At 68.4% G+C, this 52,761-nt stretch carries 54 protein-coding genes and 1 tRNA gene; 17 read left to right on the forward strand and 38 right to left on the reverse strand.

Going from position 1 to position 52,761, the window contains the following annotated elements; genetic code table 11:
- Positions 1-108 precede the first annotated feature (108 nt).
- Positions 109-924, reverse strand: coding sequence for an AraC family transcriptional regulator (locus JOL79_RS31585; RefSeq protein ID WP_210159597.1), 816 nt, complete (start codon positions 922-924; stop codon positions 109-111).
- A gap of 82 nt (positions 925-1,006) precedes the next feature.
- Between JOL79_RS31585 and JOL79_RS31590 the strand changes: the two genes are divergently transcribed.
- Positions 1,007-1,837 carry an NAD(P)H-binding protein gene (locus JOL79_RS31590; RefSeq protein ID WP_210159598.1) on the forward strand — a complete coding sequence of 277 codons (831 nt, stop codon included), beginning with the start codon at positions 1,007-1,009 and terminating at the stop codon, positions 1,835-1,837.
- A gap of 73 nt (positions 1,838-1,910) precedes the next feature.
- On the opposite strand, the gene JOL79_RS31595 is transcribed toward JOL79_RS31590, so the two are convergent.
- The 5 genes from JOL79_RS31595 to JOL79_RS31615 form a co-directional block, all read right to left on the reverse strand.
- Positions 1,911-2,855 carry an NADP-dependent oxidoreductase gene (locus JOL79_RS31595; protein ID WP_210159599.1) on the reverse strand — a complete coding sequence of 315 codons (945 nt, stop codon included), beginning with the start codon at positions 2,853-2,855 and terminating at the stop codon, positions 1,911-1,913.
- 53 nt (positions 2,856-2,908) lie between these two features.
- Positions 2,909-3,373 carry a GNAT family N-acetyltransferase gene (locus JOL79_RS31600; RefSeq protein WP_210159600.1) on the reverse strand — a complete coding sequence of 155 codons (465 nt, stop codon included), beginning with the start codon at positions 3,371-3,373 and terminating at the stop codon, positions 2,909-2,911.
- A 48-nt stretch (positions 3,374-3,421) separates the two neighbouring features.
- Positions 3,422-4,339 (reverse strand): NADP-dependent oxidoreductase, encoded by a 918-nt coding sequence (locus JOL79_RS31605; protein WP_210159601.1) that lies wholly within the window; start codon positions 4,337-4,339, stop codon positions 3,422-3,424.
- Positions 4,340-4,593: 254 nt separating this feature from the next.
- Positions 4,594-5,229, reverse strand: coding sequence for a TetR/AcrR family transcriptional regulator (locus JOL79_RS31610; RefSeq protein ID WP_230985873.1), 636 nt, complete (start codon positions 5,227-5,229; stop codon positions 4,594-4,596).
- A gap of 61 nt (positions 5,230-5,290) precedes the next feature.
- Positions 5,291-5,881 (reverse strand): TetR/AcrR family transcriptional regulator, encoded by a 591-nt coding sequence (locus JOL79_RS31615; RefSeq protein ID WP_210159603.1) that lies wholly within the window; start codon positions 5,879-5,881, stop codon positions 5,291-5,293.
- Between the two features lie 122 nt (positions 5,882-6,003).
- Here JOL79_RS31615 and JOL79_RS31620 point away from each other — a divergent pair, with 122 nt between their 5' ends.
- Positions 6,004-6,912 carry an SDR family oxidoreductase gene (locus JOL79_RS31620; RefSeq protein ID WP_210159604.1) on the forward strand — a complete coding sequence of 303 codons (909 nt, stop codon included), beginning with the start codon at positions 6,004-6,006 and terminating at the stop codon, positions 6,910-6,912.
- Between the two features lie 69 nt (positions 6,913-6,981).
- Here the strand turns inward: JOL79_RS31620 and JOL79_RS31625 are convergent, their stop codons facing one another.
- A complete protein-coding gene (locus JOL79_RS31625; protein WP_210159605.1) occupies positions 6,982-8,055 on the reverse strand; it encodes a hypothetical protein in 1,074 nt (357 codons plus the stop codon).
- Between the two features lie 109 nt (positions 8,056-8,164).
- On the opposite strand from JOL79_RS31625, the gene JOL79_RS31630 reads away from it, so the two are divergent.
- Positions 8,165-8,983 (forward strand): LysR family transcriptional regulator, encoded by an 819-nt coding sequence (locus JOL79_RS31630; protein ID WP_307848837.1) that lies wholly within the window; start codon positions 8,165-8,167, stop codon positions 8,981-8,983.
- Here JOL79_RS31630 and JOL79_RS31635 read toward each other — a convergent pair.
- Positions 8,980-9,756, reverse strand: a complete 777-nt coding sequence (locus JOL79_RS31635) for an SDR family NAD(P)-dependent oxidoreductase (RefSeq protein WP_210159607.1) — start codon at positions 9,754-9,756, stop codon at positions 8,980-8,982. The genes JOL79_RS31630 and JOL79_RS31635 overlap by 4 nt on opposite strands.
- 516 nt (positions 9,757-10,272) lie before the next feature.
- Here JOL79_RS31635 and JOL79_RS31640 point away from each other — a divergent pair.
- Entirely contained in the window at positions 10,273-11,283 is a 1,011-nt protein-coding gene (locus JOL79_RS31640; protein WP_210159608.1) for a helix-turn-helix transcriptional regulator, read from the forward strand.
- Here the strand turns inward: JOL79_RS31640 and JOL79_RS31645 are convergent.
- The 16 genes from JOL79_RS31645 to JOL79_RS31720 all read right to left on the reverse strand — a co-directional run bounded on the left by JOL79_RS31645 (position 11,244) and on the right by JOL79_RS31720 (position 28,339).
- Positions 11,244-12,317 carry a glycosyltransferase family 2 protein gene (locus JOL79_RS31645; RefSeq protein ID WP_269143980.1) on the reverse strand — a complete coding sequence of 358 codons (1,074 nt, stop codon included), beginning with the start codon at positions 12,315-12,317 and terminating at the stop codon, positions 11,244-11,246. The genes JOL79_RS31640 and JOL79_RS31645 overlap by 40 nt on opposite strands.
- 8 nt (positions 12,318-12,325) lie before the next feature.
- Positions 12,326-14,842, reverse strand: coding sequence for a class III lanthionine synthetase LanKC (gene lanKC / locus JOL79_RS31650; protein ID WP_210159610.1), 2,517 nt, complete (start codon positions 14,840-14,842; stop codon positions 12,326-12,328).
- A 51-nt stretch (positions 14,843-14,893) separates the two neighbouring features.
- Positions 14,894-16,549 (reverse strand): daptide biosynthesis intramembrane metalloprotease, encoded by a 1,656-nt coding sequence (gene mpaP, locus JOL79_RS31655; protein WP_210159611.1) that lies wholly within the window; start codon positions 16,547-16,549, stop codon positions 14,894-14,896.
- Positions 16,546-17,289 carry an ABC transporter permease gene (locus JOL79_RS31660; RefSeq protein WP_210159612.1) on the reverse strand — a complete coding sequence of 248 codons (744 nt, stop codon included), beginning with the start codon at positions 17,287-17,289 and terminating at the stop codon, positions 16,546-16,548. The genes mpaP and JOL79_RS31660 overlap by 4 nt, the downstream gene beginning before the upstream one ends.
- Positions 17,282-18,016: an ABC transporter ATP-binding protein gene (locus tag JOL79_RS31665; RefSeq protein WP_210159613.1), complete on the reverse strand. Its 735-nt coding sequence runs from the start codon at positions 18,014-18,016 to the stop codon at positions 17,282-17,284. Before JOL79_RS31665 ends, JOL79_RS31660 begins: the two co-directional genes overlap by 8 nt.
- The gene (locus JOL79_RS31670) at positions 18,016-18,321 is read right to left on the reverse strand and encodes a hypothetical protein (protein WP_210159614.1); all 306 of its coding nucleotides are present in this window, start codon (positions 18,319-18,321) and stop codon (positions 18,016-18,018) included. The genes JOL79_RS31665 and JOL79_RS31670 overlap by 1 nt, the downstream gene beginning before the upstream one ends.
- Before the next feature lie 74 nt (positions 18,322-18,395).
- Positions 18,396-18,578 (reverse strand): daptide-type RiPP, encoded by a 183-nt coding sequence (locus tag JOL79_RS31675; RefSeq protein WP_210159615.1) that lies wholly within the window; start codon positions 18,576-18,578, stop codon positions 18,396-18,398.
- Positions 18,579-18,624: 46 nt separating this feature from the next.
- On the reverse strand, positions 18,625-18,801 hold the full coding sequence (locus JOL79_RS31680; protein WP_210159616.1) for a daptide-type RiPP: 177 nt from the start codon (positions 18,799-18,801) through the stop codon (positions 18,625-18,627).
- Positions 18,802-18,928: 127 nt separating this feature from the next.
- Entirely contained in the window at positions 18,929-20,137 is a 1,209-nt protein-coding gene (gene mpaC / locus JOL79_RS31685; protein ID WP_210159617.1) for a daptide-type RiPP biosynthesis dehydogenase, read from the reverse strand.
- On the reverse strand, positions 20,134-21,417 hold the full coding sequence (mpaD, locus tag JOL79_RS31690) for a daptide-type RiPP biosynthesis aminotransferase (protein WP_210159618.1): 1,284 nt from the start codon (positions 21,415-21,417) through the stop codon (positions 20,134-20,136). The genes mpaC and mpaD overlap by 4 nt, the downstream gene beginning before the upstream one ends.
- Positions 21,417-22,223, reverse strand: coding sequence for a daptide-type RiPP biosynthesis methyltransferase (gene mpaM, locus JOL79_RS31695; protein WP_210159619.1), 807 nt, complete (start codon positions 22,221-22,223; stop codon positions 21,417-21,419). The genes mpaD and mpaM overlap by 1 nt, the downstream gene beginning before the upstream one ends.
- Positions 22,220-23,290: a daptide biosynthesis RiPP recognition protein gene (mpaB, locus tag JOL79_RS31700; protein ID WP_210159620.1), complete on the reverse strand. Its 1,071-nt coding sequence runs from the start codon at positions 23,288-23,290 to the stop codon at positions 22,220-22,222. The genes mpaM and mpaB overlap by 4 nt, the downstream gene beginning before the upstream one ends.
- Entirely contained in the window at positions 23,275-24,264 is a 990-nt protein-coding gene (locus tag JOL79_RS31705) for an LLM class flavin-dependent oxidoreductase (RefSeq protein WP_210159621.1), read from the reverse strand. Before JOL79_RS31705 ends, mpaB begins: the two co-directional genes overlap by 16 nt.
- Before the next feature lie 334 nt (positions 24,265-24,598).
- A complete protein-coding gene (locus JOL79_RS31710; protein WP_210159622.1) occupies positions 24,599-25,228 on the reverse strand; it encodes a GOLPH3/VPS74 family protein in 630 nt (209 codons plus the stop codon).
- A gap of 407 nt (positions 25,229-25,635) precedes the next feature.
- Positions 25,636-28,008, reverse strand: a complete 2,373-nt coding sequence (locus JOL79_RS31715) for a family 43 glycosylhydrolase (RefSeq protein ID WP_210159623.1) — start codon at positions 28,006-28,008, stop codon at positions 25,636-25,638.
- A 160-nt stretch (positions 28,009-28,168) separates the two neighbouring features.
- On the reverse strand, positions 28,169-28,339 hold the full coding sequence (locus JOL79_RS31720; protein WP_210159624.1) for a hypothetical protein: 171 nt from the start codon (positions 28,337-28,339) through the stop codon (positions 28,169-28,171).
- A 579-nt stretch (positions 28,340-28,918) separates the two neighbouring features.
- Here JOL79_RS31720 and JOL79_RS31725 point away from each other — a divergent pair.
- The gene (locus JOL79_RS31725) at positions 28,919-30,304 is read left to right on the forward strand and encodes an MDR family MFS transporter (RefSeq protein ID WP_210159625.1); all 1,386 of its coding nucleotides are present in this window, start codon (positions 28,919-28,921) and stop codon (positions 30,302-30,304) included.
- A gap of 112 nt (positions 30,305-30,416) precedes the next feature.
- On the opposite strand, the gene JOL79_RS31730 is transcribed toward JOL79_RS31725, so the two are convergent.
- From JOL79_RS31730 to JOL79_RS31740, 3 genes are all read right to left on the reverse strand, one after another.
- A complete protein-coding gene (locus JOL79_RS31730; RefSeq protein ID WP_210159626.1) occupies positions 30,417-30,584 on the reverse strand; it encodes a hypothetical protein in 168 nt (55 codons plus the stop codon).
- A gap of 277 nt (positions 30,585-30,861) precedes the next feature.
- Positions 30,862-31,428 carry a hypothetical protein gene (locus JOL79_RS31735; protein WP_210159627.1) on the reverse strand — a complete coding sequence of 189 codons (567 nt, stop codon included), beginning with the start codon at positions 31,426-31,428 and terminating at the stop codon, positions 30,862-30,864.
- Positions 31,429-31,735: 307 nt separating this feature from the next.
- Complete coding sequence (locus tag JOL79_RS31740; RefSeq protein WP_210159628.1) at positions 31,736-32,641, reverse strand: helix-turn-helix transcriptional regulator; 906 nt, start codon at positions 32,639-32,641, stop codon at positions 31,736-31,738.
- Positions 32,642-32,771: 130 nt separating this feature from the next.
- Here JOL79_RS31740 and JOL79_RS31745 point away from each other — a divergent pair, with 130 nt between their 5' ends.
- From JOL79_RS31745 to JOL79_RS31770, 6 genes are all read left to right on the forward strand, one after another.
- Positions 32,772-33,695, forward strand: a complete 924-nt coding sequence (locus tag JOL79_RS31745; RefSeq protein ID WP_210159629.1) for an SDR family NAD(P)-dependent oxidoreductase — start codon at positions 32,772-32,774, stop codon at positions 33,693-33,695.
- Between the two features lie 85 nt (positions 33,696-33,780).
- Positions 33,781-34,233: a type II toxin-antitoxin system PemK/MazF family toxin gene (locus tag JOL79_RS31750; RefSeq protein WP_210159630.1), complete on the forward strand. Its 453-nt coding sequence runs from the start codon at positions 33,781-33,783 to the stop codon at positions 34,231-34,233.
- A 22-nt stretch (positions 34,234-34,255) separates the two neighbouring features.
- Complete coding sequence (locus JOL79_RS31755; protein WP_210159631.1) at positions 34,256-35,479, forward strand: MFS transporter; 1,224 nt, start codon at positions 34,256-34,258, stop codon at positions 35,477-35,479.
- A gap of 79 nt (positions 35,480-35,558) precedes the next feature.
- A complete protein-coding gene (locus JOL79_RS31760) occupies positions 35,559-36,140 on the forward strand; it encodes a nucleosidase (protein WP_210159632.1) in 582 nt (193 codons plus the stop codon).
- A gap of 198 nt (positions 36,141-36,338) precedes the next feature.
- The gene (locus JOL79_RS31765) at positions 36,339-36,752 is read left to right on the forward strand and encodes an STAS domain-containing protein (protein WP_210159633.1); all 414 of its coding nucleotides are present in this window, start codon (positions 36,339-36,341) and stop codon (positions 36,750-36,752) included.
- 70 nt (positions 36,753-36,822) lie between these two features.
- Positions 36,823-37,668, forward strand: a complete 846-nt coding sequence (locus JOL79_RS31770) for an MBL fold metallo-hydrolase (RefSeq protein WP_210159634.1) — start codon at positions 36,823-36,825, stop codon at positions 37,666-37,668.
- 2 nt (positions 37,669-37,670) lie between these two features.
- Here the strand turns inward: JOL79_RS31770 and JOL79_RS31775 are convergent, their stop codons facing one another.
- From JOL79_RS31775 to JOL79_RS31785, 3 genes are all read right to left on the reverse strand, one after another.
- Positions 37,671-38,789, reverse strand: a complete 1,119-nt coding sequence (locus tag JOL79_RS31775) for an MFS transporter (protein ID WP_210159635.1) — start codon at positions 38,787-38,789, stop codon at positions 37,671-37,673.
- A gap of 191 nt (positions 38,790-38,980) precedes the next feature.
- Complete coding sequence (locus JOL79_RS31780; RefSeq protein ID WP_210159636.1) at positions 38,981-39,856, reverse strand: NUDIX hydrolase; 876 nt, start codon at positions 39,854-39,856, stop codon at positions 38,981-38,983.
- 83 nt (positions 39,857-39,939) lie between these two features.
- Positions 39,940-40,188 carry a hypothetical protein gene (locus JOL79_RS31785; protein ID WP_210159637.1) on the reverse strand — a complete coding sequence of 83 codons (249 nt, stop codon included), beginning with the start codon at positions 40,186-40,188 and terminating at the stop codon, positions 39,940-39,942.
- A gap of 320 nt (positions 40,189-40,508) precedes the next feature.
- Here JOL79_RS31785 and JOL79_RS31790 point away from each other — a divergent pair, with 320 nt between their 5' ends.
- Entirely contained in the window at positions 40,509-40,904 is a 396-nt protein-coding gene (locus JOL79_RS31790; protein WP_210159638.1) for an ACT domain-containing protein, read from the forward strand.
- A gap of 85 nt (positions 40,905-40,989) precedes the next feature.
- A complete protein-coding gene (locus tag JOL79_RS31795; protein WP_210159639.1) occupies positions 40,990-41,736 on the forward strand; it encodes a translation initiation factor IF-2 in 747 nt (248 codons plus the stop codon).
- Between the two features lie 27 nt (positions 41,737-41,763).
- Here the strand turns inward: JOL79_RS31795 and JOL79_RS31800 are convergent, their stop codons facing one another.
- Positions 41,764-42,606 carry a M15 family metallopeptidase gene (locus JOL79_RS31800; RefSeq protein ID WP_210159640.1) on the reverse strand — a complete coding sequence of 281 codons (843 nt, stop codon included), beginning with the start codon at positions 42,604-42,606 and terminating at the stop codon, positions 41,764-41,766.
- Between the two features lie 439 nt (positions 42,607-43,045).
- On the opposite strand from JOL79_RS31800, the gene JOL79_RS31805 reads away from it, so the two are divergent.
- Positions 43,046-44,227, forward strand: coding sequence for an ATP-binding protein (locus JOL79_RS31805; protein ID WP_210159641.1), 1,182 nt, complete (start codon positions 43,046-43,048; stop codon positions 44,225-44,227).
- A gap of 105 nt (positions 44,228-44,332) precedes the next feature.
- Here the strand turns inward: JOL79_RS31805 and JOL79_RS31810 are convergent, their stop codons facing one another.
- A complete protein-coding gene (locus JOL79_RS31810) occupies positions 44,333-45,151 on the reverse strand; it encodes a MauE/DoxX family redox-associated membrane protein (RefSeq protein WP_210159642.1) in 819 nt (272 codons plus the stop codon).
- 2 nt (positions 45,152-45,153) lie between these two features.
- A complete protein-coding gene (locus JOL79_RS31815) occupies positions 45,154-46,095 on the reverse strand; it encodes a hypothetical protein (protein ID WP_210159643.1) in 942 nt (313 codons plus the stop codon).
- Positions 46,096-46,383: 288 nt separating this feature from the next.
- On the opposite strand from JOL79_RS31815, the gene JOL79_RS31820 reads away from it, so the two are divergent.
- The gene (locus JOL79_RS31820; RefSeq protein ID WP_210159644.1) at positions 46,384-46,887 is read left to right on the forward strand and encodes a SigE family RNA polymerase sigma factor; all 504 of its coding nucleotides are present in this window, start codon (positions 46,384-46,386) and stop codon (positions 46,885-46,887) included.
- A gap of 42 nt (positions 46,888-46,929) precedes the next feature.
- Here JOL79_RS31820 and JOL79_RS31825 read toward each other — a convergent pair whose 3' ends face one another.
- Together JOL79_RS31825 and JOL79_RS31830 are read right to left on the reverse strand one after the other, a co-directional pair.
- Positions 46,930-47,688, reverse strand: coding sequence for a thermonuclease family protein (locus JOL79_RS31825; protein WP_210159645.1), 759 nt, complete (start codon positions 47,686-47,688; stop codon positions 46,930-46,932).
- Between the two features lie 120 nt (positions 47,689-47,808).
- A complete protein-coding gene (locus JOL79_RS31830) occupies positions 47,809-48,291 on the reverse strand; it encodes a MarR family winged helix-turn-helix transcriptional regulator (RefSeq protein WP_210159646.1) in 483 nt (160 codons plus the stop codon).
- Between the two features lie 97 nt (positions 48,292-48,388).
- Between JOL79_RS31830 and JOL79_RS31835 the strand changes: the two genes are divergently transcribed.
- Entirely contained in the window at positions 48,389-48,952 is a 564-nt protein-coding gene (locus tag JOL79_RS31835; protein ID WP_210159647.1) for a YceI family protein, read from the forward strand.
- Positions 48,953-49,177: 225 nt separating this feature from the next.
- Positions 49,178-49,267 (forward strand) — tRNA-Ser (locus JOL79_RS31840).
- Positions 49,268-49,369: 102 nt separating this feature from the next.
- Here JOL79_RS31840 and JOL79_RS31845 read toward each other — a convergent pair.
- From JOL79_RS31845 to JOL79_RS31855, 3 genes are all read right to left on the reverse strand, one after another.
- A complete protein-coding gene (locus JOL79_RS31845) occupies positions 49,370-49,756 on the reverse strand; it encodes a tyrosine-type recombinase/integrase (protein ID WP_210159650.1) in 387 nt (128 codons plus the stop codon).
- Positions 49,713-51,074: a hypothetical protein gene (locus JOL79_RS31850; protein ID WP_210159648.1), complete on the reverse strand. Its 1,362-nt coding sequence runs from the start codon at positions 51,072-51,074 to the stop codon at positions 49,713-49,715. The genes JOL79_RS31845 and JOL79_RS31850 overlap by 44 nt, the downstream gene beginning before the upstream one ends.
- A 741-nt stretch (positions 51,075-51,815) precedes the next feature.
- The gene (locus JOL79_RS31855; RefSeq protein ID WP_210159649.1) at positions 51,816-52,298 is read right to left on the reverse strand and encodes an HIT family protein; all 483 of its coding nucleotides are present in this window, start codon (positions 52,296-52,298) and stop codon (positions 51,816-51,818) included.
- Positions 52,299-52,761: the final 463 nt, after the last annotated feature.

Consider the following 52,761-nt stretch of genomic DNA (forward strand, 5'->3'; position numbering starts at 1 on the left):
ACAGCATGACCGACCTACTCCGCTGGTCGTGGTGGCGGCGACGCCATCAAGCCCGCGCCCGAGTCAGCCATTACCGGCGGCAAGCTGTTTACGAGCCCTGATCAGGAACTACGGCTGGAGTACTAGGGTCATTCGCCAGCCGGTGAGGTAGGTGAGCGGGGGTTCCCCGACCAGGCTGGTGAAGCGTGCGGCGAAGGCCGCGCGGGACATGCCGACCTGGGCGGCCAACGTGGCGACGGTCCATCGGCGGCTGGGAGCCTCGTGCAGGAGACGCAGCGCGTCGCCGACAGCGGGGTCGGCCAGCGCTTGGTACCAGGCGGGGAGGGGCGCATCCGGCCTGGCACACCATGCCCGCAACGCCAGCACGAGAACGAGGTCCAGCAGTCGGTGCAGGATCGCGTCCTGGCCGGGTTCGTCGCGGGCGATCTCGGTGGTGAGCAGGTCCAGAGCCGCCCTGGTCCGCGGACCGGCACGCACCACCGCCAGGGGCGGGAGCAGGTTCAGCAGGCGGCCGGCCACGTCGCCATGCAGTTCGTAGGCGCCGCGGAGCAGGGTTGTCGCCCCGGGCAGGCCATCGCCGAAGGTCCGGGGGGCGAGCGTGTGGCGGGCCCGCGTGGCCTCCTCGTGTCCCTCGATGGCGTATTTCCGTTGCCCACGGATCTCGACCTGGGGTGGAGTGGAAGGGTCGTCGGCGATCGTGTAGTGCTTCGGCCCCGTGATGAGGGCGATATCGCCGTCTTTGAGCCGCACCGTCGCGGCGTCGTTGTCGCCGAGCCGTATCGAGGCGTGGCCGCCGAGGGCGGCGACGATCGCCAGCGGTGGAGCGTCGGTGAAGGCCAGCGACCATGGTGGCCGCTGGATCAGCTGCCTGACCAGCGCGTTCCTGGCACCGGCTCGGTGCAGCAGATCACTCAGGACGTCCATGGCACCGACGGTAGACGATGACAAAGGTCTTCGGGATGTTCGCCCATGGACCGTCTTGGGGGCCGGGGAGTTTCCTGATCACATGACGAACGTCCTCATCCTCGGCGGCACCGGCAAGACCGGTCGCCGTATCGCCCGGCGCCTGCAGGCCGCCGGCCAGCCGGTGCGCCGGGCGTCCCGCACCACCGGTGACGTCCTCTTCGACCTGGACGATCCGGCGACCTGGGCGCCCGCCCTCGATGGCGTCGCGGGTGTTTATGTCATGGAGCCGAACCTGCAGGCGAGCATGGACCACGAGGCGCGCATCCCCGCCTTCGTCGACAGGGCGGTCGGTGCGGGTGCGCGGCGGCTGGTGCTGCTGTCGGCGCCCGCCGCGGACGACGACGATCACCCTCTCCACGCGGCGGAACAGGCTGTACGAGGCTCCGGTGTTGTCTGGACCATCCTGCGCCCGTCCTGGTTTTCGCAGAACTTCAGCGAGGCCTTCTGGCGTCTGGGGATCCTCGACGGGACGCTGGCTCTGCCCACCGGTGACGGGCGGGCGCCGTTCGTCGACGCCGGGGACATCGCCGAGGTCGCCGCGTCGGCCCTGACGGAAGACGGCCACGGTGGCCGCGTCTACGAGCTGACCGGTCCTCGGGCGCTCAGCTTCGGTGAGGCGGTCGACCTCATTGGCAAGGCCACCGGGCGCACCGTCCGGCACGTCGACGTCGACGCCGAGACCTTTGTCCGGCGCCAAGTCGCCTACGGCGTCTCGCCCAAGGTCGCGCGCCTCCTTACCGGGCTCCTGGTGGACATCCGCGACGGCTCGGGTGCCGCGCTCACCGACGGCGTCGAACGAGCCCTCGGCCGGCCACCCACATCGTTCGAGGACTTCGTCGCGCGCACCGCCGCCGCAGGCGACTGGAACTGACCAGGGCGCCCATCGAAGCCGGAACGGCGCACAGTCGTAGCCGGCCAGTCACGAGTTCGCTGTCTCTCGTCTCTCACGGACGAATACGGATGACTGTCTTCCCGCTGATGTGGTCGGTCGAGTTGAGGGCGGCGACGGCATCATCGAGGCCGGCGACTCGGCCGATGTGCGTCCTCAGCCGCCCGTGCCGCACCCGTTGCGCGATTTCACCAAGCTGCGCGCGGTCGGACACGACGACGAAATCGAGCGCCCGCCCGCCGATCGGCCGCGCCTCGGGCGGCCCGGCGACGCTCACCAGTGTGCCTCCGGTCCGGACCAGGCTCGCGGACCGGTTCCCGATGTCGCCGCCGAAGACATCGAAGACCAGATCGACGCGGCCGACGTCTTCCAGCGTGTCGTTCTCAAGGTCGACGAACTCCTGCACGCCGAAATCGAGCGCGGTCTGACGGTGAACGGCGCGTCCCGTACCGATGACGTAGGCGCCGGCCTCGCATGCGAGCTGCGCCGCCACCGAGCCGACCGCGCCCGCCGCCCCGTGCACGAGCACGCTCTGCCCCGCGACGAGGTGTCCATACTCGAACAGCCCCTGCCACGCCGTCAGACCGGCCATCGCGACGCCCGCGCCAGTCGTGAAATCGACGTCCCCAGGTAGCGGCGCGAGGTTACGCGCCTCGACCACGGCGTACTCCGCCAGAGTGCCGTCGCGGGTCCAGTCGGTGAGGCCGAAGACGCGTTGACCGACCGACAGGCCGGCGGCACCGTAGCTGAGAGCGGTGACCACCCCGGCCACTTCGTGGCCGGGGATCGACGGCGTTCGATCGCGGCCGAGCCGATCGACCCAGGTCGATGGCCAGTCCAGCTCATTCCCGGTGAATCCCGACGCGTGGACTTCGACGACGACATCGCCGTAGTTGGCGCCCTCAAGACTGGCCAGCCTCGCCACGTCCGGGTCGGGCCGCGCCACCAGCTTCATCCCCGCTTTTCCCGCGGCGCGGTCCGTCACCACTATCGCTTTCATCTGGACACCTCTCTCTGGCGTGACAGTTCCTCGGTTACGTTCAAGTACGGCGATCAGCTACTCGCCGGGCGTGCCCCTTTGGCCACGCCGGGGTGCTTCGGGTCGATGAGGTCGGCGTACTCCGGGTTGCGCTCGATGAACGTGCGCACGATCGGACACATGACGGTGACCGTCTTCCCTTGTGTACGCACGTCGTCGAGGGCCCTTCGGATCAGCTCCGTAGCGACGCCCCGCTTGCGGAACTCAGGGAACACCGAGGTCGCCAGCAGCACGAGCCGGTCCTCGCCGGCGACGTCGTACGGTAGGCCGCCGATTGCCCTGTCACCGGCGATCGCCTCATAGATGCCGGCCTTCTCATCGTCGACGACGTGGAAGTCGAACGCGGGGGCATGGGGATCGTCGAGAACCTCCGCGATGAGGACGGTCTGGTCCTGGCTGAGGGCGCCTTGCCCGTCGCGATGCCCGGCCTCGCCGGCGTGCTCGAAGGCGTGGTGGGTCGGCTCGATCGGGTCGGTCATCGGCGTGAGTTCCTTCGCTGGTTGTTCGTCAACGCGTGTTCTGGGCCGTTACGGACGAACGCGGATGATCGTCTTCCCCTTGACCCGCTCGGTCGGGTTGAAGGCGGAGACCGCGTCGTCGAGATCCGCGACCTGGCCGATGTTGGTCCTCAGCCGACCGTCCCGGACCCGCTGGGCGATCTCGCCCAGCTGCGCACGATCGGCTTCGACGACGAAATCGACCGCCAGGCCATCCTTCGGCTGCGCCTCGGGCGGACCGGCGATGGTCACCAGCATCCCTCCGGCTCGAACGAGACTCGCCGACCGCGTCCCGATGTCGCCGCCGATCACGTCGAAGACCAGGTCGACTCCGCCGACGTCCTCCAGAGTGTCGTTGTCGAGGTCGACGAACTCCTGCGCGCCGAAGTCGAACGTGGCCTGCCGGTCGGCGGCACGTCCCGTGCCGATGACGTGAGCGCCGGCCTCGCGAGCGAGCTGCGTCACGGCCGAGCCGACACCACCCGCCGCGCCGTGGACGAGGACGCTCTGCCCCGCTTCGAAGCGGCCGTGCACGAACAGCCCCTGCCACGCGGTCAGGCCCGAGATCGGCAGGCTCGCGCCCACCGTGAAGTCGACATCGCCCGGCAGCGGTGCGACGTTGCGCGCCTCGATGGCCACGTACTCCGCCAGAGTGCCGTCACGCGTCCACTCGGCAAGCCCGAACACCCGCTGTCCCACCGACAGCCCCCTCGTGCCATAGCCGAGAGCACTGACCACCCCGGCCATCTCATGGCCGGGAATCGACGGTGTGCGGTCCCGTCCGAGGCGATCGGTCCAGGTTCCGGGCCACGTCAGCTCACCGGGGGTGAATCCCGACGCGTGGACCTCAACGAGGACGTCGTTCCCGCCGGCCTGGGGCTGTGGGCGCTCGGCCAGGGTCATCCCGGCCGTTCCCGCGGCCTGATCCGTCACGACAATCGCCCTCATCGGGCACCTCCTTGTATCCGGGTGTCTGCCTGCGCGGCGCGCGCGACCCTGCCGGAACGGGACGAGCCGGCGGGCCGCGTGATCTCGGACCAGCCGCCGAGACACTGTCGCTCCAATCTATCTGGAAATAGGACGCTGAAGTCCAGTCACGCTGTGCGGGCATACACGCCCAGCAGTGTCGCGACACTCAAGTCTGGACTGTATCGTCCTACTTGGTCTCAGTCCGGATACCGGGACGGTGAAGCACCGCCCGGCTACTTCGCAGCGGAAGCAGAGAGACTCTCGATATGTGTGAGCGCCATGTCGATTGATGTCGCCATCGGTGTGACATCGCGCGCGGTCTGGGCGAGCATGTAGCCACCCTGAAGGGCGCCCATGAGGCCGATCGCGAGCTGGTCGATCGGCGCCTCCGGCGGAAGCACGCCACGGTCGCGGAGCCTGCGCAATACGTCCGCCAGGAGGCTCTGCCATTCGGTGAAAAGCCGAGACAGGGCCAGGCGTGCGGCATCGTCGTGATCGGAGACCTCGGTGGCCAGCGTGCCGAGCGCGCATCCGTAGGCGCCATGTCGTAGGGCGTTGCTCTGTACCAACGCGTCCCGCCAGCGTCGCAGGCCCGCGATCGTCGAGACATGGCCGAGGGCACCGCGCTCACGCTCGATGACGCGCTCTCCCACGTGGTCGACGACGGCCCGCACGAGGGCGTCCTTGCCGGAGAAGTGGTGGTACAGCTGCGACTTGCTCACGCCACTCGCCGCTACCACCTCATCGAGCGTGGTAGCCCCGACTCCCTGGACGTACATCAGGTCGGCCGCCGCTGTGACGATCCTCGCCCGCGTCTTCGCGCCGCGCGCCGTCAGGCGCCTGCCATTGGACGCGTCAGCGGTCGTCATCACGAATCCATGCTACTTATCGGGCTACTCGTCCCCGGCTGGCACGAGGGCCACGCTCCGTTCAGGACTGACCGAGATCTGAGTGTGGTTCTGGGGCCGACGTGACCGCGCGCAGTTCGGCGGCCACCTCGATGATCAGGTCGGTGAGCGAGGCGTCGTTGCCGGCCGCGACCCAGCGGGCGAACGCCACCCGGAAGACCGTGATGCCCGATTCGGTGGCCAGGGTGGCCGTTGTCTCGCCGACGCCCTTGTCACGCAGGGCGGCGGCGACCGCCGCCGCCAGCGAGCCCATCTTGCGCAGCTCGCGCTCCTGCAGCTCGGGGTTGGCCTCGATGACGGACTGGCGCACCCGAACCATGTCGAGGCGGCCGGCGAAGATCTCGTCCGCCACCCGGCGGAAGGCGGCGATAACGGTTTCGAAAGGGGTGGCTTCCGTCTCGGCGACCGCCTTGATCACGACCTCCTCCAGCAGCTTGCCGCCGCTGAAGAGCGCCTCACGCTTGTCGCCGAAGAGCCGGTAGAACGTCCGTTTGTCGAGGCCGGCACGGGCCGCGATGTCGGTGACCGTGGTCTGCTCGAAGCCGCGCTCGCGGAACAGCTCCAAGGCGGCCGCCTCCAAGCGGCCGCGCGCGTCCGGTTGCCAGCGGGCCATGCCGACGATGGTATCCGATGTCACACAGCGACATCCGTCCCGGCGGAAGCATGTCGCATGGTGACATCACGGTGGTACGGTGATGTCACAAGATGACATCGTCCTCTTTGGAAGGAACCACGATGCAGGTATTCGTCACCGGTGCCTCCGGCCACCTCGGCTCCGCGATCCTGCCGGAACTGCTCTCCGCCGGGCACCAGGTCGTCGGTCTTGCCCGCTCCGACGCGTCGGCCGCCGTGATCGAGAAGCTCGGCGCCCGGGTGCGCCGCGGCGACCTGTCCGACCTCGACGTGCTGCGCGAGGGGGCGGCCGCCTCCGACGGCGTGATCCACCTCGCGTTCCGCCACGACCTCATGTTGACCGGCGACATGGTCGGCGCTGCCGAGGCCGACCTGGTCGCCCTCAAGGCACTTGCCGACGGTCTGGACGGCTCAGGCAAGCCGCTGGTCGGCACGAGCGGGACAGCCATGCTCGTGCTGGGCGGCGTCGTCGGCCGCCCTGGCACCGAACGGGACGTGTTCCCGGGCGGGTACCGGATCGACGCGGAGAACTTCGTGGCCGACCTCGCCGCGCGCGGCGTGCGTTCCTCGATCGTCCGGCTTCCGCCCACGGTGCACAGCTCACTCGACCATCACGGCTTCATCCCAGTCATCATCGCCGCCGCCCAGCGGAACGGGTACGCCGCACACGTCGGCGAGGGCGCCAACCGATGGCCGGCCGTGCACACGCTCGACGCGGCCCACCTCTACCGGCTCGCCCTCGAGAAGGCGCCGGCCGGCTCGCGCCTGCACGCGGTGGCCGACGAGGGCGTTCCGTTCGCCGAGATCGCCGCCGCCGTCGGCCGCAATCTGGGCATCCCGGTCCGGAGCATCAGCCCCGAGGAGGCGGGCGACTACTTCGGCTTCCTCGGGCCGTTCGCGCAACTGGACAACCCGGCGTCGGCCGCGATCACCCGCGAACTGCTCGGCTGGACCCCGGCTCACCCCGGCCTGATCGCCGATCTGGACGAGGGGCACTACTTCCAGGCATGAACGTCAAGCGGCGGCCCGGGACTTGCTCCCGAGCCGCCGTCTCGGTTGGGGGCCCCGATGGCCGGCGACTCAGCGGGCGTAGGCCCAGATCACACCGCTGCCGCCAGTAGGTGCCGCGCCGACCGCCCATACGGAACGGCTCTCCGGCTGGATGGCGAGGTCACGGACGGACGCCTTCTGGTTCGGCGGAGCCGGAAACACACCCGGCTCGACACCGTCGGTGCCGATGTGCAGAAACCCGCTGCCTCCGCCCTTGGCGTCGTAGACGACCCAGGCCCCGCCTCTGCCGTCGGGCTCCGCCTGGGCGCGCGGCTGGATGCCCGGTTCGCCACGGACCCCGAAGCTCCAATCGCCCAGATAGCCGGACAGCAGCAACGTCTCACCGCAGAAGGGGTGCTTCGCACCGCCGCACGGCCAGGCGACCCAGCCGACGGCCATCACCCGGCCGGTCTCACCGTCGACCGCGACATCCGTCAGCTCCGAGATCTGGCCCGGGCGCGCGGACGGAATCGCTGGAAGCGCGACCGCGCGCCAGGCCGTGCCGGTCCAGCGGGCCAGAGCCGCCGTGCCCTTTACCGAGCCCGCCGCCCACGCGCCGTCGAGTCCTTTGACCACGATCGGCGTGCGGACCGTGCGCCACACCGACCCGGTCAGGCGCCGCAGCGTGGAGCGTGCCTTCCATCCGGCGCCACCGGCGGACGGGAACGCGTTGGAGTTCTCGATCACCCACAGGTTCTTGCCGATGGCGTACGCCCGATCCACCCGGCCGTAGCGCCATTGCTTGACCTGCCAGTGTTTGCCGTCCCACCGGGCGTATCGCGACGCGCCGAACGCCCAGACCCTGGTGTCGGACGCCGACGTCAGCCGCTTCACCCGGAAGCCCGGGCCGGTGACACGTGTGAAGGTCGACCGGCCGCCCTTCAACAGGAGCGACTCGGTGCGGCTCGACCCTCGATCCGGGCGCCTCGTCCCGGCGACCCAGACCGCCCCACCAGGCGTCACCGTCACCGCGTCGTACGAGTCGCGGCGGTCGTCACGGACGACACTCCACTGGCCGGCCGGCGCCACGGCGTGGGCGGCGGCCGGCCCCGCAGCGACGAAAAAGGCGACGGCTGCAGCGGTGCCGCGAAGCAATATGCCCATAAAGAGTAAGACGCGCCTTTCGGCGGAAAAGTTGGCATGCCTCCCGCGGGATCGCCGAGCAGGTCAGGGGGTGATATGCCCGGTTGTTACCCTGAGGGACGTGGACCGGATGGAGACGCGCGAGGTGGAGTACTTCGTCGCTGTCGCGGAGGAACTGCACTTCGGGCGGGCGGCCGAGCGGCTCGGCATCGCGCAGCCTCCGCTGTCGCGGACCATCGGCCGGCTCGAACGTCGGCTCGGAGCGCGGCTGTTCGAGCGGACCAGCCGCCGCGTCGAGCTGACCGAGGCGGGCGGCGTCTTCCTGGCCGAGTGCCGCCGGGTGCTCGACGCGATGGACACGGCCGTGCGGCGGGCCCGGCGTGCCGCCCAGCAGCAGCGGCTGGTCGTCACCACCAGGCCGGGGACCGGACCCGGGTTGCTCGCCGAGGTGGTGCGAGCCTACGAGCGGCTGCCCGGCGCGGCGCCGGTCGAGGTGGTTTTCTCCCACGACCAGCTGGGCGCGTTGCGCAGTGGCGCCGCGGATGTCGGGTTGATGTGCAGTCGCGGTGACCTCGGGGGGATGGCGACCGCCGATCTTGCCGAGGAATCCGCGGTCGTGCTGCTGCCGCCCGACCATCGCCTGGCCAAGCGGTCCGCGGTGGCCCTCGCCGAGCTGACCCCAGAGGACGCCTACCTCCAGTTCCCCCCGCCGGGCCCCCTGGATCAGATCGTCGACCTGGTCTCCTTCGGCCGGTTGATCGTGGTCGTCGGGGCGAGCGTCACCAACCGGATCGGCGACAGCGTCGTGGCGGTGCCCGTCCCTGACGTTCCGGCGACCCGGCTGGTGCTGGCGTGGCCGGACAGCGGTCAGAACACGGCGCGGACGCTGTTCGTCCGGACCGCGAAGGCGGTCGCCGCGGGCCGCGCCCCGCTGGGCCGGGCCTCCTAGACGAGTCCGAAACCGAGCTGGGTCGCGCCTCCGTCGGAGGCCAGCTCGACGCCTGTGATGTAGCCGCTCGCCGGCGAGGCGAGGAAGAGCACGGCCGCGGCCTGCTCCTCAGGCCGGGCGAAGCGGCGCAGCGGGATCGGCGCCACGTGATCCGCCCGCCACTTCTCCCGCGCCGCCGCGTCCAAGTCGGCGGCCTCGAGCGCGGCGTCCATCGCGGGCGTGTCCGTGGCGCCGGGTGCCAGCGCGTTGACCCGGATGCCGCGCCCGCTCAGCTCGTTGGCCCACGAACGGGCGAACGACCGGACCGCGGCCTTGGACGCGGAGTAGACGCTCAGCCCCTTCTGACCACTGGTGGAGGCCATCGAGGTGACCAGCACGATCGACGCGCCGTCGTTGAGCAGCGGCAGCGCCTTCTGCACCGTGTAAACAGTGCCTTTCACGTTGATGCTGAGGATCTTGTCCATGTGTTCGTCGGTGACGTCCGGCAGAGCGACGAACTCCCCGAATCCGACGTTGGCTACCAGGGCGTCGATCCGGTGGCCGTCCTCGGACACCCTGGCGTAAAGGCGGTCCACGTCGACGGGGTCGGTGACGTCGCTTCGCACGCCGACCGCGCCGTGACCGATCTTGGCGACCGCGGCGTCCAGTTCCTCCTGCCTGCGGCCGGTGATGTAGACGAGTGCGCCTTCCTCGGCGAACCGGTGTGCCGTGGCGAGCCCGATCCCCGCGCTACCCCCGGTGACGACCGCGACCCTGCCGGCAAGCTGTCCCATGTGAACTCCTGCTGTCTGACCCCGTTGCGAACACCTCGAGTTCACCACCGGTCTCAGGGGAGACCAATGATGACCCGGGTATCAGGCGATGCGTCCCAGGTATCGATGACCTGCTGCTTCCATGCGCACGGGGCGACGACGGAGGGCACCGGTATACGGTGCGGGAAATCGCCGAGACGTTCGGTGTCGGCCGACGGTCACCAGTGGGCCGCTCTGGTCGCAGGGACTTCGCCGCCCTGCGCCGAACACCGAACCCTTGGGATATCCCGCCGGCGGGTCCACATTTGTCACTCAGATGCCGGCAGCCGGCACCCCGGTTTCCGCTTCACGGCCAGCACCAATGACCCGCATGAGCAAAGTGACGGAGCGTCACACGACTCAGCGCACCGTCATGGATTGTGCACCGTTTAACGCTTATAGCCGCAGGCTCTCGCGCCCCAACAGGGGCCACGAGTACGATCATAAACGTCGCGCTTTGTCCGGTATCTGCATCCCGATGGAGGAGGCTGGGAAAGAGTGACTGTCAGGCCCACCGATGGCACTTCCGATCACCATGATCTCGCCGGTCTGGGAGTGTCAGAGGAAGAGGAACGCGTCTACAGAGCGCTACTTCGAGAGCCGAACCTCAATGCTCAGACGCTTGCGGCGATACTCGATGTCCCCGCGGCGAGAATACTTGAGAGGCTGCAGGCGCTGGGCATGGTGAAGTTGGGCTCGAACAACAAACTGGTCGCTGTCGATCCGAACATTGTTGTGGAACGGCTCATAGAGTTGCGCCTGGACAACCTTCAGACGCAACTCCAGCGAACGCTGTCGGCGCGCCATGTCGTTAGTGGACTCCTTCAGGACAAACGGAAGGATTTGCCGGATCCGCTGAACGTGGGTGTCGAACCGGTGGAGGGGCTGGACCGGGTCCGGGAGCTCATCGAGGAACTGAGTTTTTACACCCACGGCGAGATGCTCGCCATCCAGCCCGACATTTTCTCCGCTGAGGCCATCGCCGCGACCAGGCGAGGCGATCTCCGGTGCCTCAGGCGTGGGCTCTCCTTTCGCACTATCGTCCGGAAGGAGACGCTTGAGGACGAGGCGACGGCCCGCTATCTGCGGGAACTGGCATCTCATGGGGCGCAGATCCGGCTGGCCGAAGGCCGCCTGGAACGGGTGCTGGTCTTCGACCAGATCACCGGGATCGTCCCGCTCGACCCCAACTCCAGTTCCCGCGGCGTTCTCGTTATCCGGGCGGCGGGGCTGATCTCCGGTCTGGTGACGCTGTTCGATCGGATCTGGCGTGAGGCGATGCCCCACCCGTTCGGACTGCGGGAGGCGGACGAGGAACCGCCACCTTCCGAGATCGAGAGACAAGTGCTGAGCGCCATGGCACGCGGGGACAAGGACGAGATGGGTGCGCGCACCATCGGCATCTCCGTGCGTACCTATCGCAGCCATGTCGCCGGCTTGATTCAGCGGTTGGGAGCGGAGAGCCGGTTTCAGGCGGCGTTGCGCGCTCGTGAACGCGGCTGGCTCTGAACGACGGCACGCGCGATCTCCCGGATCAGCCCGAACTGCCGGGGCTGGACGACCGGGGCCAGCGTCGCGATGCGCTCGGCGTGCTCGGCCGTCGAGCATGACAGGATTTTCGCCAGGACGAAACGCCTCCGCTCCGGCACCATGACGATGTCCTGGACGATCTGCCCCAGCAGAATCATCTCCCTCTCGATCTCCGCATCCACCGCGCCGTCCCAGTCCAGCGGCCGCACGAACTCGGGAGTGGCCGCCATCTGCCGCATCCAGTCCTTCATGTCGGCCTCGCACGCCACGCGGAAGGCGTCGATGTTGTGGTCGCCGAGCAGTTCCCGCATCACGCCGTGCGCGATCACGGGGTCATCGAAACTGGCCAGAGGCAGACGATGCCTGCGGGTCATCCGGTGCCTTCGCGTGCTCAGGTCGTACCGCAGGACGGCGGTGGGCCGCAGGAGCGTTGTGACCTTCACCCCGGCGTCGGCCATGCGCAGCCACAGATCCCAGTCCTCGAGACCGGCGCCCACTCGCCATCCGCCGACCCGCTCGGCCAGGCCCTTCCGGTGAGCGACCCTCGACGGCTCGAACATCGGTCCGACCATCTGGAGTTGAGGGTGCCAGAACGCCCCCAGAGGCGGCAGCCGGGAGACGACCACGCCGGCGTCGTCGCGGTACTCGCAGCCGGCCGCCACCAGATCGGCGCCCGTGGCCTCCATGGCATCGAGCAGCACACGCAAATGATCGGCGTGCCAAAGATCGTCATGATCGAGATAGGCGACAACCCGCCCGCGTGCGTGGGCCAAGCCGTGGTTACGTGGCCCACTCGGGTGCCCTGACCGGTCGATCCGGTACAGGCGGATCCGGGGGTCGTCCCGCCCGGCCCGCCTGACCCAGTCCTCGGTATCGTCGGTGCACCCGTCGGAGACCACCAGAAGTTCCCAGGCGGCCAGAGACTGGCCGCGCACCGAGTCGATCGTCCTCATGATCGCTTCAGACCTGTTGTAGGTCGGGCAGATCACCGATACGTCCACCGCTATCCCCATTCCGCCCGTTACATGAAGGGCAGCCCCGGCCGCCGATCTGTGATCACCCCGTCGAGGGCCAGGAGTACCCCGGCCCCGCCGGTGGCCAGATCCGTAGAGATTCGTATGCTTTCGAAGCCGAGGAAGGCGACCTGGCCGTTATGACGGACCGCGTGCAGCCCGAGGCAGTCCAGGTGCTGAGCGAGTAGCGGGCTACCTGGCTCTTCACCCAGGTGGAGCAGGGTCAGGATGGTTCCGGTCTGCCCTTGGAACAGGCTGACCGTCCGGGACAGGGCTCTCCGCGACGCACTCCGGACCGCGTCGCGGGCCTGTGCGAATTGCTCGTCGAACCGGTGGGTGAGGAAACTGTGCAGGACCATCCCGGTGCCGCCCGCGCCCACGGCGATGGTCGTCCTGCGCCCAATGGCGCCCTTGCCCCATGTCCCTTCTGATGTCCAGCCCAGGGCGCGCAGGTCGCTGTGCAACAGGCGCTGCGCCGCGTCCAGGTAGCCGAGCTCCGAGGTCTCGGTGTGGAGCTGGAGAAGCAGCAGCGCGGCACCGGACGATCCCCGCATCAGGCCCGACGGGACCCAGCGGTCAGATGACGGGGCGGGGCGTTCGATGATCTGCTCCGCGATGCGCTCGGCGTCGTCGAGGTAAGTCCGGTCGCCCGTTCGCCGGGCGAAGTGGAGGTGGGTGAGCCCGATGCCCGCGAGACCGCCGAACAGCTCGTCCGTGTACCTCCCGGTTTCCTGAGCGCGGACCTGGCTGAGCAGATCGAGGGCGGCGCCGGTGCGGCCGAGGCGATCTAGAGCGTAGGCGATGCCACAGAGCCCGTTGTAGAAGCCAAGGGCGGGGTCGTCCAATCGACGCGCGGCCGACTCCAGCCAGTCGATGTGGGTGACGGGGACCTCCGCCCCAGTCTCCGCCAGTGCCCACAGGACGCCGGCCGCACCGTGGGCGAATGCGATTCCGCCTTCCGGAGAGAAGAACTGGGCGGCGTCCCCGGGGAAGAGCCGGTCGCTCCGCTCAGGGGTGGCGGTTGCCAGGATGCCCTCGGCGACGTCCTGGAGTGCCGTCATGGACGAGGGCTGGAACGCTCCGCGCGCGGCGCCGGCGGGGGAGACGGCCGTCAGATCGGCTATCGGACCCAGGTCGCCGCGCACCTTGGCCGCGAAGTCCTCAGGCACCGGGAAGTGCGCGCAGACGAACGCGATCACCTCGTCGATCTTCTGCGGCCCCCACGGCAGCAGCGTGCTGAGAGGGAAGAACAGGGCGAGGCGCAGGCAGCCGAGCGCATACCGGTCCACGGCTGGGCCGCGGTAGCCGGCAGGCGCCGTGAACCCCGGCGCGCCCTGGAGTTGGGCAACCTCAGGGTCCGTGCTGGCCGTCTCGAAGTCGATGAAGACCGGGCTGCCGTCCGGCCTGACGATGATGTTGCTGGGGTGCAGGTCCCCGAAGACGACACCTCTGGCGTGCAGCGCCTCGATCCCCCGCTCGATCTCGTCGAGGAGGTTCAGGGCCCATGCGGTGTACTCGACCAGTCCGTCTTCCGGGCCTTCCCCGCACACGGGATTGCGGCGGCCCAGTTCGACCACGAGCGGTTCGCCGTTCACATACTCGCGTACCAGGAAGTAGTGCTCGTACCCGATGCGGTAGTCGACCAGCCGGGGAACCCATGGCAGACCGCTGAGACGGTCCAGCACCTGGTGTTCCCGCTTGAGGCGTGCAACGGCGTCCTCCTCGTTGGCATCGACGCCGGCGAGCGGCCGGGCTTCGCGGAGCAGAACGCACCCGCCCGTCCTGGTGTCGACACCGCGATAGACGCCCCCTCCGTTGGAGAAGTGCAGCGCCTTCTCAACCGTGTACGGAAAGTCCTGGAGTGTTCCCGTGTTGCGCGCGGCCAGCGACTCCCCCAGGCAGTCGGGCATGGTGACCCAGTCCGGCGGATGAAAACCGGGACTCCGCCGATCGGGGACGAGCCGTCCGTCCGGGGCCTGCACGCAGTGCACCATCTCGCCGCTCTCGGAGCGGGTCGTCAGCGCCACGAAGCCGCCGTAGCGGACGTACAACGGTCCACTGCGCCAGCGCAGGTCGCTGAGAATGTAGGGGCCCTGTTCTCCCTCCAGGAGATCGCCCAGTTCGTTGAGGATGGTCTCGAGATGGGCCTCGTCCTGAGGATAGATGGTGATGAACTTCCCGCTGGAGCCGCGATCACCGTACTTGCCGTTACGGCGCATCAGGACCTTCCGGCTGCGGATGAATTTGAACGAGATGCCTCCGCGGACCGCATAGTCCCAGGTCACGTCCAGAATCCTGGCCGCGTTCTCCAGCCCGGCCGAGACGTGGATCTTCCAGCCCTGCGCGGGGAGCGCCGCCTTCGGCGGCATCAGCATCACCCACTCGGTGCCGACGGTGCGGTACCACCCCTCTTCCAGAGCACGGGTTGCGGCGGGAAAGTCGTCGTCCACGGAGACGCCTGCGGTAGGGAGGTCGAAATACGGGGTTCCGGGAGGGCAGAACGTGAGGTGCCGGGCTAGATTCATGATTCTGGTCGCCTTGGAGGGTAGGGGGTCAGGACGCGCGGAGGGCCGTGGTCAACGCCAGAACGGCGCGACATAGCGGAGATAGAGCCATTCGCCCAGGCTGCGCTCGCCGGCTGCGACCTCGGCGGGTCCGTACGGCGGCACCGCACCGCTCTGAGCGGTCAGCGGGAAGCCGACGGCGGGCACGCTCACGTGGTCGAGGTCCCGCACCGGCACGAACACGGACAGAGGAACCGAGACGTTCCGCGGGCTCCCGGCCGTCACAGCGGCTTTTCCGAGGTCGGAGTGGAGCACGATCCCACCCTCCCGCAGCCGGACCTCCGATCCGGGCGCGATGGCGCCCCGGTCGGCGTTGCCGAGAACCACGAACATGACCTGGTCACCGTCGCGCACGAATCCGCCGGCCACCGTGTAGGGCACGGTCACCTGGTGCAGGATCGCGCCGGCGGCACCGATCACCAGGACGGAGGCGATGACGACGCGCCACGTGCGAGCCCCCGCGGCACGTGCCTCAGCGACCAGCCGCCTGGCACTGGCGTACAGCCGAAGCAGCAGGTAGCCGAGTAGGAGCGAGACGATCACTGCTCCCACCAGGCCCATCCCGGCCAGCAACGACTGCCAGAGCGTGAAGGCCGTTCCGACGAGATAGATCGGAAAGAGAAGGCAGGCCAGGCCGAACCAGCGCGACCATGAGACCTGGGGAAGCGCGCGCTCGTAATGCCCGCCGAAGAGCACCCGGGCGATCGAGCGGCGCGCGTCGTCCATGCTCCGGTCCCGAAGATGGGAGATGTCCAGGTGACTCATCAGCGCCAGGTAGCCGTCGAGCTTGGCGAAGGGCACCAGGTTGACGATGCCGGCCACGTAACTGCTCACGGCTACGAGGAGAAGGGCGTCGCGCAACGTGCCGCCATGGGTCAGGAGCGCGGCGACAGCGGCGAGACCACCGATCACCGCCTGGCAGGCGACACCGGCCAATGCGGTTGCGACCCGCTGCTGGTTCCTGGGAAGCCGCCAGCCGTCGGAGACGTCGCAGAAGAAGGCAGGGGTCAGGTAGAAGAGCATCAGACCCATCCTGCTCGGCCGCCCACCGTGGTGGCTGAGCACTGCCGCATGGGTCATCTCGTGCAGGGCGGAACCGGCCCAGGTGACGCAGAAGAGGATCAGAAACGCGGTGACCGGGAGCGGTTCCCCCAGCACTTCCCGCAAGGCGGACGCCTGTACGGCGAGAGTGACGAGGCCTCCCACGATCAGCGTCAGCATGGCCGCCGCCCAGGCCCTGGTCGCCAGCCGTGCCAGCAGCGGACGGGCCCTGCTCAGCAGCCTGTCCGGGTTCAACAGGGTGAACTGGAAGGTCAGCGGTGGCACGAACGTGAACCACCGCAGGCGCTTTTTCGCCGGTGCCTGGCCGTCGTCCAGGAGCTTCATCTCCTGGGCCTTCAGCAGCCCGTGGCCGACCAGCTCGGCCGTCCACGGGTCGCCGAGCTCGTTCGCGATGTCCTCCAGCGTGTGCCCGCCGTCGGCTGAGAGCAGGATCCGGGCCATTCCTCCGCCTACCCGGACATACCGCTGACCAGCGGACTGCACGATCCACGGGCCGCCGTCCTTGACCGGCTCGTGCACCAGCACGTCGGCGGCGAGCCGGGGCCGTTCGAGGAGGACGGGCCGCCGTGGTTCCGGGATGGCCGCTTTCAGCTTGAGTCCCCTCACGGCAGGTCCCTGTGAAGGAACTGCCGGCCGCCGGCGAACGCGGCCAGTGCCAGCCAGCCCGCGAGCACTGCCAGGGCCACGGGTGGCGAAAGGAGTTCGGGCTTGACGTCGTGGTACACAGCCGCCATCGCCTCGTCGACGGTGAACTTGCCTACGGCCGGGACCAGCCGAAACAGGGACTCACTCACCAGCCAGGTGCTCAGGAGCATCGTCACGACCGCCGCGACCTGGTTGCGGATGAGCAGGCCGAGCGCGGATCCCCATACGGCCCCCGCGACCACCACGGCCATGACTCCCAGCAGAGTCCAGGTGGTCTCCGCCGTCCAGGCGGGCCGGTAGCCGGTGCCGATCAGGAACACCCAGGGGGAAGCGGCGGCCAGCACCCCGGTGGCGGCGGCGAAAACGGCACCCGCCGCGGTGGCCGCGATCAGCTTCGCGACCTGCAGGCGGCGCCGTCCGCCGCTCAGCAGCACCGACCGGTTGATCGCGCCGTTGCCGAACTCCCGTGTCACCGCGATCATCGCGACGAGAGCCGCCACCAGTTCCACCATGAACCAGACGTTGACCAGCGTCGTGGTGACGACCTCGGGTGTGGTCTGCCCCCTGGGCAGCTGCTTTTTCGCCTCAGCCAGGAACCCGGCGCAGGCCATGGCGCACATCAGCAGCGCGAAGCCGGACAGTATCCACCAGACACGTCCGTTCCAGATCTTCAGCCATTCCGCCTTGACCAGGTTACGCATGAGCCTGCTCCCTTGCCGGGGTGTCCACAAGTTGGAAGAAGCGGGCCTCCAGACTCACTTGCCCATCCTCGGTGAGCTCGTCAAGCGGGCCGCAGTACCGCAGCGTCTGCTGGAGGATCACGACGTCGTCCACCGTCTGCTCGACTTCGGCCAGCAGGTGACTGGAGAGCAGGATGGTGCGGCCCTCGTCGGCGAGGGAACGTAGGAAAGTGCGCAGCCAGCGGATGCCGTCCGGATCGAGACCGTTGGCGGGCTCGTCCAGGACGATGAGTTCAGGGTCGGCGAGCAGGGCCGTGGCCAGGGCGTGGCGCTGGCGCATCCCCTGGGAGTAGTTCTTGATCTGCTTGTTGGCGCTGTCCGCCAGGCCGACCCGGTCGAGAACCTCCTCGACCCGGGTGGCCGGCACGCCCATCTGGCTGGCCCACACCCTCAGGTCCCGCCTGCCGGTCACGGCCGTCAACGGGCCGATCCCGTCTATGCTGACTCCGATCCGGCGGGCGGCGTCGGGCAGGTCACTGTAGGCATGGCCGAAGAGAGTGGCATGGCCCGCGGTGGGCCTGGTCAGCCCGAGCAGCATCCGCAGCGTGGTCGTCTTGCCCGCGCCGTTGCGGCCCAGGAGGCCGACGATTCGTCCGCTCCGCACCTCGAACGAGACATCCTCGACGGCGGTCATCGGGCCGAACCGCTTCGTCAGCCCATCGAACCGCACCACGGTCCCGGCGCTCATCATCGGCCCCTCAGACGGAAGTAGAGACCGACGGATACCGCGAGGATGAGCTCCACTCCGATCCAGACGAGCAACACCGTCGAACGCGCCTTGCCGTCTGTATTCGCGTAGATGAGTGCCGGGACAGCCGTAGCCATGATGATGAAGAATGCGGCGAGGCTCCAGACGAGCCCAGTGGGCGGGGCAGGACTGTTCGACATCGCGTTTTTCCTCTCTCTGATGGGTAGTCTGGTGTGAACAACCGTTGGGCTCCTGCACGTTGTAGCGAGCCCGGGGGCCTCGGCCCGGATGCTCTTGGCCAGCATCCGGGCCGAGGCTTGACTCGCGCCGGAACGGCTTCGCGCCCGAGGTCCGGCTTTCGCAGAGCGATTCGGTCAGATCAGGTGACGACCGTGGTCACAACGAGGGTGGCGTAAACCGTGCTGACGCCCGCCGAGACGCCGAAGCTCACCGTGAAGCTGGTCCACCAGTCGGGGGCGTCCATGCCCTCGAGCGGCTGCATGTCCAGCTCCTGCATCGCCAGCTCGAGAGCCGGCACCGTGTAGTCACGGGAATTCTGCATTTCCACTCCTATCGTGGGTCAGTTGTCCGAGACCAGGGAAGTCGGCTCAGGTCGCGAGGGTGATGATGACGCTGTAGGAGACGGCGCCTCCCACACTGAACCCGCTGATGAAGCTGACGATCTCGCTCCAGTCGACGGGGGCGTCCAGCGGCTCGAGCTCCTGCATGTCGAGCTCCTGCATGGCGAGCTCCAGCGGAGCCAGCGTCTTGATGCTCTCGTTCATCTCAACTCCTTCGATATGGCTGATTGGTGCCTGGTGAATCCGCTTACGTCTCCTCCTGTTCTCTCAGCGCGTTGATCCGTCGACGGTGGCCGGCGGAAGCTGGGGGAGACCCGGATCCGGCCGGATCTCATCGTGCGGTCAAGATCTCGGGAGAGACCGACCGCATCAGCAGGTCTTCGATGTCGGTGCTGGTCAGGGTGCCCAGGGTCGGTAGCCCGGCGCTCCAGGCCCTGACGGTCGCGCGGGTGATCTCCGCGATCCGGGCGGGGTCCGCCGAGATCCGCCGGTCCACCTGCCAGGAATCGATCAGGAAGGCGACGCCGTCGACCGGATTCCGCGGGAACCGGCCGGCCTCGGCCGTCCAGATCGCCTCCCACAGACGGTCCAGCCGGCGGGCCGAGCCCCAGCGTGGGTCCGGCGCCGATATCGCCGCCCACAGATGGGGAAGCAGCGCAGCCGCCGCGGTCATCTTGCGCAGCCCGAGCCCTGATGACAGTTCATTGGCCAGATACCAGCCCTTACAGGCGTTGGGATCACGGGAATGGTTGATCCAGGGGTTGTGACTCAGCCCGCTGAGCTTGGCGATCTCCAGTCGAAGGGCGCCCCCGGCCCGGCCTCCCGCCGCAAGGGTGTCGGCGAGTTCGTTTCCCAGACGTACCAGCCGCCGCAGGAGGGTCTCCGCGAAAGCGTCCTCGGTGGGCAGGTCGGTGTGGTCGCCGACGTACATGCCCGCCAGCCGGAACAGGATTTCCAGCGCGCCTTCGGCGAGCAGGTCGCCCGGCAAGGTCTTGGTCGACAGTGGATCGAGGATCGCCAGCTCCGGTTGTAGCCCGCTTCCCAGGATCAGCCGCTTGCCCCGGGCCGAGGCCAGGCAGACGGCTGAGCTCAGCTCACTTCCCGTGCCTACGGTCGTCGGGACGGCCGCCAGCGGTACCAAGGGCTCAGAGCTGGGCGGAAGCAGTACCAGTCCATTGCGGTGGCGCATCGTGAGCCGGGTCCGCAGCGTGGGGTCGGACTTCAGCAGGACGGCCAGCTTCGCCTGGTCGAGGAGTGAGCCACCGCCCACGGCCACGACCGCTTCGGCGTTCTCCAGATGACCGGCCAGTTCGCTGACACTGTCCAGGTCTCCCGGTCCCGACAGGACCACGAGCTCGCTCGCCCTCCCGGCCCAGGCGATGCCCTGACGGATCCGGGTGACGATCGGAGCCTCGGCCACGCCCGCGTCCACCAGCAGCGTGACGCGCTGTCGGCAGCGCTCCGTGAGCCATCCGGTCAGCCCGTCGCTCCCGTAGATGACCTGGGTCGGCCGGTATCTGCCCAGGCTCTGGGCGCTCATCGGGCCGTCTCCAGGTCCACCGGCGCGACGGCGAAGTAGGCGTCGATGCCCGTCCGCACGCACGTCATCAGTTCGTCCAGCTCCGCAGCGGTATAGACGAGCGCGGGCAGGAGTTGGATGCCGTGTACGCCCGGATGGACGATCGCCCCGGCGCGTCTGATCTCGGCGACCAGATGCGGCACCTCCGTCTGCGGCAGTGGAAGGCCGTCGGCGTTGGTGATCCGGATCGACCGGAAGCATCCCAGCCCCGTCGTCGTCTCGACCCGGGGATGCGTAGCGGTCAGGGCCGCGAGACGCTTCTCGAGCAGTGCCGACAGCTGCCGGCCCGCCGCGACCGCGTCCAGCCGCCGCATCTCCGCGATGGTGGCCAGAATGGTCGCGCAGGTGACCGGCGTCCCCGCCTGCGTCTCACCGTGGACCAGCATCGAGCCCGCGTCGTTGAAGGCGGCAGCCACCCGGCGGGAGACGAGCACCGCAGCGGCCGCGCTCGTGCCGTTGGTGAGACCCTTGGAGGTGATCACAAGGTCCGGCAGGGCGGGCCACTGCTGAGAGGCGAAGAAGCTGCCCGTCCGGCCGAACCCGGTGGCCACCTCATCGGCCACCAGCAGAAATCCGTACCGTTCGCGTAGGGCCAGCAGCCCGGCGACGTAGTCCGGGCGCAGCGGGACCGCCCCGTTGCCGATCACCGGCTCCACCACCATCGCCGCGATCTGCGTCCCCTGCCGTTCCAGCAGCAGGGCCAGCTCGCCGATCTCGTTCGGGGCGACATGCCGGACCAGCCGCTGGTCGACCCCATAGAGCTGCTGGCCGAGGTTGTCGCCCGTCAGGCCGAAGGCCCCGAAGGTCAGGCCGTGGTAACCGCCACGCAACCCCACCACGAGCTTGCGTCGCTCCTGCCCGCACAGAGCCTGGTAGTGCCGGGCGACTTTCATCACCACGTCGTTGGCCGCTCCGCCGGAGGTGGAGAAGATGACCCGTCCGTAATGGTCCGCGTCGCAGACCTCGACCAGCGCCTCCGCGGCGCGGCGAGCGTAAGCGTTCTCGTACCGGAACACCGACAGGTAGGACGCCTCGCGTAGCGCGTCCGCCGCTGCCTCAGCGATCACCGGATTGCCGTACCCGAGGTTGGTGTTCCACAGGCCGCTCGTCCCGCACAGCAGCTCACGGCCGTCGGCGAAGCGCACCCGGACGCCGCGGGCCGAAACCGCGCACAGCTCGTCGGTACCGTGCAGCGCGGGGTCGAGCAGGGATGGCCACAGCGCTCGCGTCGTCTCCGCCATCAGAGCGCCTCGGCTTCGAGGAAGACGTCGGTGTGACGCACGCCGGGAACCGGGAGCGGCGTCCGGGCGCGAACCATGAATCCGGCGTCAGCCAGCTCCTGTTCGACCAGGTCGGCCGGCAGTACGCCGATCGTGGTCGTGCACACCGTGATGGGTTCCGGGTCCGCGGTCTCGGGGACGATCGTGACAGATCGGACCGACGAGCCGACGGGCCAGTGCTCGAACATCCGGTACTTCCGGCCGCTGACGCCGACGGTCTCGAAGTCGAGGTCAGAGCCGTCGGCCCCGTCGGCCGGGATGTCTACGGTTGACAGTACGAAACGTCCGCCTGGCTCGAGATGAGCGCCCACCGACCGGTAGAGACCTGCTCGTCCCGCTTCGTCCAGCAGGGAGATCGACGTCGTGCCGAGCACGATCAGCGGGAAGGAGCGGCCCAGAGCGAACGCGGACATGTCCGCCTGGACCGGCGTGCATCGTTCGCTCATCCCGGCCGCGGTGAGCAGGAGCCGGGCTCGCAGCAGGCCGAGCATGTCCTCGGACAGCTCCAATGCCGTGACATGCCTGCCGAGCGCCAGCAGGGGCAGGGTCAGCCGGCCGGAACCCGCGGCCAGCTCCAGCACCTGCCCGGGAATCCGCCGGACGATCGTCAGCAACTCCCTGATCTCGCTTGAGTCGCCCGCTGCGAGGTCGTGATAGATCGGCACGCCGATGTGGTCATAGAGGTCGTGCAGGGTCACCCGTTCGCCGAGCTCGGCGACGACTTGCCCGGCGCGTCCGGGTATCCGGGGCAGCGTCGTCTCGGTCATACTCCCGCTCCAACAGCAGGCGCGACGGGGAGGCGGACGCCGTTGCGGTCGAGGAAGCCCGCGACCCGCTCAAGATCGTCGCGTTCGGCGTGATCGAGGGCCGACTCGATGTCGCCGCAGGTCAACAAGACCTCGGTGAGCTGCGCCGCGGTCCTGCTCAAGGCGAACAGCCTGCCGGACCCGGGGACCCGGAGGTAGCAGGCTTCGGGCGTCCAGGCCAGCATCGGATCCCGATCGCCGGAGGCGTCCGCGGGATCGGCCAGATCTTCCAGAGCCGGGACCAGCCGGCCACCGAACCCCGACACCCGGATCTCCGTGATGCCGCGTCCCTGGAGCTCCCGCAACATGTCGAGGGCGTCGAGGTAGCGGCCCAGCCAGAGCCGCTGCCCGAGTCCCTCAGATCTGCGACCCTCCGTGACCACCGCGCCGAGACCGACCGCGCACGGGAACGCACTGGTCTCGTTGATGCGCTCCCATTCCGCCACCAATCCCTCGATCCGATCGCCTACAGAGCCCAGCCGCAGGCCTCCCGGCGATGTGGACAGCTCACCGACCTGGTTCGCATAGAGCCTCGTGCGGGGGCCGTCGTTCCGTGAGCCGTCGCCGAGGCAGGAGAGGTCGGCGATCTGGACGGCCTGACTCGCGGCGAAGTCGGCGAATGCGCCCTCGTTCCGCGCCAGATCGGCGTCGGCCAAGAAGGCGTCGAGGTCAGCGTCGCAGGTGATCCGGATCAATGTGGTGCCCACCAGCGACATGTACGGGCTCGTGTTGTAGTCCTGTGTCTGCACGAAGATGGCGTCCGCGATCGCGACATCACCACCCGGCTCGCTCAGCGATCCCTCGTAACCGACGACCAGGGCGTCGTGCGACGGCTCCTCCTGCCCTGCCGGCACGAGGACCACCGTCTCCGGCCCCACGACACCGGAATCCCTGAGCTCCTGCAGATGACGGGCGTCCTCGACCACCACCGTCGCGGAACCGGTCCCCGACATGCCGTCCGGCACGGCCCGTCCGGTGCTCCACGATTTGAGGTGCCGCCCAACCTTGCTCATCAGGATTTCGTCCACGAGGTTCCCTCCACCCCTTGCCCGAGCGCCACCAGAAGTGTCTTCAGATCGTTGAGCGCCTCTTTGGCGCCGTAGAGATTGCACACACCGGTCATGTTGAGAACGATTTCGTCGACGCCGGCTCTGCGATATTTCTGGAACTGGTCGATGACCTGGTCGACGTCGCCGTAGACGAAAACCTCTTTCTCGGCCAGCAGTCGTGCCGCCTCCGGCATCTCCAAGCCGGAGATATCGATTCCCGCCTTGGCGAGCATGTCGATGTAGTGGGGTGCCCGCATGTGCATCGTGTTACTCGCGAGCACAAAATCGGTCACGTCCCGGTCCGGCCGTGCCAGCGCGACCGGAACAATGGCTGTCAGCCTTGGTACGGCACGCCCGGCGGATTCCGCGCCCTGGCGCATCGCCGGGCACAACAGCTCTTCCAGATAAGCCGCGGGCGTCAGCCAGGTAATGGCCACATCGGCGATTTCGCCGGCGAGCCGGGCCATTCCCGGCCGCAGCACGCCGAGACCGAGGTCGACCTGAGGCGACATCGCCGACGGCATCTGCGCGCGACACGAGTAGTACTCACCCTTGACATCGACCAGTTCGTTGCCGAGCAGGCCACGGACGATCGTCAGGTATTCGCGTACGGCCGTCAACTGGCTCCGGTAGGGGGCTCCGAGCAACATCTCCTGGAACGCCCGGGGGCCAGGCCCGAACCCGGCGACCACGGTCTCTCCGGTCGACATCGCCAGAGTCTTGATCTGGTTGACGGCCTCGTACGGATGTCGAAGCGGCATCAGGGTCACGCCGAGGCCGGTCGGCACCCGGAATCCGGCGCCCGCCACCGAGGCGAACCCCTGGAAAGGTTCCACCAGCACGCTCTGGCCCTGCCACAACCGATGTGCCGCGGTCCATTCGACCAGTGCCGCATAGGTCAGGATCTGCTCCGGCCTGCGCGGCACGAAAGGCATCAATACCGAGTAATGCATCGCTCTTCCGTCCTCTAGGCATAAGAGAGAATCAGGACCTGATTCAATCCCACGCGCCACTTCTACGGACAACATGGCCGTGGACCGAACGAACCGTCTTCAATGTTGTCGGACAAGCCATTATGGTGACCTCCCGAGTTCGCCTCGTTCCTGACAGACATGAGAATGTCATTGACATCGGCGGACGAACGAGCGATTTCGGCGCAACTAGATGCATTGGCGTCTGCAACAAGTGCCTGTTCATGTCTTTGCACAGAAAAAGTCCTGGTCAACCCGGGTTCGGGTCGACCAGGACTCGTGGAAGGGATCAGGCGGGCTCAGGAGCCGGCGGGCGTCACACCGCTGCGGACACCACGATGACCAGCGCCACTTGGATGTACTTGATGACCTTCGCGACCGCCTCGGCCACCTGCTCGCCCTCGCTGAGCTCCCTGATCCTGCGTTCGACGGTGTCGGGGTCGATCTCCGGGAGGATCACACGGTCGAGGGTGCCGGCCTTCACTATGGCCAGGAGGGCAACGGTTCCGGGATCGGCCGGGGCGTCGTCGAAGATGGCCGACAAGCGCCGGCGAAGCTCACGCGCCGGAGCCGGATCGATCGTCAGGTGGCGGGTGGAGGGCAAGATCCCGAGTGGGCGGCGGCGCTGCTCGTCGACGACGCCGCGGGCGATGAGCCGCGCCAGGGTTCGCTCGTACAGACCGCTGCGTAGGGAACGAATCCACCACTGTAGATCGTGCGGCTCCTCCTCGGAGATGCGGGCGAGCGTCGCATCCTCCTCCGGCGTCCCAAGAGGCGCCGGATCACGCACGACGATCTGCTCGCCATCGACATCGATCCGCCGGGCGGCGGCCAATTCGACCAGGACCGCGCCGGCCAGCCCGCACTCGAGCTGCAGATTACCGATAAGTGGCTTTCCGTCCTCTTCGCGGAGCGCGAGCAGTAAAAAGTCCTCGGCTAACGACATCAGGCATCCCCTTTCCGTCAGTTTCAACGGGCAGGAATGCGGCGAGGTTCCTCCTGTGCCGCGCATCGGTACGTCGGAATGCTGAAGCCACTCGAGGTCTGGAGAGGCATTGTCGCTGCAGGGGAGCGTCGCCACGTTGGTTCTCTCGAACGCCGTGTCCGCGCTGCTGTCCTGAAGCGGACCTGCTTACTTCGGCGTGGACGTCCGGGGCAAGGGTCGAGTGGTACTCCCCGGCGGCGACGTCCACCGGAGTCCGCAGGGAGAGGTCGGCGTCGACCTTCCAGGTGCCGATCTCGTCGGCGGAGTTCGCCGTCGAGACGAGCAGTTCCTGGCCCTGCATACCCACGGTGGGCACTCCATTCGTGGAAGGGGGCGGGGCCGGCCAGAGCCGGCCGGCCCCGGCAGGGTCAGGGACAGGCGGCGGCGGGGTAGGGGGCGTCGTAGGAGGAGGTGGCCTGCTCGCCGTCGATGGTCGCGGTCGCGGTCACGGTGACCGTGCCGGCGTCGATCTGCCCGGCCCTGGTGTTGAAGGACTGGTAGGCCTGCTTGCCGGGAGCCACGTCGGCCACGGTCGTGGAGCCGTACGGGGTGGTCAGCGTCACGGTGGCGGGCACGTCGGAGTCGTTGACGGCCGTGACCGCCACGTACGCCGAGGCGCCGATGCACCGGGAGGAGGCGGTGACGGTCAGCTTGACCTTCGCCTCGAAGGCCCAGGAGTCGATCTCGAACAGGTCGGCGCCGCCCGGGCCCGCGTAGGTGAAGTACACGTCGTGTACGCCCTTGACGCCGTCGAGCTTCGCGGACAGCTGCGTCCACTCGCCGAGCGGGGCGTCGACGGGGATGGTGGCCACCACGGGCGAGTTGCGGCCGTCGAGACGGACCTCGATCTTTCCGCCGGACACGAGCGGGCGCGCCTTGACGGTGACGCCGGTGGCGCCGCCCTCGCCGAAGTCGACCTTCGCGAGCGACGTCCAGTCGCCGTTGTCGATGTCGTACAGCACGAGGTTCGGCGCCTGCGCGCCGAACTCCTCCGAGCCGCCGTCGATCCTCTTCGTCGCGATGCCCTGCTGCCAGGCGATCGTCTCGGCCTCGACCACCCGGTACGGGTCGAGGTCGCGGATCTGCTCGACGCCCTTGTAGTCGCCCTTCACCTCCTTGATCGTGCCGTCGGCGTTGAAGTCGAGTTTCGCGAGGTGGGGGCTGCGGAAGCCCTGGGTGGCGCCGCCCGTGATGCGGCTGTTGAGCGTCTGGGCGTGGTAGGTGAAGTAGTACTGCCCGCCGAGCTCGAACACCGACTGGTGGTTGTTCCCGCCGGCGCCGAAGTAGGTGCCGGGGTTGCGGAAGATGACGCCCTTGTACTTGTCGGGGGTCCAGGGGCCCATCGGGCTGTCGGCCATGAGGTAGGCGATCGCCCCGGTCGGCGGGCCGTTGGGGTCGATCGCGCCGCCGAACCCGAAGTTGGACGAGTACGAGTAGTAATACTTGCCGTCGCGCTTGAACAGGTGGCCGGCCTCGAACACGAGCGGCGCGTCGATGACCTCCGCCGAGCCCTGCGTGCTGATCATGTCGTCGTTGAGCTCGATGATGCGCGTGGACTTCGGGTGGTTGGTGTTCTCGGCGCTGCGCGTCCCGTCGTCGCCGCCACCACCGAAGACGAGGTAGCCCTGGCCGTCGTCGTCGATGAAGACGCCGGGGTCGAAGAGCCAGTTCTTGCCGTTCGACGCGCCCGGCGTCGCGCTCGTGATGAGCAGGTTGCCGCGCTCGTCGTGCCACGGGCCGAGTGGCGAGTCGCCGACGATGACGCCCGAGCCGCCGCCGCTGTTGGCGAAGTAGAGGAAGAATTTCTCCTTGCCGTCGATGACCCTGCTCTCCATGGCGGGGGCCCACGAGTTGCTCGCGTATCGGGCGATACCGCTCGGGCCCGCGACGGGGATCTCGCCGTGGTCGACCCAGTTCATGAGGTCGTCGGACGAGATGACCGTGATCGTGTTGATGCTGGCGTACGTGTTCGTCGAGGAGATCCCGGTGGGACCGGGCTTGTACTCCTGGGTGTCGTTGGTCATGTAGATGTACACGCGGCCGTCGTGGACGAACGCGTTGCCGTCCGCGCCGAACTTGTGTGAGATGAGCGGGTTGCCCTCGCCGGGGTTCTTGCCGAGCGCCTCGATGGTCGTCGACGGCACGAACTCGGAGACGGACACGTCGTCGACCTTGAAGTCCATGAGGTGCGTGTCCGGGGCGGACCCGGGGTCCGACGTCCAGGGCGTCTCGATGAAGAGCCGCGCGGTCGTGACGCTCTGCCCGGCGGGGATAGTGAACGTCCCCTGGATGAGCCCCCACTGCCCGCGCGCCACCGTCACCGTGCCGACGTTCGTGTACGTCGAGCCGCCGTAGTGCATGGTGGCGAAGAACTGCTTGGTCGCCGGGCTGTTCGGGTTCTCGTACTTCACCCGCGCCGTGATCGCGTAGGTCTTGCCGGCCTGCACCTTGCCGGACAGGTCCTGCATCGGGCCGGATCCCGTCGTCTTGCGGCCGGTGACGAGCACGGCGCTCGAACCGGCGTAGGCGTCGGTCGTGGCCGACAGCGTGGCGCCGTCCGTCGCGTTCCCGTTGTTGGTGAACCAGCCGGTGAGGCCGTCCTCGAACCCGCCGTTCACGATGATGTTCGAGCCGGCGGCCTGGGCCGGCCCTGTCACCGCGGCGACCGCGGTGGCCAGCATGGCGCCGGCCATGACCGTGGCGGCGACCCGTCGCCGAGTCGTCTTTCTGGCGCGCTTCAACACGAAATGCCCTCCTTGACCTCGAACTTCTCCGGGGATGAACGGACGCCTCTGAGCGGGCCGGCTCACCTCATGTGGGAATGGGCAGCCGCCCGTTCTGGCGATCCGCGACGTGTTACGGGCGGGGCCGGCCAGAGCTGGCCGGCCGGCCCTGGCAGGGTCAGTGGCAGGCGGCGGCGGGGTAGGGGGCGTCGTAGGAGGAGGTGGCCTGCTTGCCGTCGATGGTCGCGGTCACGGTGACCGTGCCTGCGTTGGGTGGTGGGTGGTGGTTGTTCGCGTCGGGCGCCGCAGAAATCGTGGCGACCGCCGCTGACCAGCGCATTTCCGGCATTCGGGCAGCCTGCATTGGCTGATGTCAGGGTGAGGTGAACGGAGTGGACGTTATGAGACGGCGAAGGTCAATCCCGTAGGGCGCGTGAGTGCTCCGGGCTGATAGCGCTAACATTCGTAATCTAGAAGTAACATCCGTGATGATCACTGACGCTAGGCGGCGTGGCAGGCACTGTCAAGAGCGTGAACGGTTCACGAACCCGACGTCCACTATGGATGTCACGTCGGGAAATCTGATGCCGGCTACGGCGGCGGCGTCGGCGAACCCGGGCGAGCCGCGCCCTGGCTCGGGGCGCCGCGATCAACGGGCTGATCCGCGTCGCCGGGATGCGCATGGTCCGCTCCTGGTGAAAACCGGGTGACATTTCGCATCACTTCCAGCGATGCTCGGGTTGAGCGATGAGTTTTGTCGGTGGTGCCCGTCAGGCTTTCCGTGACCGCAACTTGTTGTGGGCCCAAGGCTGGGACGCCAGCCATGACCATGTCATGTTCCGACGACCCTGATCGAGGTGCCGTGTCCACCGCACAGCTAGACCCACCCGCCAGATCCGCGACCGCCGCTCCAGGGCGCACGCCGCCCGTGCTGCGGCTCCTGGTGCTCGCCACGTTCGTGGTCATCCTCAACGAGACGATCATGATCAATGCGATCCCTCGGCTGATGGGCGCTCTGCACATCACCGAGCAGACCGCGCAGTGGCTCTCGACCGCCTTCATGCTGACCATGGCCGCCGTCATCCCGATCACCGGCTGGTTCCTGCAACGGGTGTCCACCCGTCACGCGTACGCCACCGCGATGGGTCTGTTCCTGCTCGGTACGGCGCTGGCCGCCGTCGCTCCGTCGTTCGCGCTGCTGCTGGGCGCGCGCATCATCCAGGCGTCCGGGACGGCCGTGATGATGCCGCTGCTGATGACCACGTTGATGCAGGTCGTGCCGGAGTCGGACCGGGGCCGGGTGATGGGCAACGTCACGCTGGCCATGTCGGTCGCGCCGGCGATGGGCCCTGCGGTCTCGGGGCTGATCCTTCAGTTCGGGTCCTGGCGGCTCCTGTTCGCCGTGGTGCTCCCCATCGCCGCGGTGATCGCGTGGCGCGGCCTGAAGCAGCTTGAGAACGTCGGAGAGATCAAGGTCAGCTCCATCGACTGGTTGAGCGTGGTGACCGCCGCCGCCGGCTTCGGCGGCCTGGTCTACGGGCTCAGCCGGTTCGAGGGCGGTGACGTCCGCGTCGCCGCTGCGATCGTGGCGGCGGGCCTGATCGCCATCGCCGTCTTCGTCGTCCGCCAGCTGTCGCTGCAGAAGCGCGGCGTGCCGCTGATGGATCTGCGTACGCTCCGCCACCGCACGTACACCGTCGCGCTGATCATGATGTCGGTCGCCTTCATGGCGATGCTCGGTTCGATGATTCTGCTGCCGCTCTACCTGCAGAACGTCCGCGCGCTCAGCCCCCTGGAGACCGGCCTGCTCGTGATGCCGGGCGGCCTCGCGATGGGACTGCTCGGTCCGACCGTCGGCCGCCTCTTCGACCGGTTCGGTGGGCGGGTGCTGGTCGTTCCCGGCTCGATCGGGATCGCGCTCGCGCTCGCCGGCTTCACCCAGGTGACGATGACCATGCCGTACTGGCAGCTTCTCGCCCTGCACGCGCTGTTGATGGTGAGCCTGGCCGTGACCTTCACCCCGGTGTTCACCCTCGGGCTCGGAGCGGTTCCGCCGCACCTCTACTCCCACGGCAGCTCGATCCTGAGCACGCTGCAACAGGTCGCCGCGGCCTTCGGCACCGCACTGGTGATCACCGTGATGAGCGCCCGAGCCGACGCCCTGAAATCAGCGGGAGCGGCGGAGCTGGTCGCCACGCTCGGGGGTATGCGACTCGCCTTCATCATCGGCGCGGTGATGTCGCTTGCCGTGGTCGTCACTGCCGTTCTCCTACCGGCCCGAGCGGAGAGCGTCGCCGAGGAACCCGCCCACTGAGACGGCGCCCGATGGTCGAGACAGAGTTCGAGCGCCGATCGCGGTAGAACGTCAGGCTCTTCCACACCTGGATACGTGGGAGTCCGCGCTCGGGCATCCCAGGTGGGTCACCTCAGTAGTAGTGACGGGTGACCTTCTTGCGCCGCACGAACAGCCGGAAGATCCACAGGCCGAGCCAGACCAGGCCCCACAGGCCGCAGGTACAGATGGTCAGCACCAAATGGAACAGGTGTGACTTGCCAGACAGACCCCGGTGCTTGGTCACGCTCTTGTACGGCATCGGCGGTTGCTGCGGGTACGGCTGGCCTGGGTAGGGGGGAGACTGCTGGGGCGGATAGTACGGGTGTCCCGGCTGCGGTGGCTGCCCGTGCGGCTGTTGCGGCGGGTAAGGGGGATGGCCCATGACGCGGCTCTCCATGCCTAGCTGATGATCTTTGGAGCGTAGCAACCGGCATCACGGGACAAGCGGCACATATAGATTTCCGGATTTGTTCTCTTCCCTACCGGCCGGATGAACCTCGGCCGCAAAAAGGTCGCGGCTTCTTCGCGGAGAACCGCTACTGCACGCAGAGGGCGGATACCGTCACGTCGTAGATGTACCAGTCTCCGGGCGGGGTTCTGTACACGTAGGTCACCGCGGTCGTCTGGTAGTTCGTGCAGTCGCCTCCGGCCGCGAGGATGGCGGAACGGGCCGCCGCCTCGCCGTTCTGCTGGGCCGCCCCGGATGTGCTGCCTTCACCGCGGGCCGTCGCGGTGCGCGACACGGTGTACGAAGGGGGCGGCGGGGGCGGCGCGCACAGTCCCGTCGCCGTGCCGCTGTACTGGTAGCCGCCGCCGCTTGGCACGACGTACACGAGGGTGGCCGACGAGGTCACGTTCGTACAGACTTCTCCCAGTTGACTGGCCAGGCTGGTGAGTGCGGCGCGGGCGTTCGACTGGGCCGCCGCCGATGCCGTCGCCTGGGTCTGACCCCACGCCTGGGCGGTCGCCGTCCGCCAGGTGTCGGCGTGGGCCGCCGCCGGGTTGAGGCCGATCCCGGCCGCGACCAGCGCCGCCAGGAGAGTCAATCGTCCGGCGAGCGATCCACGCCGGGTTTTTCCGTACGGTTCTTCGTGCTGAGCCATTCGCGACTCCTTCTATTCGTGTGCCTTCGGCACAGCGAACGTGAATGGTCCGCGCATCGGTGCTCGCTTCGCTGTAGTCCCTGTTTATGGGGCATGATTTCGCGCCGCGACGTCCTCCGTTACGGATGAGGCCTCATCGTAGATTTACCGTTTGTCGGCGGCCATCCCCGACGGCGTGGAGAGCATGGAACCGCAGGTGACCGACGGTGGCCGATGAAAATTTCCACGCCTTGTCAGGCCGCGCGACCTCGGGCTCCTCGCGCCGTCCTCCGTACGCCGCTGAGAAAGCGTTACGCCGGGCGGGCGATCAGCCGCCGTTCCCGTCGGAAAGCGTGCCACGGGCGACGGGGACACCGGTTGGCGGGAGACCTGCGCGCACGGGGGCGGCCGCGCTCATGCTGGCGAGCAGGCGCAGCCGTTCCTCGGAGTCGCTGCCCGGCTCGGCGTGATACGTGACCAGGGTCTGGGTGTCGGTGCCGGGGATGAGCAGCTTCTCGTACCGCAACTCGAGCGGGCCGACCTGGGGGTGATCGAACAGGCTGATCCCGCTGCTCTTGCGCTTGACGTCCTGCCGCGCCCAGAGCGTGCGGAAACGCTCGCTGCGCAGGGACAGCTCGCCGAGGATCTCGACGAGGCGCGGGTCGTCGACGTCGGCGCCGACGACGGAGCGCAGATAGGGGACGACGCGGGCGGTCATCTCCATCCAGTCCCGATGGAGCTCGCGCATCTCCGGCTCCAAAAACGCGGCGAGGATGGCGTTGTTTCCCGGCGCGCTGAACGGTGAGAGCGCGATGGAGAGCCTGTTCGCGGCGAGCACGTCCATGTACTTCCCGTGCACGTACGCCGGAGTGAGCGGCCAGGTGCCGATCAGCGTGCGGATGCCCTCGCCGACCTTCTCGCGCCTGCGGGGCCGCCTGCGCCGGACGCTCGGCGGCCTGCCGAGTTGCAGGAGGTACGCGGTGGCGTCCTCGTCCAGCCGCAGCGCGCCGGCGATGGCGGTCAGGACCTGTTCTGACGGGTGGCGGTCGCGCCCCTGCTCCAGCCGGACGTAGTAGTCGGAGCTGACCCCTGCGAGGAAGGCGACCTCCTCGCGGCGCAGCCCCGGGACACGGCGGTTGCCCTGGTCGGGCACCCCGGCGGCTTCCGGCCGTACGAGAGCCCGCCGGGTGCGCAGGTATCCGCCCAGGGCGTTGCCGTCGTCGGTCGTCGTCATGCGGCCAGGGTATGCGGCCCCTGCCCAACCCTGGGTGGCCCCGCCGGTCCCAGTCTCGGCGGATCCTGGGCGGACCGCCGACGGTGCCCCAAGGTGGCAGATGCACAGCTCAGCCAACCGAGGAACGCACATGTCCCAGCTTTTTCAAAGCCCGTTCGGCCGCCACTCGACCGCGTCGGAGGTGATCGAGGGGGTCGACCTGTCCGGCAGGCGGGCGATCGTGACCGGCGGAGGTTCCGGGATCGGCGTCGAGACCGCCCGGGCGCTGGCCGCCGCCAACGCCGAGGTGACCCTCGCCGTCAGGCGTCCCGACGCCGGCGAACAGGTCGCGGCCGACCTGCGGGCCAGGACCGGGAACGACGCCATCCACGTCGCGCGCCTGGACCTGGCGGATCTCGACTCGGTGCACGAGTTCGCCGCCGGATGGCGCGGGCCGCTGCACATCCTGATCAACAACGCCGGAATCATGCTGCTGCCGGAGCTCGAACGGGGCATGCGGGGGCAGGAGCAGCAGTTCGCCACCAACTACCTCGGCCATTTCGCCCTCACGCTGGGGCTGCACGGCGCGCTCGCCGACGCCGGGGGCGCGCGCGTGGTGTCGGTGTCGTCGAGCGGCCACCTGTTCTCACCGGTCGTCTTCGACGACATCGACTTCCGGTTCCGCCCCTACGACCCGACCGCGGCGTACGCGCAGTCGAAGACCGCCGAGGTGCTGCTCGCCGTGGAGGCGGACCGCCGGTGGTCCGGCGAGGGGATCCGGGCCAACGCCCTCCACCCCGGGGCGATCCCGACGAATCTCCAGCGATACGCCGGCGGCATGCGGACCCCCGAGCCGTACCGCAAGACCGTCGAGCAGGGTGCCGCCACCTCCGTCTTCCTCGCCGCGTCGCCGCTCGTCGAGGGTGTCGGCGGCCGGTATTTCGAGGACGTCGCCGAGGCGCCCGTGGTGCGGACGCGTCCGACGGAGTTCGGGGTGCCGGGGGTCGCCGGATACGCCCTGGACGGGGCGAACGCCGAGCGCCTGTGGGAGTTCGCGACCGGCATCCTCCGCTGATCCCGCACCGGCGTGATGGGTTCGCCGGGGGCCGCAATCGGGACCACCGGGTCGAAGAGTCACGATCTGACGTTAGGCTGCGGACATGCGTGATCAAGGCGAGGATCCGCGCCCCCTCCGCGGCGCGGTACGGGAGGTCTACGACGTCGAGCGGGCCGCGGCCCTCGAATACTCCCCCGATCTGGACGGCCTGGCCGACCCGGGCGAGGTCGTGTGGGCCTGGGTGCCGTACGAGGAGGACCCGAGCCGGGGCAAGGACCGGCCCCTGCTGCTCGTCGGCCGCCACGGGCGCATGCTCCTGGGCATGATGCTGTCGAGCCGCGAGCCGGACGAGGACTACCGGGACGACTGGCTGGAGCTCGGCGCGGGTTCGTGGGATCGCGAGCACCGTCGTTCCTACCTCCGCCTCGACCGGATCTTCGAGCTGCGCGAGGACGACATCCGCAGGGAGGGCGCCATCCTCGACGCGGAGTCCTTCGCCGGTGTCGCCGCCGTGCTGCACCACCGGTACGGATGGCGTTTCGCCAAGGCGCGCTGAGGCCCTGCGGGCGGAGGACACCGTGACCTACTTCGGCCTGCTCCGGCGGCCCTCGGTGATCCGGGCCCTCGGAGGTTCCCTCGTCGGGCGGCTGCCCACCGCGATGGCCGCCCTCGCCATGACCCTCACCCTGCGGGCTCAGGGGATGGACTTCCGGTTCGCCGGGCTGGCGACGGGGGTGCTCGCCGTGAGCGGCGCGATCGGCGGCCCCTTGCTCGGGCGGATGGTGGACCGGTGGGGCCAGACGTACATACTGATCGTCAGCGCTCTGCTGTCCTGCCTCGGCCTGGTGCTGATCGCCCTCGTCCCGTGGTCGGAGCCGCTCGTGCTGGCCGGCGCGGTGATCTGCGGCGCGGCGACCCCGCCGCTTGAGCCGTGCCTGCGCACGCTGTGGCCGCGCCTGGTCGGCCAGGAGAACGTCCAGCGGGCCTACGCGCTCGACGCGGCGGCGCAGGAACTGGTGTTCATCGGCGGCCCGCTCATCGTCGCCGCCGCCGTCGCGGTCGCCCCGCCGGAGGCCGCGCTGATCCTCGCGGCGGTGCTGTGCGCGGCCGGCGTGCTGACCATGGCCACCTCGCGGGCCTCACGCGAATGGCGGGGTGAGCCCGGCGCGCGCGACTGGCTCGGGCCGCTGCGCAGCCGGGCGCTCGTGCTGCTCTTCCTCGGTCTCGCCGGGGCCGGCACCGCCGTCGGCGGACTCAACATCATCGCGGTCGGGTACGCCGAGCGCCATGCGGTGCCGGGCGGCGCGGGCACCCTGCTCGCGCTGTCGGCCCTCGGCGCGCTCGCCGGGGCGATCGCGCACGGCCGGCGGCCGTGGCCATGGACGCCCACCGCCCAGGCCGTGCTGTTCGGCGCGGGGCTCACGGTCACGTATCTGCTCGTGGCGTCGACGGCCCCTGTCTGGATCATGATGCCGATCTGCCTGTCGACGGGCCTGTTCCTGTCGCCGCTGCTGGTCGTCGCCTTCACGATGGTGGACGCCTTCGCCCCGGCCGGTACGGTCACCGAGGCGTTCGCCTGGATCATCACCCTATTCACGACGGGCACAGCGACCGGATCGGCCATCGCCGGTGTGGTGATGGAGACGGTGGGGATCGGCGCGGCGGCGGCCTCGACCGCGCTGGTCGCGCTTCTCGGCACCGTGATTTTGGCGCTCTGCCACCGGCTCCCCGAAAGCCGCCGACTCGCCACCCCCGCGACCGGTACGCCGGACGAGCGGCGGACACCGGCGGAGAACGGCTGACCGCCCGGTCACCCGTTCCGCGTGTCTCGGAGTGTGACCATGGGGTTCGCAGGACGATGGACGAATTTATCGTGAGGGCATGAATCTCAACGGAACCGTCATGTCGGACCGACCGCTGCTCGTACTCGCCCTCGGGGAGGAAGCACAGTTCCTGGACGGCGGCTTCCCGGTGCTCCTGACCGGCATGGGCAAGGTCAACGCCGCCGCCGCGCTGGCCACCGTACTGACCCGTGGCCCGCTGCCGTCGGTGGTGGTCAACCTTGGTACGGCGGGCGCGCTGCGGCCCGGCTGGACCGGCACCCACGAGGTGAGCACCGTGCTCCAGCACGACCTGGACAGCGAGATCCTCCACTCCCTCACCGGCCAGACGGTCGGCGCGCCCCTGGAACTCGCGGCCGACGGCCCCGTCCTCGCGACGGGTGACGCCTTCGTGGCCGAGGACGCCGCCCGCGACCGGCTCGCCGCCCGGGCCGACCTGGTCGACATGGAGGGATACGCACTCGCCACGGTCGCCCGTACGGCGGGAGTCCCCATCAGGCTCGTCAAACACGTGAGCGACGACGCGGGCGACGGCGCGGCCAAGACGTGGAAGGAGTCGGTGGCCGGCTGCGCCCGCGAGCTGGCCAAATGGGCCGCCGAGCACCTCGGCGCGCGTTCCTGAGGTTCCCCGATCCCGTTTCCCTGATCCGTGCCGGGACCTGCCCGTTCGTCCGGCGGCTCCGCTCATCGTCCGGCGGAGCCGCCGCGTGACCGCTCATGCGCCCGGGGTCACGCCGTGAGAGCCGGATAGCATCGGACTCACCCCGTACACCGTGTTCCCTGCTCCCCGAGCATCGGTGCACCCGTCGTCAGGGATGAGATGTCCCCTTACGAGCACGCCTTCGATCACAAAGCGACCCTCTCGGTCAGCGTCGAACCCAGCGAGGCGCTGACCGTGATCGGCCTCCACGGCGCACTGGACTACACCACTTTGGCGGTATTCCAGGAGCGCGTCCACAGCGTCTTCGCCGACCGGGAACCGCCCGGCCTGGTCATCGATCTCAGCGAGACGGAGTTCTGCGACTCCACCGGGCTGTCCGCGCTCGTCGCCGTCCACCGTCGCCTGTCCCGCCCGGAGACGCAGCTGGCCCTCGCGGGCGCGGCCGGCGTGATCGCCCGGCTGCTCCGGCTCACCCAGCTCGACCAGCTGTTCCGGTGCTACGAGACCCGGGAGGCGGCGACGGCGGCCGTCACCGAACTGGCCGCCGGAGAGCCTCCGGCGGCCCACCCGTAGCGACCGGCCCCCGCTTCGGAGCGCGGAACGGCCTCTCACGTAGCCTGAACACGGGAGAGGGGAGAGTCGCATGCCCGATCCAGTGGACGCGAGCGTCTTCTTCGTGGGGAACGCGACGTTGATCATCCGCAGCCATGATTTCACCGTGCTGACGGATCCGAATTTCCTCCATCGCGGTCAGCGGGCTCATCTCGGCTGGGGCCTGAGCACCCGGCGCCGTACGGAACCGGCCCTGGACGTGACGGAGCTGCCCGCCGTGGATCTCGTCGTGCTCTCGCACATGCACGGCGACCACTGGGACCGGATCGCACGAGACGGCCTCGACAAGGACATCCCGATCGTCACGACCAGGCACGCGGCCAGGCGGCTCAGGCGGCAGGGCTTCCGGAATCCCATCGGCCTGACAACCTGGGAGCACCACAGTGTGCGCCGGGGAGACCGGTGCCTCACCGTCACGGCCACGCCCGCGAGGCACGCGCCCGGCCCGGCCCGGATGCTGCTGCCTCCGGTCATGGGAAGCGTGCTCGACTTCGGCCACGGCGACCAGGCCGAGCTGCGCCTGCACATCAGCGGAGACACGATCATGGATCCCTCGCTCGCGGAGATCCCTCGGCGCTTCCCCGACATCGACGTGGGCATCGTCCATCTGGGCGGCACCCGCGTGCTCGGGCTGACGGTGACGATGGACGGCCTGCAGGGCGCAGAGTGGCTCCGCCTGATCGGCCCCGAGTCGGCGCTGCCGGTGCACTACGACGACTACGAGGCCTTCGCCTCTCCGCTCAGCGACTTCCGGCACCACGTCCGGCGGATCGGCCTGACCCATCTCGTGCACTACCTGATGCATGGGGAGACCTACCAGTTGCCGGTGCCCCGCCAGGGGCCGCGTCCGTACCGGCGGACGACCGGCCAGGGGTAGGCTCACCGCCCGTCTCGTCGCCGGCCTCGTCGCCCGAGCCGGCCGGAGCCGGTCATGAGGGCGGCCAGCAGGCACGGCAGGCCGGCCAGGCTGAAGATCAGCCACGGGTCGGCCCAGCGTGAGCCGGCGCCGTATCCCGCGTAGACCGCCAGGCACACCACCTCGGTGCCGAGCCCGGCCATCGAGGTCACGGTGGCCCGCGATCCGTCGGCGACCTGCTCCTGCAGCCGGGCGTCGATCCCCGCGACCGCCCAGTGGAAGACGCCGAATGCGGCGGCGACCAGCACGAAGCCTGCGGGCAGCCGGCTCGCCGCGCCGGCCGCGAGGCAGACGGCGCCCACCGCCAGGCCGGGTGCGATCGCCCCCGGCGCCCGCCCCGCCGCCCAGCCTCCGGCCGTCATGCCGGCCGAGACCAGCAGGACCAGCAGCGGGACGGCCGAGACCGGCACCCCGGTCGATTCCGCCAGAAACGGGATGTACTCGTCGAGCGTGCTGAGACCGGACACCAGTGACAGGAGGAGTATGGTCCGGCGGACCCGGTCGGACTTCCGTATCTCGGACAGGCCGTCGCGGAGCACGGCCAGATAGCCGGTTTCCCCGGCCGGGTCACGACATTCGGGACCGCGGGATTCCGGGAGGGTCAGCCCGACGGCGGCGGCGAGCACGGTGGCCAGGACGCTCGCCAGGCCGGCCGCGTGATAGCCGCCAAGGGAGAGGACGGGCCCGGCCAGCGCGGTCGCCGCCATGAACGCCGTCGTCCCCAGCGCCGCCGACCGTCCGGTCAGGCGGGCATAGGAACCCGCCGCGCCCAGGCGGTCGAGCTCCTCGTAGACGAGGGCCTGGAGCGTGCCCGACCGCAACGAGCCGCCCGCGCCCCAGAGCACGAAACCCAGCGCGAAGGCCGGATATGACGGGAGGAACGTCCACAGGGCGTATCCGGCGCCGGTCAGCAGCGGCGCGGCCACGAGCAGCCGCCGCCGAGAGATGAGATCGGCCCACACGCCGGACGGGATCTCCAGCACGAAACCCGTGACCGACCAGATCGCGAAGAGCGAGGAGATCTCGCCGGCGGACAGCCCGGTGTCGGCGAACAGCAGAGCGTAGACCGGGTAGAGCACCACGAAGTCGTCGAGGAACGCGTACGCGTAGAGCCTCGCCGCAAGTCTCGACTCAGGTGAGGATCAATGTCGCCAGGTCATGTGGACACCGTAAACGTTCCCCCGCCGCCGGGCCAGTCGTTATCCCGGGCCGGAATCCGCACACGGCGCTCGGAGCCGGCCGCCGCGGAGCGGAACCGATTCCGGGCGGCCGATCAGAGCTGGTCGAGGAGCCAGCGGGGGCCGGTGACCAGGGCGCCGAGGGACGTCACCCGCTCGCGCAGCCCGCGGTCCGCCGTGACCACGAGCACCTGCTCCCACGGCCTGGTGTCGCCCACGACCTCCACGATGGTGTCGTCGCCGCTACCCGGCGCGGAGACGACCGTGAGATCGCCCTCCCAGGGCCCGGGGTCGGCTCCCCTGGCCGCCGCCCCCTCCAGGACGACGACGAACCGGGGAAACCACCGGGCGAGGCCGGGCAGCGCCACGGGTGGCTGCGGCAGCCCACGGGCGGTGAGCGGGAGCAGTTCGTTGAGAAGGCGGCTGGCGGCCCCGGCCCGGTCTCTCCACCAGCCGTGCTCGGCCCGCGCTCCGATGATGTTGGCCAGGTCGAGGACGACGACCAGCGGGCTCAGCGCGGGCCGGATGCCGGGCCAGGTCTCCGCGAAACCGGGATGGAGGTCCTTCGAGGTGATCTCGTCGGCCGCGATCCAGCGCAGGTCGGCGCTCTCGCCGTTCGCGGGAGCGGCGTCGAGCAGTCCGTCCGCCTCAGCGATCACCGTGTCGAACGACCAGCCGCCGTGGTCGTCCACATACAGGCCGCGCACCCGCACCAGGTCCGGGCTCAGCGCGGCCTCCTCGTGAGCCTCGCGGAGCGCCCCGGCGACCGCGTCTTCGTGGCTGTCACGGGCGCCTCCGGGCAGTCCCCATGTGCCGCCGTGATGGCTCCACCAGGCCCGCTTCTGCATCAGCACGTACGGCATGCCGTCCAGAGTGTGGTGAACGGCGAGCAGTCCGGCCGCGCCGTACACGCCCCAGTGCTGGTGTCCGCGCGCGCACAGCGCCCAGCCGTCGCCGTCCCTCGCCGTCATGGCTTCATCCTGCCGCACCGGCCGGTGCCCCGGTCGGCCTCTGACCAGGCTTTAGGCGTCGACCAGCGGGGACGGGGGGACGCTCACCAGGCTTCGATCGGCTGGTCGACGCCGGCCATCAGATCGAACAGGGTCACCCCGTCGTGGAGCCGTATCACCTGTATCTGCATGGCCAGCCCCGCCTGGCGCAGCCGGACGACCGCCTCGTGCGCCTGCTCTGCCAGGTGGTAGCGGTCCTCCGTACCCCGGTCTCCCGGCGACCGGTAGGAACGCACCTCGTACCGGTCCTCGGGCCAGATGGGAGGAAGGGGACCTGATTGGAGCCAGCTCATGCATCACCTGTCAAACCTCGTGGACCAGCAGTTCAACGGTCCGCGACGCCCGGCCGCTACTGTGTGACGAGGTCGATGGCCGATCGTTATGAACCGGTAAGCGATACTTTCCGGATGTCACCCGCCGTGCCGTTAACGTGTGAGCCCTCACTCGTGATTCCCCTCGTCTCAGGTGGATCAGGAGATGTCATATTCGATAGACGCCCGCTTCCTTCCGGCCGGAGGAGCGGGCGTTTTCATTGGCGGCTGATCTCGTTCGCGGCGGGTTCCCGACGTCCAAGGGGCGGTGCCCCCGGCCCGCCTTCTGGTACACACGTTCTATGCGTTCACCCGCGGCCCAGCGACTGGGCATCGTGCCGTCCGTGTTCGCCGTGCAGCATCTTCCGCACGCGACGTTCCCCGAGGACGACGAGTGGATCGCTCTGGTCCGCGCCCCCGAGGGCCTCACCGTCGTACGGGAGACCTGGCCGGCGGGCGGGGGCGAGCGGTGGATCGGCCTGTACGGCGGCGGGGCCGGGCACGCCTCCCGCGATCCCGGCGCGCTGACGGCCGTGGTGGATCCCCTGGCGGAGGCGGCCATCCCCGTGTTCGTCGTCTCCACCTACCACGCCGACCTGGTTCTCGTACCCGAGCTCCGGGCCAGGGAGGCCGTGGCCGTCCTCGAGGAGGCCGGGCACCAGGTCGACACCCGCCACCTCCAGCCGGTCGGCGATTAATGTCGGCGTCCGGACGGGCCCCATGGCGCGGCAACCGCGACGGCTCTTCGACCGCGGGACGAGACGGCCGGAAAGGGTGGGCGAGATGCGCCGCATCACGCTGATCGCACTGAGCCTGCTGGTGACAGGAGGCTGCGGTGTGGCGACGTACGCGAAGCAGTACGCGAAGCAGAACGCGACCGACGACCTGCGCGACAGGGCCCTGCGGATCGCCCACCGCTTCTACAGCGGTCGCGACCGTCCGGCACAGGACATGGGCCATCTCGTGGACGAAGTCGAAGGCGTCGAGGTGATGAGCGTGACCGGTACGACGACCGCGCAGGGCGACGGGGTCGGCGTCGTGATCCGGCTGTCCGGCACCGCGTCGGAGGGCGCGATCGAGCCCCGGACCGTCCCTGTGGCGCGCTGCTTCGAACTGCGGTTCTCGACGTTCGGAGACTGGGACGCGGAACCCCGTGACGCCGTCTGCCCGACCGGCCCGCCGCTCACGTTCGCGCCGTGGCCGAAGACCCCGCGGATGCCGTACGAACGGCTGCGTGAGGCGCTTCCCCGCGTACCGGCGCACGGGAGGGCGGACGAGCGCAAGGTGCGTGCGGCCGTCGCCTCTCTCCACCTCGACCCCGCGATACGCATCGAGATCAAGACGGAGGGCGGCGTGGTCGGCGTCTCGTTCTCGGTCAAGCCGTACCTGGACCAAGCGCTCGACTGCATTCTCGCCCGGGTGGCGCCGGGCGCGACGGACGTCTGGTCGCCTTCGCGGATCCAGCGGATGCCGGGAGAGGGCGGCTGCGACGTCGGCAACGCCATCCATCCGATGCCACCTCCGCATTGACGAGTCACCCAGTCCGACGGCCGGCTCTCAGCGGCCGTTGCTGGAGAAGTGCTGGTAGTCCTTCGCACCCGACCAGGCGCCGCCCCAGCCCCAGCCGATAGCCGCGAAGGCGCGGACCACCCGGTCGCCCGCGTTTATCACGCCCGGTTTCCGCAGCGGCCGATCGACGAACGCGTCGGCGTTCCGGTGCGCGTTCGAGCCGTCGGCGTACACGTACGGGTTCTCCCGCGGGTCGATGTCGACCGCCAGGCCGTACGCGTGCTGCGACCAACTGCTCGACCCGGTCGCGCTCCGGCAGTTGAAGGCCGAGGTGTTGTCGGCGTCGATCGAGTCGTTGTCGCTGCCCTTGTAGACGTCGACCGGTTCCATCCGGTGGATGGGGAAGCGGAAGCCGTACAGCTTGCGGAACACCGTCACCATGTCCTGGGCGGCCGAACGGTTCACCACCAGCACACCGGTGTGCGCCTTGTCGTCGAAGCCCCAGTAGGTCATGCGGATCTTCCGCAGGTCGCTCACCGGCACCGGGCAGCCGGGATGCCAGGAGTGCCGGACCTCGTCTCGCGATACCTTCTCGACGACGGCGGAGAAGGGCGGTGGACCGGCCGGGGTGGGAGAGACCGACGGCGTGGGGGACACCGTCGCGGTCGGCGAGCCGACGGAGGTGGACGAGCCGTCGGGGGACGCCGCGCCTCCGGAACCCGCGCCTCCGGAACCCGTGCTCGCGGCCGCCGTCGTGCCCGGCGACTCCACGGGTGCCGCGGCGGGCGCCGCGGTCGGCGAAGGGGCCTCGCCTCCGCCGCAAGCGGTCGTCGTGAGACCGGCCAGCAGCAGCACGATGGCCGCTGACCTGGGGCTTCGTAACGAAGTCATACGCGCAGGCTACCCCTGCCGCAGCGATGCGACGGGGCGTCCGGCCACCCTGTGGACAACGGCCGGGCCTGTGGACGACGGCTGCGGACGGCGACCCGCCGGGGCCTGGCGACGGACGCGCGGCCTGGGGACAAACCGCACATCTGCGCTGCTCGGGGCCTGAGTGACGGCCTTTGCCGGAGCTTTTCGCCGGAAAGCCTCGCGCACATGTTCGATGCCCGCTAGAGTCTTCGCCAGCGGATCGAACAGGGGTTCGGTCGTGACCATGGTGGATCACCGGCGGGTGGCCGGCGGCGGGTGAGGCGGTGAGGGCTCGATGACGACAACGGCGATCTCGGCTCCTCCTCGCTGCGCCCCCCTGCGCCCGCGGGCGACACGCCGTAGCGCTTTCTATGGAAATCTACGACGGCCGCTATATCCCGTCATAAAGTCCGAGAGCGTGGACCCCGTGCGCAATCCCTACGCCCCCGGGGCGGGTCAGCGGCCGCCCGAGCTCGCCGGACGCGATCGCGAGCTGCAGCAGTTCGAGATCGTGCTGGAACGGGTGGCCAGGGGCCGTCCGGAGCGGAGCATGGTCCTCACCGGCCTGCGAGGCGTCGGCAAGACCGTCCTGCTCAACACCTTCAAGTCCATGGCCATGCAGCGGCTCTGGGGCACCGGGAAGATCGAGGCCCGGCCCGACCAGTCGATCCGCCGTCCGGTGGCCGCCGCGCTGCACATGGCGATCCGCGAGCTGGCCCCACGCCACCGCGCGCCCGAGCGGATCGAGGAGTTCCTCGGAGTGCTCAAGGCGTTCGCGATGCGGGATCCGGCGGCGGCCAAGGGCACGTCTCACTGGTCTCCCGGCATCGACGTCCCCGCCTCTCGGGGCCGGGCCGACTCCGGAGACCTGGAGATCGACCTCACCGAGCTGTTCGTCGACGCGGCCGGCGTCGCGACCGACCTGGGCGTCGGCATCGCGCTCTTCATCGATGAGATGCAGGACGTGCAGCCGCCCGACGTGTCCGCACTGTGCGCCGCCTGTCACGAGCTGTCGCAGAACGGCGGCCCGCTGATCGTCGTGGGGGCGGGGCTGCCCCACCTGCCGAGCGTGCTGTCGGCTAGCAAGAGCTACTCAGAACGGCTGTTCCGCTACGCCCGGATCGACCGGCTCGACCGGGATGCCGCCGATCTGGCCCTGATCGTGCCCGCCGAGCGTGAGGACGTCGAGTTCACCACGGAGGCACTCGACGCACTCTACGAGGCGGCCGACGGCTATCCCTACTTCGTGCAGGCGTACGGCAAGGTGGCCTGGGACTTCGCGCTGAAGAGCCCGATCACGGCCGACGACATCAAGGTCTCCGCGCCGGAGGCCGAGGAGGAGCTGGCGGTGGGCTTCTTCGGCAGCCGTTACGAACGGGCGACGCCCGCGGAGCGCGACTACATGCACGCGATGGCGCAACTGGGTGACGAGCCGGTGCTCACGGCCGACGTCGCCGAGGCGCTCGGCCGCAAACCGTCCAGCCTGTCCCCGGCCCGGGACAGCCTGATCAAGAAAGGCCTGATCTACAGCGCCGAGCGAGGCATCATCGGCTTCACCGTTCCCCACTTCGGCAGGTTCCTGCGGGCCCAACCGCTGTAGTGCGCCCGCCCATTGACCTCTCTACGGCTTTCTAGAGGGGAAGCTAGAGAGCCGTAGAGAGCTGAATTCCGGTGCCTCGATGTGGGAATCTACGCCTGTCTACCGTCAGGCCGATACAGGCGTAGATTCCCGCATCGAGGTGAGCCGCGTCCCGTCCTGGCTCACGACGGCGGCGCGCACCGGGGGACGGCGGCCGCTCAGATAGACGGCGAACACCACGTCCGCCCCGCCCCGCGCCGGGAACACGAAGAAACGCCAGCACAGCTCGCGCCAGGTGTCGTCGGGTTCGTCCGACTCCAGCAGTCCACCGTATGTCCGGTAGGCCGTACTCGACCGGAGGCGCGACAGCGCCCGCTCCGGGGGCAGTCGGCGCATCTCGCAGGGAGCCCGGTGCCGCAGCCGCGCGACGCTCTCCTCCAGTTCCGGAGAAAGGGCGAGAATCAGGACGGCGCCGCCGCCGATCCAGCAGGCGAGCGGCCACGACCAGGCGGCGGGCACGTCCGCGCCCGTCACCTCTGTCAACGCCACGAGAACGGCCATCCCCGCCAGCGCGGCCGCCCGCAGGATCGCCCGTAGCCCGACCGGAGTGGCGCTGACGTCGCCGAAGCAGCCGCACCCCACGTCGGGACGCCGCCGGCGCAGGTCCATCAGGACGTACGTCGCCACGGTGAAGAACGCCACCGGCAGCCAGCGGGCGACCGGGTGATCGACGGTCGTGAGCGCGACCGCCTGAACGATCTCCGCACAACCACAGAAGATCATCGCGGGCTTGGTGAAGCGCTCGGGCACCAGTACGGCGGGTCCGAGCCGTACCAGACCTCCCGGCGTCGCCTCGGCGCCCGAGGTGCTTACTTTCGCGATGCCGCCCAGGGCCAGCATCACCACGAGGATCGGCAGCCCGGCCGTCGCGATGATCGAGAGCATCGTCACCCCAATCCGATGCGGGCGTTGAAACAGCCCTTGATCAAGTCTCCGCCCAGTGCCACGAAGGAGGCCGCCGACAGTTCGACGATCCGCCCGCGCGGCGACGTTCCACACTCCAGGCAGCGGTCGCAGAAGCGCCCGGCGACGCATCCGCACGCGACGACCGGCAGCGTGCTCGACCGGTCGTCGCACAGGTTGCGGACATGCAGGGCCGACCCGAGCGCGAGGTACGGCAGGCCCGCGCAGGAGATCCCGGCGTCGCCGCATCCGGTGTCGGACGTCTCCAGCATGGGATAGGCGACGCCGTGGTCGTCCAGGTCGCTCCAGACGGCCGTACCGGAGATCGTGGACTGTGTCCCCCGGTACGCGGGCGGAGGCGGCGGCACCGCCCGGGCGCGATAGGGCGGCTGTGAGGTGGCCGGAAGCAGCGCGAGCGTCGTGTCGCCGTCGGCGATGCCGATGGCGTCGAACAGGTAGCCCGCCTCCAGTTGCGGATGCCGCACCCTGATCCGCCCGGTCGAGCGGTACGGGATGACGATGGAGCGATGGCCGCGGTGGGGACCCGCGTCCAGTTCGAGGGTCAGGTCGCGCCTGCCGTGCACGGTGGTGATGGTCCCGGTGATCCGGGTGGTGTCCGCCCAGATCCGGTCGACCACGGTGCCGGACCTGAGGGCCCGGATGAGAACCCGCGCTCCCGTGGGCAGGTCGGCCGGCGGTAGCGCGGCGCCGCGCCAGGCGGTGGCCCACGGTGCGATCACGAGGCGTCGCTGCGCGCCCTCGTCGTCCTCGACGATCATCAGGTGCGGGCTGATGTCGGAGATCACGCCGCTCACGGCCTCAAGCGCCGAGTCGTCGTCGGCGGGAGCCGGCTCCGGCGGTCCGACGTCCCGGCCGAGCGCCGCCGCGGCGAGCGCGCGCCTCCGCTCCACGTTCTGGTACGGCATGGCCCCTCCCACGTATCAAGCCTCACATGCCGTCGCGGCCAGCAGATGTGGAATTACCGCTTATCGCACACGCGGGAGCAATAATCCCCCTCCCGGTGCAAGGAGTGACCTCCCAGCTCGGGACAAACCCGTACCGGGCGGGCGGGAGGGCGTCGCCGTACCGGAGCAGCGGACCTTGCGGGCTTTTTGCTCTTGAGGAAGCGAAACCAGGATTTGGGTTCAGCCGGATTCCGGGCCGCGGCTGCGATTCTGGCACGAGATGCCTGACTGGCGGGGTTGGTGATCGCATTGATCGTGAACCATGAGGAGTTCCACTCGTACGTCACGTCCCGCGGGGCGGCGCTGCTCCGCGTCGCCCACCAGCTCACCGGCAACCCGAGTGACGCCGAAGACCTGCTTCAGGCGGCACTGGTGAAGACCTTTCTCGCGTGGGACCGGATCAAGGACAGATCGTCCCTCGACGGCTACGTGCGGCGCGTCATGGTGAACATCAACATCTCCTCGTGGCGGAGGCGCAAGATCGAGGAGTATCCCTCGGATGAGCTCCCCGACGTACCCGCCCAGGGCGACTCCCGCCAGCACTACGACGACCTGGAGCGGGCGCTCGACCGCCTGCCGACGCGCCAGCGCACCGCCATCGTGCTCCGCTACTACGAGGACATGACGGAACCCGAGATAGCGAGGACGCTCGGCATCAGCGTGGGCACGGTCAAGAGCTCGGTGTCCCGGGGGATGGCCAAGCTCCGCGGTGACCTGCTGGTCCTCGCGGAGGGGCCGGGACACACGTCCTGACGCGGCGCACCCCGGCCCGTACGCGATGAGCGTGGCGCGCCGTCAGCGCAGCAGCGCGGCCTGAGTGTCGGCGCCGGTGTCCGTATTCGTGTCCGTGCCGGTGTCGTTCCCGGTGTCAGTGCCGGGGTCGGTGTCCGGGGTGGCCGGCGTGGCGGTCGTCGTCGGGACGGGCTGGGAGTTCCACTCGGTGGCGTCGGACGCGTCCGAGGGCACCTCCGGCTCCACGGGCGCCGGCGAGAGGGCGGTGTCGACCGCTCCGGGCGGCGTGACGAGGGTGTCGCGCTTGTCGAAGGTGTCCAGCGCCCAGCACGGCCCGGACCACATGCCGCGGTGCTCCAGCTGGGCCTTGAGCTGCTCGTTGAACTGCCAGTCGGTGTACGCGTGCTCCGGGTAGTAGGAGACGGCCTGGGCGACGCCGTTCCTTACCATGTCGCCGTTCACGTAGGAGCCCTGGCCAGTCCACACGTAGACGAGGATCCGGTCGTCCTGCACGACGGCCTCCTTCTGCGGCAGGACATAGACCGGCTTGCCCTCGGGGAGCAGCTTCTTCAGCCGCGCTACCGCCTCGTCGTACCAGCAGTAGCCCTGTTCCGGAGCGTCCGCCTCCAGCAGGCCCACGCGTACCGTGGCGCCCTTCGCCGTGACGACGTCGAAGCCGTCCCCGTCGAGGATCTTCTTGACCTTCACCTCGACCGCCTCCTTGGGGACCGTCGCGGGCCGCGTGGCGGCGCTCGCGGGAACCGCGGCGGCGAGAGGGGCGAGGAGGACGGCGGAAGCGGTCAGGGCCGCGAGGACACGCACGGGTGCTCCATGGGGGTAGGGCAGAGGTGCCGGGGCACTGTGGGCGATTTGTGACTGATGAGTATGGAGTTCACCAGAAAACGATCGCCACCGCCACCCCTCACCGGGGATCCCCAGGTTTCACCCGAGCTGCGCGACCTCGTCCGCTCCGGCCGTCGCGCACGGACGGACCACGCCGCGGATGATCCGCAGGGTGTTCAGGAACTCCTCCAGCCGGTCCGGGGTCAGCAACCCGGTGAAGTACGTCTCGATGTCCTTGACGTGCTGGGGGAGCAGCCGTTCGAGACGTTCCTTTCCCGCCTCGCTGAGCACGGCGTAGGAGGCGCGCCGGTCACTGGCGCAGGCGTGCCGTTCGACGAGGCCCTCGCGCTCCAGACGGTCGACCACGCGGGTGATGCCGCTGGTCGACAGGGAGGTCTGCGCGGCGAGGTCGCCCATGCGCAGGCTCTGGCCGGGAGATCGCGCGAGCCGGATCAGCGTGCCGAAATCCACCTCCGAGAGCCCCTCCTCGGCGTACGTGGCGTGGAGGTGCTCCGAGACTCCGCTGTAGACCTCGGTGAGCAGGCCGAACGCGGTGAGCCTGGGGTCGTCGAATCCGTCCATGGGTAAAGCCTATCGTTGTTAGTTGACGAGAGGAATATACATCCTGTAGATAATTGTTCGCGCATACATCCGCACATCAACCTTCTGGGAGAACGCAGTGAGCATCCGTGAGTGGGAAGGCCTTCAGGTCCCGGCCGCCGGCGAGTTCGCCCTCGACGCGGCACACAGCCGTGTCGGCTTCGTCGCGAAGCACATGATGGTGACCAAGGTCCGCGGCAACTTCGAGGACTTCGAGGGCAAGATCGTCGTCGCCGAGAACCCGGTGGACTCCAGCGTCGACGTCGTGATCAAGACCGCGAGCATCTCCACGCACGTCGCCGACCGTGACGCGCACCTGAAGAGTGACGACTTCCTCGGCGTCGACAAGTTCCCGGACATCACCTTCCGCAGCAAGCGGGTCACCGACCACTCGGGTGACGAGTTCACCCTGGTGGGCGACCTCACCGTCCGCGACGTCACCAAGGAGGTCGCGCTCAAGGTGGAGTTCTCCGGTGTCGCCGACAAGCCGGGCGGCGGGCAGGTCTTCGGCTTCTCGGCCGGCACCGAGATCGACCGCGAGGAGTTCGGCCTGACCTGGAACGTCGCCCTGGAGACCGGCGGCTTCCTGGTGGGCAAGAAGATCAAGATTGAGATCGAGGGTCAGGCCGTCCGCCAGTCGTGATCCATACCGTGGACGCTCGGGGAGTCATCCACAGTGTGCCGCACAGCCCTTGTCCACATGCTGTGGACAAGGGCTGTGCATGATCACAATGGTGGCGTCGGCAGGTCGATCCGGAGACGACCCGAGCGGCTCGGCCGCCGGCGGGAGGCGGACGGCGCGCCCAGGGCAATCCGCTTTGCCGCCTTGCGCGATCGCCGGTACGCTGTGCTGAGCAACTCGCCACCAGGAGGCTTCGCCTAGTCAGGTCTATGGCGCCGCACTGCTAATGCGGTTTGGGTCTTAAGCCCATCCGGGGTTCAAATCCCCGAGCCTCCGCAGTTCAAAGCCCCTCTCGCCGGTCTTCGGCGAGGGGGGCTTTTTGATCTCCACAGGGCCTCTAGTTGCAGTTCTAGTTGCAGTTGCCTTCAGCCCCTTGGTTCAGTCCTCGCCCCATAGGGCCGCCCCCATGCGCTCGCTGGCGTCCTTCACCTGGGGACTGGCGATGTGGGTGTAACGCTCGGTGGTCGTCACCCGCGCATGGCCGAGGATCTCCTGTACGACGCGGATGTGGACGCCCTGCTCGACGAGGAGTGTCCCGGCCGTGTGCCGAGCATCGTGCAGCCTCGCTTCTCTCACTCCGGCCTGCTTGAGGAGCGCCTTCCACATCTTGTAGTCCTCGCTGCGTTCCATCGGCCGGCCACGACGGGTCGGGAAGAGAAGGTCGTGATCCTCCCAGAGCTCACCGGCCTCCGCGCGTTCGGCGTCCTGGCGCTTCTTGTGCTCACGGAGGATCGGAAGCAGCTCGGGCGGGCACTGGAGGGTCAGCCGACGCGTAGGTCGAAGCTAGCAGGTAAGAAGCCTCAGGAGATTGATTCCTCCATTGACGTAGCCGTGATATGCCAGCTCCTGTGTCTCCACGAGCCAATTCATGTCGTGCCAGAATGAAATTCGCAGCAGCATCAGCCCGCGATTCGAGTAGTTCGCGCCCTGGCAGCTCGCCACCATAGGCGGCTAGCGCCGACCAAACAAACAAACGGTCCTGCTCATCTTGAATAAGCGGCCATGCATCTAGGTAATACTGTTTCGCAAGATTATCATTACCCCGTGCTGCAGCCAGTGCTCCATTAAGAATCCGCTGGACGACCGAATCAGTAACTTCGCTAATCGCAACCTCAGCGGCCTCCAGCCGGCCACAGATCAGCAGAGCTTCTACGACGACACGTACTACCGCACCATCTGATGCTTCCCCTTGCGTAGCCTGTCCTTCCGGTGCTCGCAGTCCTAGGAGGAAGATCTCATCCCAGCGGTTGTCGATCGCCGCAGCGCGACAGGCGATAGCCACAGCCTTGCTACTGTCGCCCTTCGCAAGACTAGTAGCCTCTCTACGCATTTCCCAGCCGTCAGTGTCCCGTCGGTGTATGGCAGATTCCACCATCAGGTCGGCGAGCCGCATCTTTAGCGCGGAGTAGTTCGGATATTTCCTTACTAGTCTTTCGTAGATGCGCAGTGCTCGACCAAGGTTCTGATCGGGATCGAGAGCTAGGAAGGCTTCTACTGCAACGGATAGAACGATTGGATCCCAAGGATCTTGTATGTCAATGAAACGCACTAATTCCTGGAGGTCGTTCGAGATGAGCGCCTTTGTGAACTCGTAGATTTCTGAGGGTGTCCCGGGTGACTCTAATTTTTCTTGCAGTTCTGTTGCTCTAGAGCGGTCGCCCTCCTGATCCGCCGCTATTGCGGCCTTAGCCATATAACGCGCACGCTCGAACCCTGATTCGGCTGCAGCCTGGAAGTTTAGTCCAGCCGTATGCCAGTCTCCGTGTGTGCTGGCTAGTTCTCCCAATAGCGCAAAGACTAGCGGATGTGGATCCCGCAGCCAAATGGGCGGGTTTGCTGTCAAAGAACGAGCCGTCTCTACTGGTGCAGACGACTCTGAAATGACATCCAAAATGCGTAAAGCCGTATCGGGCTGTAACCCGCGCAATCTCGATAGTGCTTCCGCAACTGCTGGAGGGACTCTTTGGTATTGATTCTGTGGATCAAGAGCAAGATTGATTGATCTCCTGAGATCCCCAATGGCGAGCTGAGTGGAGTGACTAGAAACCGCGACGGCGTGAGCCGGATCGAGACTAGGGATCAACATTTCGATCGTAGCATCGACCAATTTAGTAGCTCGAAGGCGTCTTTCCTCATTGGAGAGGGTGTGCCGCGGAAACAACGGCCGACGTCTTGCAAGCTCATTATCGAGTGCTTCTATGAGAGCGTCCCGATCGCTAGGAGCTGTATGTGCTAAGGTGCAACGAATCAAAATATCCCAGATCGCATCATCGGCGAACCAATTTGCCCACGCGCGCCCTGGGTGTAATCCTGTTTTTTTTCTTGACGCTTCGTATCAAGCGTTGAACATCATTGGGGCTGTTAATCCTGTTTAGAAGCCGAGTCCACAGGTCGGGGCCGACGAGACCACTTAGCCACCACGCAACAACTGCTAGTACGACGGTTCCCATCTGATTCCCTTGCTAGTCCTTCTGTGTCTAGCCAGTCTGCTCACCCGAGGCCTTCCCATCAAGAGCGGGCTCCCGCGTCCGAGCCCGGGGAGGTCTTCTCCCGCAGAAAGATGGGTAGGGGGGCTTTCTTGATCCATCTTCAGATTCAGCGGCTCGCATGTTGCCTGACGGGACAGACAGCATGCACCAACTATTGCCGAGTTGAACTCATAGGGATCAAGGGCAGCGCTCCGCGCCGCCTCGCGGCCCTCCGCCCGCTCGGCGGCCGGGCATGCGGCCTGGGGGCCGGTCCCGGCCGCCGGCAGCTCGGGCCGCCCGCTGCAAACGGCCGCGTACCTCAGCAATCCGAAAACAGCAACCGCTGACGCGGACGATCAGGTGAGAGGCTCGCTCCTCCCGCCAGTTTCCATTTCGGGGAACCCTAAGGCTGCCAAGCCGAACTGCACCGCTTCAGCTTCCCGATCGAGCAGGCTTCGATCCCTGGTGCCCCAGTTGGCCTCTATCCGGAAGGCATCCCCCACAAACCGAGGGAACACGTGCAGATGGAAGTGAAAGACCTCCTGAAAAGCGGCTTCGCCGTCCGCCAGGAAGATGTTCACACCCTCGCAGCGAAGACCTGAGCGCCGCAGAGCCCGCCCCATACGGTGGCCGATCCTCCACACATGTGCGCTTGTTTCCTCATCTAGGTCCTCCAGTCCAACAGCATGCATGCGGGGAATCACAAGAAGATGGCCAGGCGTGATCGCTCCAAGATCCATGATCACCACTACGCGATCGTCTGCGTAGGGGATACTCGCCTCAGCCTCACCGTGGACGATGGCGCAGAAGATGCAGCTCGGGCTCTCAAGATCTCCCATGTACAGCATGGTGGTGCAATGCAGCGCGTATGACGATTGCTTTTCGCCGGTAAGCAGGTCACAGGACTGTCCATCGCAGGTCCGGCCTGCTCAAAAGGCTAGGCGGGAAGCGGCCCCTCCCTTTCTGCCTCCGGCGGGGGCGCTCCGGCTCCAGGATGATCAGCCGCGCATTGCCGAAGGCCGTAGATGGCTGAGGTAGAGGCCTGATCATCCCGCCGCCATCGACCCGGGACAAGCCGAGCAGACCAGGGCCAGGGGGCAAGGTCGTTCGTCCAGTGGGGCGCTCCACCTTGCCCCACCTGGCCCTGGCCCGCTTCCCCTTCGGGCGGGTCGACGGGAGCAATGATCGAAACCTGTGGATCTGCCGGGAAGGGTGTACCTTCCCGAATCATCTGATCATGGTTTCGAGATAAGGCCGACGCGCCAACGTCGGTCGGGAAGGCACACCCGTGCCGCTTACCGT

It is taken from the genome of Microbispora oryzae (assembly GCF_017896165.1).
Lineage (GTDB): Bacteria > Actinomycetota > Actinomycetes > Streptosporangiales > Streptosporangiaceae > Microbispora > Microbispora oryzae.

What these genes read in the sequence shown, in the direction of transcription:
- mpaM (WP_210159619.1), bottom strand. Translation starts at nt 22,223, where the DNA reads ATGACCGAGACGACGCTGCCCCGGATACCCGGACGCGCCGGGCAAGTC.
- JOL79_RS31615 (WP_210159603.1), bottom strand. Translation starts at nt 5,881, where the DNA reads ATGGCCCGCTGGCAACCGGACGCGCGCGGCCGCTTGGAGGCGGCCGCC.
- JOL79_RS31660 (WP_210159612.1), bottom strand. Translation starts at nt 17,289, where the DNA reads ATGCGTAACCTGGTCAAGGCGGAATGGCTGAAGATCTGGAACGGACGT.
- JOL79_RS31795 (WP_210159639.1), top strand. Translation starts at nt 40,990, where the DNA reads ATGCGCCGCATCACGCTGATCGCACTGAGCCTGCTGGTGACAGGAGGC.
- mpaD (WP_210159618.1), bottom strand. Translation starts at nt 21,417, where the DNA reads ATGGCGGAGACGACGCGAGCGCTGTGGCCATCCCTGCTCGACCCCGCG.
- JOL79_RS31770 (WP_210159634.1), top strand. Translation starts at nt 36,823, where the DNA reads ATGCCCGATCCAGTGGACGCGAGCGTCTTCTTCGTGGGGAACGCGACG.
- JOL79_RS31620 (WP_210159604.1), top strand. Translation starts at nt 6,004, where the DNA reads ATGCAGGTATTCGTCACCGGTGCCTCCGGCCACCTCGGCTCCGCGATC.
- JOL79_RS31645 (WP_269143980.1), bottom strand. Translation starts at nt 12,317, where the DNA reads ATGGGGATAGCGGTGGACGTATCGGTGATCTGCCCGACCTACAACAGG.
- JOL79_RS31595 (WP_210159599.1), bottom strand. Translation starts at nt 2,855, where the DNA reads ATGAAAGCGATAGTGGTGACGGACCGCGCCGCGGGAAAAGCGGGGATG.
- JOL79_RS31625 (WP_210159605.1), bottom strand. Translation starts at nt 8,055, where the DNA reads ATGGGCATATTGCTTCGCGGCACCGCTGCAGCCGTCGCCTTTTTCGTC.
- JOL79_RS31605 (WP_210159601.1), bottom strand. Translation starts at nt 4,339, where the DNA reads ATGAGGGCGATTGTCGTGACGGATCAGGCCGCGGGAACGGCCGGGATG.
- JOL79_RS31780 (WP_210159636.1), bottom strand. Translation starts at nt 39,856, where the DNA reads ATGACGGCGAGGGACGGCGACGGCTGGGCGCTGTGCGCGCGCGGACAC.
- JOL79_RS31740 (WP_210159628.1), bottom strand. Translation starts at nt 32,641, where the DNA reads ATGACGACGACCGACGACGGCAACGCCCTGGGCGGATACCTGCGCACC.
- JOL79_RS31735 (WP_210159627.1), bottom strand. Translation starts at nt 31,428, where the DNA reads ATGGCTCAGCACGAAGAACCGTACGGAAAAACCCGGCGTGGATCGCTC.
- JOL79_RS31730 (WP_210159626.1), bottom strand. Translation starts at nt 30,584, where the DNA reads ATGCCGTACAAGAGCGTGACCAAGCACCGGGGTCTGTCTGGCAAGTCA.
- JOL79_RS31830 (WP_210159646.1), bottom strand. Translation starts at nt 48,291, where the DNA reads ATGGACGGATTCGACGACCCCAGGCTCACCGCGTTCGGCCTGCTCACC.
- JOL79_RS31855 (WP_210159649.1), bottom strand. Translation starts at nt 52,298, where the DNA reads ATGGGAGATCTTGAGAGCCCGAGCTGCATCTTCTGCGCCATCGTCCAC.
- JOL79_RS31800 (WP_210159640.1), bottom strand. Translation starts at nt 42,606, where the DNA reads ATGACTTCGTTACGAAGCCCCAGGTCAGCGGCCATCGTGCTGCTGCTG.
- JOL79_RS31790 (WP_210159638.1), top strand. Translation starts at nt 40,509, where the DNA reads ATGCGTTCACCCGCGGCCCAGCGACTGGGCATCGTGCCGTCCGTGTTC.
- JOL79_RS31600 (WP_210159600.1), bottom strand. Translation starts at nt 3,373, where the DNA reads ATGACCGACCCGATCGAGCCGACCCACCACGCCTTCGAGCACGCCGGC.
- JOL79_RS31750 (WP_210159630.1), top strand. Translation starts at nt 33,781, where the DNA reads ATGCGTGATCAAGGCGAGGATCCGCGCCCCCTCCGCGGCGCGGTACGG.
- lanKC (WP_210159610.1), bottom strand. Translation starts at nt 14,842, where the DNA reads ATGAATCTAGCCCGGCACCTCACGTTCTGCCCTCCCGGAACCCCGTAT.
- JOL79_RS31665 (WP_210159613.1), bottom strand. Translation starts at nt 18,016, where the DNA reads ATGAGCGCCGGGACCGTGGTGCGGTTCGATGGGCTGACGAAGCGGTTC.
- JOL79_RS31760 (WP_210159632.1), top strand. Translation starts at nt 35,559, where the DNA reads ATGAATCTCAACGGAACCGTCATGTCGGACCGACCGCTGCTCGTACTC.
- JOL79_RS31670 (WP_210159614.1), bottom strand. Translation starts at nt 18,321, where the DNA reads ATGCTGGCCAAGAGCATCCGGGCCGAGGCCCCCGGGCTCGCTACAACG.
- JOL79_RS31610 (WP_230985873.1), bottom strand. Translation starts at nt 5,229, where the DNA reads ATGACGACCGCTGACGCGTCCAATGGCAGGCGCCTGACGGCGCGCGGC.
- mpaC (WP_210159617.1), bottom strand. Translation starts at nt 20,137, where the DNA reads ATGAGCGCCCAGAGCCTGGGCAGATACCGGCCGACCCAGGTCATCTAC.
- JOL79_RS31815 (WP_210159643.1), bottom strand. Translation starts at nt 46,095, where the DNA reads ATGCCGTACCAGAACGTGGAGCGGAGGCGCGCGCTCGCCGCGGCGGCG.
- JOL79_RS31765 (WP_210159633.1), top strand. Translation starts at nt 36,339, where the DNA reads ATGTCCCCTTACGAGCACGCCTTCGATCACAAAGCGACCCTCTCGGTC.
- JOL79_RS31590 (WP_210159598.1), top strand. Translation starts at nt 1,007, where the DNA reads ATGACGAACGTCCTCATCCTCGGCGGCACCGGCAAGACCGGTCGCCGT.
- JOL79_RS31720 (WP_210159624.1), bottom strand. Translation starts at nt 28,339, where the DNA reads ATGCCGGAAATGCGCTGGTCAGCGGCGGTCGCCACGATTTCTGCGGCG.
- JOL79_RS31630 (WP_307848837.1), top strand. Translation starts at nt 8,165, where the DNA reads ATGGAGACGCGCGAGGTGGAGTACTTCGTCGCTGTCGCGGAGGAACTG.
- JOL79_RS31635 (WP_210159607.1), bottom strand. Translation starts at nt 9,756, where the DNA reads ATGGGACAGCTTGCCGGCAGGGTCGCGGTCGTCACCGGGGGTAGCGCG.
- JOL79_RS31680 (WP_210159616.1), bottom strand. Translation starts at nt 18,801, where the DNA reads ATGAACGAGAGCATCAAGACGCTGGCTCCGCTGGAGCTCGCCATGCAG.
- JOL79_RS31810 (WP_210159642.1), bottom strand. Translation starts at nt 45,151, where the DNA reads ATGCTCTCGATCATCGCGACGGCCGGGCTGCCGATCCTCGTGGTGATG.
- JOL79_RS31785 (WP_210159637.1), bottom strand. Translation starts at nt 40,188, where the DNA reads ATGAGCTGGCTCCAATCAGGTCCCCTTCCTCCCATCTGGCCCGAGGAC.
- JOL79_RS31710 (WP_210159622.1), bottom strand. Translation starts at nt 25,228, where the DNA reads ATGTCGTTAGCCGAGGACTTTTTACTGCTCGCGCTCCGCGAAGAGGAC.
- JOL79_RS31585 (WP_210159597.1), bottom strand. Translation starts at nt 924, where the DNA reads ATGGACGTCCTGAGTGATCTGCTGCACCGAGCCGGTGCCAGGAACGCG.
- JOL79_RS31745 (WP_210159629.1), top strand. Translation starts at nt 32,772, where the DNA reads ATGTCCCAGCTTTTTCAAAGCCCGTTCGGCCGCCACTCGACCGCGTCG.
- JOL79_RS31675 (WP_210159615.1), bottom strand. Translation starts at nt 18,578, where the DNA reads ATGCAGAATTCCCGTGACTACACGGTGCCGGCTCTCGAGCTGGCGATG.
- JOL79_RS31705 (WP_210159621.1), bottom strand. Translation starts at nt 24,264, where the DNA reads ATGCATTACTCGGTATTGATGCCTTTCGTGCCGCGCAGGCCGGAGCAG.